General features: G+C 40.3%; 40 protein-coding genes and 1 tRNA gene (2 of these 41 only partly in view). 23 read left to right on the forward strand and 18 right to left on the reverse strand.

Annotation, left to right across the window (positions count from 1 at the left end):
• Both OK025_RS18705 and OK025_RS18710 read right to left on the reverse strand, forming a co-directional pair.
• Nucleotides 1-2,172, reverse strand: partial view of a hypothetical protein gene (locus tag OK025_RS18705; protein WP_317666070.1) — the 5' portion only. 207 nt of this gene lie to the left of the window's left edge; 2,172 of the gene's 2,379 nt are visible here — the first part of the coding sequence; the start codon lies at nucleotides 2,170-2,172; its stop codon lies off the left edge, out of view.
• A 47-nt stretch (nucleotides 2,173-2,219) separates the two neighbouring features.
• On the reverse strand, nucleotides 2,220-3,080 hold the full coding sequence (locus OK025_RS18710) for an SH3 domain-containing protein (protein ID WP_317666072.1): 861 nt from the start codon (nucleotides 3,078-3,080) through the stop codon (nucleotides 2,220-2,222).
• A 321-nt stretch (nucleotides 3,081-3,401) separates the two neighbouring features.
• On the opposite strand from OK025_RS18710, the gene OK025_RS18715 reads away from it, so the two are divergent.
• Complete coding sequence (locus OK025_RS18715; RefSeq protein WP_317666074.1) at nucleotides 3,402-4,154, forward strand: MFS transporter; 753 nt, start codon at nucleotides 3,402-3,404, stop codon at nucleotides 4,152-4,154.
• A 151-nt stretch (nucleotides 4,155-4,305) separates the two neighbouring features.
• Here the strand turns inward: OK025_RS18715 and OK025_RS18720 are convergent, their stop codons facing one another.
• Genes OK025_RS18720 through OK025_RS18730 form a run of 3 tightly spaced genes read right to left on the reverse strand, consistent with a single transcriptional unit; the run spans nucleotide 4,306 to nucleotide 11,060 of the window.
• Nucleotides 4,306-6,387: a RagB/SusD family nutrient uptake outer membrane protein gene (locus OK025_RS18720; RefSeq protein WP_317666076.1), complete on the reverse strand. Its 2,082-nt coding sequence runs from the start codon at nucleotides 6,385-6,387 to the stop codon at nucleotides 4,306-4,308.
• A gap of 13 nt (nucleotides 6,388-6,400) precedes the next feature.
• Complete coding sequence (locus OK025_RS18725; protein ID WP_317666078.1) at nucleotides 6,401-9,613, reverse strand: TonB-dependent receptor; 3,213 nt, start codon at nucleotides 9,611-9,613, stop codon at nucleotides 6,401-6,403.
• Nucleotides 9,614-9,635: 22 nt separating this feature from the next.
• Complete coding sequence (locus tag OK025_RS18730) at nucleotides 9,636-11,060, reverse strand: DUF5125 domain-containing protein (protein WP_317666080.1); 1,425 nt, start codon at nucleotides 11,058-11,060, stop codon at nucleotides 9,636-9,638.
• A 617-nt stretch (nucleotides 11,061-11,677) separates the two neighbouring features.
• Here OK025_RS18730 and OK025_RS18735 point away from each other — a divergent pair.
• The 8 genes from OK025_RS18735 (at nucleotide 11,678) to OK025_RS18770 (ending at nucleotide 22,083) form a co-directional block, all read left to right on the forward strand.
• A complete protein-coding gene (locus OK025_RS18735; RefSeq protein ID WP_317666082.1) occupies nucleotides 11,678-13,132 on the forward strand; it encodes a glycoside hydrolase family 30 protein in 1,455 nt (484 codons plus the stop codon).
• Nucleotides 13,133-13,154: 22 nt separating this feature from the next.
• Nucleotides 13,155-14,366 carry an alginate lyase family protein gene (locus OK025_RS18740; RefSeq protein WP_317666083.1) on the forward strand — a complete coding sequence of 404 codons (1,212 nt, stop codon included), beginning with the start codon at nucleotides 13,155-13,157 and terminating at the stop codon, nucleotides 14,364-14,366.
• A 257-nt stretch (nucleotides 14,367-14,623) separates the two neighbouring features.
• Nucleotides 14,624-16,276, forward strand: a complete 1,653-nt coding sequence (locus tag OK025_RS18745; RefSeq protein ID WP_317666084.1) for a DUF6377 domain-containing protein — start codon at nucleotides 14,624-14,626, stop codon at nucleotides 16,274-16,276.
• A gap of 65 nt (nucleotides 16,277-16,341) precedes the next feature.
• Nucleotides 16,342-16,806, forward strand: coding sequence for a hypothetical protein (locus OK025_RS18750; RefSeq protein ID WP_317666085.1), 465 nt, complete (start codon nucleotides 16,342-16,344; stop codon nucleotides 16,804-16,806).
• Nucleotides 16,796-17,722, forward strand: coding sequence for a ThuA domain-containing protein (locus OK025_RS18755; RefSeq protein ID WP_317666086.1), 927 nt, complete (start codon nucleotides 16,796-16,798; stop codon nucleotides 17,720-17,722). The genes OK025_RS18750 and OK025_RS18755 overlap by 11 nt, the downstream gene beginning before the upstream one ends.
• A gap of 4 nt (nucleotides 17,723-17,726) precedes the next feature.
• Nucleotides 17,727-20,192, forward strand: coding sequence for a glycoside hydrolase family 9 protein (locus tag OK025_RS18760; RefSeq protein WP_317666087.1), 2,466 nt, complete (start codon nucleotides 17,727-17,729; stop codon nucleotides 20,190-20,192).
• 29 nt (nucleotides 20,193-20,221) lie between these two features.
• On the forward strand, nucleotides 20,222-21,019 hold the full coding sequence (locus OK025_RS18765; protein WP_317666089.1) for a ThuA domain-containing protein: 798 nt from the start codon (nucleotides 20,222-20,224) through the stop codon (nucleotides 21,017-21,019).
• 626 nt (nucleotides 21,020-21,645) lie between these two features.
• Nucleotides 21,646-22,083, forward strand: coding sequence for a transposase (locus OK025_RS18770; protein WP_317666091.1), 438 nt, complete (start codon nucleotides 21,646-21,648; stop codon nucleotides 22,081-22,083).
• A gap of 168 nt (nucleotides 22,084-22,251) precedes the next feature.
• Here OK025_RS18770 and OK025_RS18775 read toward each other — a convergent pair.
• Together OK025_RS18775 and OK025_RS18780 are read right to left on the reverse strand one after the other, a co-directional pair.
• Nucleotides 22,252-22,341 (reverse strand) — tRNA-Ser (locus OK025_RS18775).
• A 127-nt stretch (nucleotides 22,342-22,468) separates the two neighbouring features.
• On the reverse strand, nucleotides 22,469-24,586 hold the full coding sequence (locus OK025_RS18780; RefSeq protein WP_317666093.1) for an HDIG domain-containing metalloprotein: 2,118 nt from the start codon (nucleotides 24,584-24,586) through the stop codon (nucleotides 22,469-22,471).
• Nucleotides 24,587-24,735: 149 nt separating this feature from the next.
• Between OK025_RS18780 and rpe the strand changes: the two genes are divergently transcribed.
• From rpe to OK025_RS18800, 4 genes are all read left to right on the forward strand, one after another.
• A complete protein-coding gene (gene rpe, locus OK025_RS18785) occupies nucleotides 24,736-25,416 on the forward strand; it encodes a ribulose-phosphate 3-epimerase (protein ID WP_317666095.1) in 681 nt (226 codons plus the stop codon).
• A gap of 359 nt (nucleotides 25,417-25,775) precedes the next feature.
• A complete protein-coding gene (locus tag OK025_RS18790) occupies nucleotides 25,776-28,538 on the forward strand; it encodes a bifunctional aconitate hydratase 2/2-methylisocitrate dehydratase (RefSeq protein WP_317666097.1) in 2,763 nt (920 codons plus the stop codon).
• A 50-nt stretch (nucleotides 28,539-28,588) separates the two neighbouring features.
• Complete coding sequence (locus tag OK025_RS18795; protein WP_317666099.1) at nucleotides 28,589-30,853, forward strand: aconitate hydratase; 2,265 nt, start codon at nucleotides 28,589-28,591, stop codon at nucleotides 30,851-30,853.
• 262 nt (nucleotides 30,854-31,115) lie between these two features.
• Entirely contained in the window at nucleotides 31,116-31,988 is an 873-nt protein-coding gene (locus OK025_RS18800) for a hypothetical protein (RefSeq protein ID WP_046672928.1), read from the forward strand.
• 81 nt (nucleotides 31,989-32,069) lie between these two features.
• Here OK025_RS18800 and OK025_RS18805 read toward each other — a convergent pair whose 3' ends face one another.
• Nucleotides 32,070-32,906: an MBL fold metallo-hydrolase gene (locus tag OK025_RS18805; RefSeq protein WP_317666104.1), complete on the reverse strand. Its 837-nt coding sequence runs from the start codon at nucleotides 32,904-32,906 to the stop codon at nucleotides 32,070-32,072.
• Between the two features lie 471 nt (nucleotides 32,907-33,377).
• Between OK025_RS18805 and pckA the strand changes: the two genes are divergently transcribed.
• Complete coding sequence (pckA, locus tag OK025_RS18810) at nucleotides 33,378-34,997, forward strand: phosphoenolpyruvate carboxykinase (ATP) (protein WP_317666106.1); 1,620 nt, start codon at nucleotides 33,378-33,380, stop codon at nucleotides 34,995-34,997.
• 82 nt (nucleotides 34,998-35,079) lie between these two features.
• Here the strand turns inward: pckA and ppk2 are convergent, their stop codons facing one another.
• Nucleotides 35,080-35,889, reverse strand: coding sequence for a polyphosphate kinase 2 (ppk2, locus tag OK025_RS18815; RefSeq protein ID WP_317666108.1), 810 nt, complete (start codon nucleotides 35,887-35,889; stop codon nucleotides 35,080-35,082).
• A 549-nt stretch (nucleotides 35,890-36,438) separates the two neighbouring features.
• Here ppk2 and OK025_RS18820 point away from each other — a divergent pair.
• Nucleotides 36,439-36,570 carry a hypothetical protein gene (locus tag OK025_RS18820; RefSeq protein WP_317666110.1) on the forward strand — a complete coding sequence of 44 codons (132 nt, stop codon included), beginning with the start codon at nucleotides 36,439-36,441 and terminating at the stop codon, nucleotides 36,568-36,570.
• A gap of 203 nt (nucleotides 36,571-36,773) precedes the next feature.
• Here the strand turns inward: OK025_RS18820 and smc are convergent, their stop codons facing one another.
• Together smc and OK025_RS18830 are read right to left on the reverse strand one after the other, a co-directional pair.
• Nucleotides 36,774-40,316, reverse strand: a complete 3,543-nt coding sequence (smc, locus tag OK025_RS18825) for a chromosome segregation protein SMC (RefSeq protein WP_317666111.1) — start codon at nucleotides 40,314-40,316, stop codon at nucleotides 36,774-36,776.
• 69 nt (nucleotides 40,317-40,385) lie between these two features.
• Nucleotides 40,386-41,090, reverse strand: coding sequence for a DsbA family oxidoreductase (locus OK025_RS18830; RefSeq protein ID WP_317666113.1), 705 nt, complete (start codon nucleotides 41,088-41,090; stop codon nucleotides 40,386-40,388).
• 110 nt (nucleotides 41,091-41,200) lie between these two features.
• On the opposite strand from OK025_RS18830, the gene OK025_RS18835 reads away from it, so the two are divergent.
• Nucleotides 41,201-42,016 carry a patatin-like phospholipase family protein gene (locus OK025_RS18835; protein WP_317666115.1) on the forward strand — a complete coding sequence of 272 codons (816 nt, stop codon included), beginning with the start codon at nucleotides 41,201-41,203 and terminating at the stop codon, nucleotides 42,014-42,016.
• A gap of 110 nt (nucleotides 42,017-42,126) precedes the next feature.
• Here the strand turns inward: OK025_RS18835 and OK025_RS18840 are convergent, their stop codons facing one another.
• Nucleotides 42,127-43,041 (reverse strand): glycerophosphodiester phosphodiesterase family protein, encoded by a 915-nt coding sequence (locus OK025_RS18840; protein WP_201668209.1) that lies wholly within the window; start codon nucleotides 43,039-43,041, stop codon nucleotides 42,127-42,129.
• Between the two features lie 378 nt (nucleotides 43,042-43,419).
• Between OK025_RS18840 and topA the strand changes: the two genes are divergently transcribed.
• Genes topA through cmk form a run of 3 tightly spaced genes read left to right on the forward strand, consistent with a single transcriptional unit; the run spans nucleotide 43,420 to nucleotide 46,930 of the window.
• Nucleotides 43,420-45,819: a type I DNA topoisomerase gene (gene topA / locus OK025_RS18845; RefSeq protein WP_317666118.1), complete on the forward strand. Its 2,400-nt coding sequence runs from the start codon at nucleotides 43,420-43,422 to the stop codon at nucleotides 45,817-45,819.
• Between the two features lie 2 nt (nucleotides 45,820-45,821).
• Nucleotides 45,822-46,235, forward strand: a complete 414-nt coding sequence (locus OK025_RS18850) for a hypothetical protein (protein WP_046672862.1) — start codon at nucleotides 45,822-45,824, stop codon at nucleotides 46,233-46,235.
• The gene (cmk, locus tag OK025_RS18855; protein ID WP_317666121.1) at nucleotides 46,235-46,930 is read left to right on the forward strand and encodes a (d)CMP kinase; all 696 of its coding nucleotides are present in this window, start codon (nucleotides 46,235-46,237) and stop codon (nucleotides 46,928-46,930) included. Before OK025_RS18850 ends, cmk begins: the two co-directional genes overlap by 1 nt.
• Before the next feature lie 44 nt (nucleotides 46,931-46,974).
• Here the strand turns inward: cmk and OK025_RS18860 are convergent, their stop codons facing one another.
• The 4 genes from OK025_RS18860 to OK025_RS18875 all read right to left on the reverse strand — a co-directional run bounded on the left by OK025_RS18860 (nucleotide 46,975) and on the right by OK025_RS18875 (nucleotide 50,165).
• Nucleotides 46,975-47,268, reverse strand: coding sequence for a hypothetical protein (locus OK025_RS18860; RefSeq protein WP_075992843.1), 294 nt, complete (start codon nucleotides 47,266-47,268; stop codon nucleotides 46,975-46,977).
• Between the two features lie 161 nt (nucleotides 47,269-47,429).
• Complete coding sequence (locus OK025_RS18865) at nucleotides 47,430-48,629, reverse strand: pyridoxal phosphate-dependent aminotransferase (protein WP_317666124.1); 1,200 nt, start codon at nucleotides 48,627-48,629, stop codon at nucleotides 47,430-47,432.
• Nucleotides 48,630-48,726: 97 nt separating this feature from the next.
• Nucleotides 48,727-49,101, reverse strand: a complete 375-nt coding sequence (locus OK025_RS18870) for a DUF1573 domain-containing protein (RefSeq protein ID WP_075992841.1) — start codon at nucleotides 49,099-49,101, stop codon at nucleotides 48,727-48,729.
• A gap of 98 nt (nucleotides 49,102-49,199) precedes the next feature.
• Nucleotides 49,200-50,165: a KpsF/GutQ family sugar-phosphate isomerase gene (locus OK025_RS18875; protein WP_317666126.1), complete on the reverse strand. Its 966-nt coding sequence runs from the start codon at nucleotides 50,163-50,165 to the stop codon at nucleotides 49,200-49,202.
• A 101-nt stretch (nucleotides 50,166-50,266) separates the two neighbouring features.
• Between OK025_RS18875 and recQ the strand changes: the two genes are divergently transcribed.
• The 3 genes from recQ (at nucleotide 50,267) to OK025_RS18890 (ending at nucleotide 54,466) form a co-directional block, all read left to right on the forward strand.
• Entirely contained in the window at nucleotides 50,267-52,456 is a 2,190-nt protein-coding gene (gene recQ / locus OK025_RS18880; RefSeq protein ID WP_317666128.1) for a DNA helicase RecQ, read from the forward strand.
• Nucleotides 52,457-52,471: 15 nt separating this feature from the next.
• Nucleotides 52,472-53,287, forward strand: a complete 816-nt coding sequence (gene kdsA / locus OK025_RS18885; protein WP_317666130.1) for a 3-deoxy-8-phosphooctulonate synthase — start codon at nucleotides 52,472-52,474, stop codon at nucleotides 53,285-53,287.
• Between the two features lie 84 nt (nucleotides 53,288-53,371).
• Nucleotides 53,372-54,466 carry an SGNH/GDSL hydrolase family protein gene (locus OK025_RS18890; protein WP_317666132.1) on the forward strand — a complete coding sequence of 365 codons (1,095 nt, stop codon included), beginning with the start codon at nucleotides 53,372-53,374 and terminating at the stop codon, nucleotides 54,464-54,466.
• A 155-nt stretch (nucleotides 54,467-54,621) separates the two neighbouring features.
• Here the strand turns inward: OK025_RS18890 and OK025_RS18895 are convergent, their stop codons facing one another.
• The gene (locus OK025_RS18895; RefSeq protein ID WP_317666133.1) at nucleotides 54,622-55,920 is read right to left on the reverse strand and encodes a DEAD/DEAH box helicase; all 1,299 of its coding nucleotides are present in this window, start codon (nucleotides 55,918-55,920) and stop codon (nucleotides 54,622-54,624) included.
• A gap of 53 nt (nucleotides 55,921-55,973) precedes the next feature.
• Entirely contained in the window at nucleotides 55,974-56,303 is a 330-nt protein-coding gene (locus tag OK025_RS18900; protein ID WP_075992835.1) for a DMT family transporter, read from the reverse strand.
• Between the two features lie 152 nt (nucleotides 56,304-56,455).
• On the opposite strand from OK025_RS18900, the gene OK025_RS18905 reads away from it, so the two are divergent.
• Nucleotides 56,456-57,671, forward strand: partial view of a sensor histidine kinase gene (locus tag OK025_RS18905; protein WP_317666136.1) — the 5' portion only. The gene runs 1,031 nt beyond the window's last position; the window shows 1,216 of its 2,247 coding nt (coding positions 1-1,216); it begins with the start codon at nucleotides 56,456-56,458; the stop codon falls past the right edge of the window.

Below are 57,671 nucleotides of genomic sequence, written 5' to 3' on the forward strand. Positions count from 1 at the left end.
ACCGTTGAAAACATGGACGTATTTATTTACTTCATTTATAGCTCCGTTTTCGGCGAAAAGTTCAATTCCAAATTTTAACCAAAGGACATAATCATTAGGCTCCATGACTGACTGTACCCAACTGTCATACGTTTGGAATGTTTCAATACCCGCGCTAGATTCCGTAAGATAGTAATGGCTTTTAACAATGAGATAGAGCGTCTTTGCTTTATCGAAATTATCGATGATAAATTCCCGTTTATTTTTAAGGTATTTCCGCGCAGCGAGGTTCATGGACTTGTAATTGCTCTTTTCATTATATAGCTGCATCAACACATATTGAGGCTGTGCTTCATGTGGGTACCGTTGTGCCATATTTTCGTAATAGGAGACACGTTGCTCAAAATTATCCGGCTCGATTATCTGATAGATAATATGTTCTATCCCATTTTTTGACGCTTCAAAGTCACGATAATGATAATCATCTAAATTGGGATGATCAATATAGAATTTGTAAATAAACTCGAGGAGCTGTTGGGCCCGGGATTGAATATTCGCTGATCGACCTAGTTGGTATTCAACATTGATTTGATGCATAAGCATGCGGTAACAAGGAGGAAATGCAACAGACTCCATATCTTCAGCTTCTTCATCTTCTTCGGAGGTAAATTCCTGCTGCTCCAGGGTGGCTTCCAGCGAGATCTGATAGGTGTCAAAGTACTGTTGAAGTACCTCCTCCAGACGTACGTAATCTTCCAATGCTGACAAGGTATCGGCTCGGGTGAAATGAAGTTCTTCAAAGTCGGAATAGCTTAATCCTTCGGTGGCGATAGCATAGGAGGTTTCCAGTTCGCCGGCTTCTTTATACGCTAAGGCTAGATTATTACAATTCATGGCCCGGTTGTGGGAGCCGCCAAAGTAGTCACTTTCGTACTTATTTTGTTCAAAATACTCCTTGAAAGCGTCGTAGGCTTGACGATAAAGTTCGAGGACGAGCAATTGTAGTGCAGATTGATCAACTGTGGTTAAGTTGTCCTGGGAGTGAATAAAATCAGATAGCGCGACAGCTTCATTATAACATTCACGGGGAAGGTCATGGAAAGTAGGAACCTGATCGTAAACTGTTCCATTGGCATTAAAGGTGCATTCAACTAGGCGTCGCCAAGATGTTGCATTCCATTTTCGCTCACCTACCATTGTTAGGTGCGGAATAGCCGCGGCATACTGCCCCTCATCATAGAGATAGGCTGCCGCAAAATGGTAACCGACATAAGAATCAGGATAGGCATCGACCAATTTGAGTGCATGGAGATAATAATAGTCAAGCGGGATTCCGATTTCCTCTGAGTAATTGCGCTCAATGATAAGCTGATAGTAAAAGACCTCAGGGTGTTCATACCCCTCCGCAATCAATTCGTCAAATCGAGTATGCCATTTGACCAACTCCTGATGGATATGTACGGCTGAGTTTTCCCCTTTGATAAGCTTAAGTAAAATTTGCAGTGCTAGGTCGATTGCATTATTTTCGTAAGCAATTTCAGCGAGATCTACATAATTCATTTCATTGCTGCTGATGAAATGCTTAAAATCTGCTTCCATTAAAGCTAAAATATTAGACGCATTGATCTGTTTGGTACGGTCAAGCAGGTATATTTTCTTTATCCAAAAGATGGAAAAATTATGATCCAAGGTTTCCCGTTCATCCCTGAATGTTTCTTTAACGAAATCAATGCTCGCCTCCAAAACTGGAAGCATCGCTGTATCATCCTGGAGCCCTTCATAGATATTAGTTAAATAGTTGTGCCCATATCCGGACATATTTGGGGAAGCGATTAATTTTTTTGCGTATTCGATGAATACATCTTTATTGCCTTCAGTAATATGGAATTTTGGTCGACCAATTTGTGCTAATGTCGCTTGATTGTCCAAAACATAATTCAGTATATGATATAGGGTCGTTTCATTATCAGGTTCGATGGCCAATGCTTTTTTAAAATAGGGGATCATTTTTTCCTGAATAACATCGAAAATAGCTTCGTGGCCATCATAGAATGCCTGATCATGATAGGCGATCGCGAGGTGTGTCCAAAGCGTCACATCTTGATCGTTTTGTCGCAGTTGGTTTTCTCCTTCAATGATAAATAAGTCTAGTTGTCCGCTGTAGAACAAATCATATATATTCTTTTCTTCCATTTATTAATTTTTATATGTATCCAGTATGTTAGAATCTTTGAAAAATACTATTTAGCCGTTGGAAGCTTTTCAAAGCTATTACCGTTCCATAGAAATTCTTCACTTTTTTTTGTGATTTTGAAATTGGGATTTTCTGCATTGTCGTCAATAGCTTCTCCCTCTTCAATGTATTTATAGATAATCTGATTATTTTTTCCGTGTTCGGAAGGGAAAAGAATCTTTTCATCGTAATAGAACACACCAGCATCACTCACCGAATACCGGCTAGGAAGATCGACAAGTCGTTGTCCTGTCCATGCCACATAGTTGTACTCAGAAGGTATACCACAGGCTTCACCCAGGAATTCGATGCGGATGATTTGTCTGACATTTTGAAGGCCCATCGCTGGTAGCAATTTACTTTGTGAGAACGATTGTTCCGAATAGGTGAAGGGGAAGGTATGTTCTGCCATGAAATTTCCGTTTGCATCGAGAAGCTTAACAACTGTTGAGAGATGACCCTCTTCCTGTTCATTGTTGCCGGTTGTAAAACGTTCAATACCGTAAATATATTGCGAGCCGTCCGAAGCGGTTTGTTTTCCGAGCGCTAATAGTCCGAGCCAAATAAAACCATTTTTTTTACTGTTACCGTCGGAATAACTTATCTCATACCAAGGAGCATAAAAATTTTTCAGTGTATTTCCTTTGAATGGCGCACTGGTGATCGTAACAACATTTCCTGCCGATAAAGAATCTAAGATTGCTGCCTTAAGACTAGGTTGAGCACGCACATAAGCTTTTGTGGCAAAAACAGTTGCCGATTGACCCTTTTGTATGTTCCATAAGTTGAAATTATCGTCAAATTTTAAATTTTCCTGTGCCTTTGAGCAAAATGGTCCGATGACCAAGATGATTAAATAGCATCCCATTAGTTTTCTCATTTTTCACTCTCCTTTCCTGCAAAAATAGAAGAATTGGTTCATAGGCTTTATCACTGCTTTCAGGTATTTTTTTGTATAGTGTTCCAGACTAAGAAAGGAGGCATAGCATTTTTTCTTTTCCAATAACGTCTTTCAGCTAAACATCTTATATGCATTGGAATTTAGATTCGAGCAGAGAATGAGTTTCAATAATCTATTGGGTATTGATTTTATATGGACTGATTTCCTAAAAGTACAAGACAATGCGATAATCACACCATTTGCTTCATTGTTTAATATTGAAATTTGTAAAGTCAATAAAACAATAGTATGAATCAGATATCAAAATTTGGAATTTTCGCTTTGCTACTGAGCAGCAGTTTAACAATTATGGTTGGAACTGTTATAGCGCGGTCATTAAAAGAAATTTCAGTCCATTTAGGATTTGAAGAAAATCCAGGTTTGTTGATTACGTTGCCTTCGCTCGGCGTAGTAATTTTTGCACCCTTCGTTGGGAAATTGATTGACCGAAAGGGAGCATATCTGATGCTTAGATGGGGTTTGATACCTTATGCTTTACTTGGGCTGCTGGGGCCCCTTCTTACCAACCCTTATTTGGTTGTGATAGATCGTATTCTTTTAGGTATTGCTACGGCGTCAATACAGGCAGCTGGAACGGGCTTAATTGCATTACTATTCATTGGTGACGACCGCATGAAAATGATAGCCTGGCAAGGTATGGCTATTGAACTGGGCGGGGTCGTGATCTTATCGGCGTTAAAAGGCAATGGTGGATTTTCGCACCATACGCGTTACGTTACTGTTGGCGGAATGATGAGCGATTCAATTACGTTGTCATCTTCCATTTTACGCAGTACAGATATTCAGCTTTCAGGCTCGGGTTTAGGTACCTGGAGACCGGAAGAAATAAAGTTATTGATTGCCGAAATACTTCCCGAAATGTTTCAGCTTGCTGCTGACGGAAAATTAAAAATCGAAACGGTAAATATTCCACTTAAAAACATTGAAAACGCTTGGGAAATGAATATCGATGGAGGCAAACGCTTCGTTGTTTTAATCTGAAAAATGCAGTCGCTAACTATTGATTTAGGCCTTTGGGTGTTTAATTTTTTATGTTTTCTTTACCACCAAAGTTGACTGATAAGCTCCTTTGATGGTAAAGAAAACAGTTTATTGAAATATATGGTAATATATCTCGGTTTTCTATAATTGTTTACTGCGCCGCTCCAATAACCACAGGCCATAAGGGGTTCTGAACGAGTAAACGGCCCTTGCTTTTATTGATTTCATCTTGGGGAACAGGATACCAATAATACTCTTTTACCCACCGCCGGTTTTCTATGGATGTCCGTTTGTAGAAAGAATCGGGGTCACCTAAAGGTTTTACTGTTGTAGTATTCTGACCGTAAGTTTGTTGCACATTGTCAAAACCGTTCATATTCATTCCGGTCATACGTGTCATATCACCATCAACTCCGCCTTTGTCTGGTTGATTTGCGCTTACAGGGTCACAGATCATCCATCGGCGCATGTCAAACCAGCGTTGTCCTTCGCCTAATAACTCAACATGTCTTTCCTGAACAATCGCTTTAAACTGTCCGGCTTTATTACCGATAACACCTGTTTTAATACCACTTGCTTCCATTTCTGCATAGCCCGGTATCCCGGCGCGTTGCCTCACTTTGTCTATATATTCGATAATTTTTGGATCGTTGGGATTAATTTCGTTGAGGACTTCGGCGTAATACAAGTAGAAGTCGGCTAAACGGAACAAAATAGAAGGTCGTGCCCAGGAAGTGTAAACGGTGAATGGAGTACCTGGTGCACCGGCGACGTTGATGGAACTAATTCCTTGTGCGATACGTCTGTTTTTAAATTTATATAGTAAATACCCTGCTCTTGGCCAATTCTCGCCACCGGCAATTCCCGAAGGTTTGCCGCGACCGTACCATTGATAGTATATACCATTTGGATTATTATGTTCATTTGCATGAATATGCCAACTTTTTCCATTGTAGCCTACTGTAGCATAAAACCGCGGCTCCCGGTTGGCATACATATTGAAAATGTTTTGATCCGCATGATTATTGACATGGGTAGGATTATTGACTGTCGTGAATCCATCTTCTTTGTAATTCGATCCGGCATCATAAATCGTCTTTCCATTGCTCATAAAAAATGCGTCTACAGATTCCTGCGAGATGCCTACGTTAGCAAAATTAGTGGGGCTTGCGTAGAGATCTACAGGATTAGAGCGGCGCTCCTGATTATTGGGATTGCTATAATCGTTGTATCCAGTTGCCCAAATAATTTCATCATTGTACTTTTGAAATAGTTGATAAATAGATTCATTGGGATTGATCTCCTGCACGCCGGGATTAGCAGGATCGGCCGGATAATACTCGATATGTAATTTGTGCCCGAGACCATGCGCATAGTCCAAAAATTCTTCTAGACGTTGTTTTGCGGTTTGTATCTTTTGTGGATTATAGTCTGGGAATAAACGGCTCCCATCGGGATTGACAATGGCTAAGCTTTCGGTAAATCCACCGTTAAAAAGCTTGGAAGAAGCATATACCCAGAGCTTAGCGCGCAATGCACGTGCTGCGACAAGTGTCGGACGTACCATACTGCCCGTATCATATTGATTTGTACTGACATTACTTTTGATAGTGGCAGGTAGATTTCCTGTATTGATCAGCTCAGCCAGTAGGCCGTCGATGTAGTTGATTACATCATCCATCGGGGCACGGGCATAGTCGAGATTCTGATCTTCCGGATCCGCCAGATCGGTTATTAATGGTACAGGACCATATAGTTCCAGCAGGGTAAAATAGGAATAAGCAACAAAAAAGCGGGCTTCGTCCTTCATGCGATCTACTTCAGCCTGAGGCAATGCATTATTGCCCGAACCCGAGATCGCATGTGCACGTTGGATAAAAATTAATGCCTGACGGATTTGCATATATTGAGTTGCCCAACGGTGATAACCAGCATTACCGGCGGTATAACCCGATACCATCAGATTGCGGGCAAAGTTAGCGACAATCTCCCCGGAAATTGCGGACCAAGGATTGCTCATTCTGTCGGCAGAGGATGAGTTTTTGGAATATTCAATGATACAGTTAAAGATATTTCCGTGCCAACGTCTAGTGTATGCGGCATTTTCAAATACTCCTTCAATCGTCAGATTGTCGGCGAGTTCAGAGGAGACATCCAGGTATTTCTTGCAGGACGTAGATAATGTAGTCGTCGCTATCGCGAGACAGATAAGAGCCTTATTAAATATTTTCATCGTATTAAACAGATTAGAAAGTAACGTTTAAACCAAAGGTCCATGTTGAGCTGATCGGATAACGCGAACCCGAACGTTCAGTGACCTCAGGATCCCAAAATTTAACTTTATCCCAGGTGTTCAAATTTTCACCCTGTACATATAAGCGGACAGTATTTAAATGCATCTTTTTGACAAATTCTGATTTTAGTGTATAGCCCAGTTCGATATTTTTGAGACGGAGGTAAGACGCGTCGCGGTACCACCAGGTGCTGTTGCGTGTATTATTACCATTGTTGGCTGTGCTCAATCTGGGAAACAGCACGTTTTGGTTATAAGGGTCGGCAAATGTCCATCGGTCCATCGCTTCCTCGCGCAACGCAGCGTCGTTGACCGAACGTGCGAACGGAAAAAAGTTTTCTGTTTTTCCCAACAGATTTGTCGAAAAGCGACCCGCCCCCTGGAAAAATATACCGATATTCAATCCATGCCATTCTGCATTAAGTCCAAAACCATACACTATTCCAGGTGTAATGTTGGAAGAGAATAGATTGTTGTACGTTTGATCGTAGTTGTTAATCAAACCGTCTCCGTTCAGGTCCTTATATCGGATGTCTCCGGGAGCAACCGCAAAACCTGGGTTTGCGAGGCCCGATTTAAGCTGGTACGTTTGTGCTCCATTTGCTGGGTTGACCGTAATATCGAAATCATCCGGAGTATATAGGCCATCGGCAATATATATGAAGGGTTTGCCGATGCTTTGGCCTGTGTAGGCTTGATAGGTATAAGACGGTGGAATTTCATCAAACTCAACGACTTTGTTTTTGGTATAAGTATAGTTTAGTCGGGCGCTCAAGGTGACTTCATTAACCTTTTGTGTCCCGGTTATATTCATATCGAGTCCGCGATTGTTTGTGCGTCCAAAATTCTGCATCGGAGCAACCTGCAAACCTGCAGATGTTGGCAATGTACGACGGCGCATCAGAATATCAAAACGTTCATTGTAGAAGAAATCTATGGTCGCATCGATCTTGTTTTTGAATAAGCCAATATCAATTCCTGTATTAAATTTGTTTTCCTCCTCCCACTGAAGTGTTGGGGTAGCATAGTCGCTCTCCACAATACCAGCACCGGGACTTCCCGAACCTTGCCCATCGCCGACACCAGCACCGCCGGTCCAGGAAAAGTTATAACCCGCGGCTCCTTCATTCAATTTTTCTCGATAAGGGAAGCGCGAAAGATCATTTGCTAGTACATCATTTCCCGTTTTACCATATGATACCCGAAATTTCAATTTACTGACGATTTGCTCCAAAGGCTCCCAAAATTTTTCGTGGCTTACCCACCAAGCCGCACCTATGGAAGGAAATAGACCCCAACGATTGCCCATGGCGAAGTTCTCACTTCCAGTCATTCCCATACTCGCTTCAAGTAGGTAACGTCCATCATAGCCATAGGTACCACGGGCAACAATAGACTGTTTACGGTACGGAAGCATTTCAAGACCATTGCCTCGATTTTGGTATTGTTTTTCCTTTTGGTTATAGAGGATTAATCCCGATACATCATGCTTCGCAAATTTATGTTTGTAATCCAGGGCTGTTTCCAGATAGATATTGCGTTCACCCGAACTTCCTGCTGCCGCGGGATTGGAAAGTGCTGCACCACCACGAATCTGGCTAAAGACGAGATTCCCGTTTGCATCCCTTGAATTGGCATAATAGGATCTTGCCTCTTTAGTGCGGTTGGTACGACCCTGTGAGAGGTTGTCGAAACCAACTGCTCCACGCCAGGATAATCCTTGAGTAATCACATCCAGTGCTTGTGTCAGGTTGATTTTGGACTGTAGGGTCACTTCTTGATTTCGGCTATACCCCATGTTGTTCAGTAAGTTGTAGGGGTTGGCTCGCTCCCCGGTTCCAACTGATCCAGCAGAGTAGACCGGATGTTCGGCAAAAGTACCATCTGAATAGACCATTGGAAACAAATAACGTGGCGCCAAGGTAATAATGCTCCACAGATTATCAGCAGTCTGTATAGGAGCATTTTGTTTAACAAAGAAACCTGCTAGATCGACTGACATTTTTGTTGTCGAAGTCAAGTCCATGTCTATATTGGAGCGTAGGTTGAAACGTTCGTATTTTAGATTCGCATTGTAATTTTCGACCGTATGTGAATTGTAAAGACCGTCTTCCGTATAGTAGGCTCCTGAGGTGAAAAAGCGGACACGATCACCACCGCCACGGAAATTTATGGTATATCTTGAAACATTCGTATTTGGTTTTAAAAGATCCAGCCAATTGGTATTTGGATATAAATCTGGGTCGGCTCCTGTTACGTATTTTTCCAGCGTTTTATCGTCGTAAGTTGGTAACCAGCCCGAGGTTGGATTTCCTTTTTCGTTCCAGGTTGCTTCATTATACAAGCTTAGGGTTCGATACGAATCCAGTGAACTGGGCAAACGTAGTGGCTTACGGATGGCATGCTGTAAATCGGTGGAGATAACTGTCTTTTGTGGCATACCCCGTTTTGTGGTAATCAGTACCACGCCGTTGGCACCCTCGGCCCCATATACTGCTGTAGCTGAAGCATCTTTAAGCACGGAGAACGTCTCGATATCTTCTACGGGTATATTGCTCATATCGGATTTGCTGCGCGGTACACCATCAATAATTATCAGCGGGCTAGTACCACCAGCAAAAGAGCTTACCCCACGGATCCAAAAATTGGAGTCATCGTATCCCGGTTCTCCCGAAGGCTGTATTGCAACAATGCCCGGAACCTGCCCGGCAATGGAGTTAGACAGCGAACGTCCGGTAACCGCGAGATCTTTAGCGGTGATGGTGCTGATCGAGGCCACCAGACTTTCTTTTTTTTGTTTGCCAAAGCCTACGACGACAACCTCATCCAAATTGGATGCACTCTCTGTCAAACGGATGTTGACCGTGTTTTCTTCAGGTTTTAGGATATGTTCCTCTGTAATGTATCCTACATAAGTAAATACAAGCGTATTTCCGGGAGAAGCAAGTATGCTATACTGTCCAGAGGCATTGGTATTTGTTTTTGCTGTTTGGTTTTTGACAGAAACAGTGACACCCGAGACCGGATTTCCTTTGCTATCCGTAATAAGACCTGATACTTTTGCCTGTTGTGCAAATAAGCCAAAAGGGGCACAAAGTAGGGAGAGGGATAGCAGATTTCGGTGCATAAAGCGGGTGCTAGTTGCAAATATTGTTTTTTCGCTCATCTTCATAATTTTGTGATCTTCATTATTCTAGGGTAATGGTTACTGCGGCAGGAGACACCTTGGTATCTAAAGTGAATACATAGGTACGGTTTACGCCCAATGAGCGGTTGCTACCCGTCGAAATGATTGGCGCTCCTTTGCTCAGATTACCACTGGAAGTTTTTAACTCAAAACGTGCCGATCCTCCTGCAGAAGTTGGCTGTCCAGGATTACCATATAAGGTTTGTACTAAATTGAGCGCAAAGTAATTGTCAAAGGACCGGCTGTTTTGATAGAATGCTATACCAGCAGTACTTCCCGAAACATTGCTCAGAAATAGATTTTGACCAGCGATTAGTTTAATTTGATAGATACCATTTCCAAGCGGTGCCATGGCGACATTCTTTTCGGGATTCCATAATGCTCCATTAGTCGTCACCGAAGGAATACCAAACCGTTCAACAGGTGAAGATCCTGCCTGATCTCCAATGCCACCGTTTATCCATACAGCCCCGGTTTTACTTATAGGATCAAAATCGGCCAGCATATTCCCCTGCATAGGTTCAATCTTAAAATATTTTAATGCCTGATGGGCCGTTATACGATACTTTCCATCAGTTGCCCTAAATTTGTAGGAGCCATCTCCATTGTTGGATAAAAAGCTTGGGTCAATCCACCAATTCGCAATATCAAGTATACCATCTAAGCTTATGGATTGATTTTGTTTGAATTCGGCCTCTATGACCGCTATACTGTTTACGAAATTTGGAAAATCAATCCCCGCGAATGCTGGTTTTAGAAAAGGGGAGCCTTCAAAACTGCGCGTATCAAATGAGACGGTAAAGACGGTGCCCGGCGCTCGAACAATTTGAAATGGAATAGAATCTTTATCGGTGGCATAAGCACTGATCTCAGTTCCGCCAAATAAAAGGGTGTTTCCATTTTTCCCGTAAGCAGGGGCTTCAATTAAGGCGTTCAGTTTTGTATTTGGGAAAGCTGCACTGACTGCGTATTTATAGGATTCTCCGGGTACAGGCTCCATTCTGTAATTTCCATATGCAGTTTTGAGTGTCAAATAAGGGAATTTAGGTCGGGTGACTTGAATTGGAATCATAACTGTGCTGTAGTTAAAATTCTTATTTTTCACCATAAGTTGTATTTCTGCTGGACCATCCGCGATTCCTTTGGTAAAAGGTATTTTTAATCTGTTGCGGTAGCTTCCGGCTTCTTTCGCTGGAATGATGCTTTCTGCGATCTGTTCGCCATTCCGGAAAAAAGTCGCCTTGATGGTATTGATCGGATACTCCCCCTTAATTGTAATATCCAATGGAATGCTGTCACCCAAATAAGCTACTTCGGCCGTTTGGTACGAAGTAATTTCCGGGGTGTCAATTTGGATGTCTTCTTTGCAGGTATAGAGAGCCGAGGATACCCCCAGTATCAGAAAAAGTTCGGTTTTTCTTCTCATGACATGTGTTAATTGATTGGTTATTTTATTCAGTTTATCTTAGGCTATATACAAGCTGTAGTAACAGCCTTCTCCAGGATGTTATGGTTCCTTAATTCTCATATGGACGTTTTAGGTTTGCGTTTAAAAATTGGCTATTTGTATTTCGGGTGACAGTGCTGTTGACCTGAAAATATTTTGCAACGGTTATGATACAAAACTAATGGTCTCGAAAATGAAATGGAGATGAACTAAAACAAAAGTGAGATTTTCTTGTTGTTGTTTTCTGTTTAATGTTTTGTTTTTTAGGTTGTTGTGTTTTGTTTGATTTGAAAAAGAAGTAGTGATTAGTGAGGTTTGACCTTTAAATAAAATAGTTTGGACTAAATTCCAATACGTGGATTTTTTGTTGGTCGTAGCTAAAAATAAATACTGTGATCTACTTTTTTTTGACTTGATATAATTTTTAAACTGCTTGTAGTAAGTTGGTTATGGTTAATTTTTAAGACTGGTTTTCTCATTTTTTCTTAGGTCTATATGTTGAAGGTTTCTGAAATGATAAATTTGCCTGCAACGGATTGACTTAAACTTCTGTGTCAATCAATAATATCAATTTTAAACCTCGATAATACTAAAAAATGAAACAACGCAATTGCCGTTTACTGTCATTACTGATTTCGTGCCTATTTTATTCTTTTGTACAGGCCTCACCCGGACGTGCCAAGGACCAAGTTGACTTGTATGTGACCACGCAGGATAAAAAACAAGATTTGAAGAGCATACGGATCGATGCAAGGGTACAAAAAGATGTCGCTACCACCATTGTGCTAGATCCAAAGATCCGTTTTCAGCAAATGGATGGTTTTGGAGCCGCAATAACGGGATCTACCTGTTACAATTTGATGCAGATGCAGAAAAAAGATCGTCAGCGTTTTTTAAACGAAACTTTTAACCCACAAAAAGGTTTTGGTCATAGTTATATACGGATTTCCATTGGCTGTTCAGACTTTTCGCTCAGTGAATATACCTGTTGTGATGAGGAAGGTTTGGAGCATTTTGCTTTACAGGATGAAGAATTGCATTATGTTTTACCGGTGTTAAAAGAAATTTTAAAGATCAATCCCGATATCAAAATTCTTGGATCTCCATGGACGAGCCCACGTTGGATGAAGGTTAACAACCTCGTTGATCTGCTTCCATTTAACTCCTGGACTAGTGGTCAGTTAAATCCCCGTTATTATACAGATTATGCTAAGTATTTTGTTAAGTGGATTCGTGCATTTGAGGAAAACGGGGTGAAGATATATGCAATAACGCCACAAAATGAACCGCTTAATCGAAAAAATTCAGCATCTCTCTTTATGGGTTGGATGGAACAGCGGGATTTTGTGAAAAGCTTGGGCGCGGAGATAGCATCCGCTGGTCTCCATACAAAAATATATGCGTTTGATCATAACTATAATTACGATAACATGAAAGATCAACAGGGGTATCCTCTACATATTTATGCTGATAGCCTTGCTTCGAAATATCTTGCCGGTGCGGCATATCATAATTACGGGGGTAAACGAGATGAGCTGTTGCGTATACACGCTGCCCGTCCTGATAAAGGGCTTCTATTTACCGAAACCTCCATCGGCACCTGGAATAAGGGACAGGATTTTGCTTTGCGTCTGATCGAAGATATGGAAGAGGTAGGTTTGGGGACGGTAAATAATTGGTGTAGCGGAGTTATGGTTTGGAATCTGATGCTGGATTCGGATAGGGGACCATGGAGAGAAGGAGGGTGTAAAACCTGTTATGGCGCGGTAGATATTGACCGTAAAAACTATAAATCAATTTCCAGAAACTCTCATTACTATGTTATTAGCCACCTCTCCGCTGTTGTGAAACCTGGAGCGACACGTATTGGGACGAAGGCTGTAGCGGCCGATGGACTTATACACGCGGGATTTCAGAACAGTGATGGTACGATGGCTCTGGTGCTGTTAAATAAAACAGCAATGAAAAAAATCATTACCATCTCGGATCAAAGAACACAATTCACCTATACGGTACCACCTAAATCAGTCGTTTCCTATCATTGGGACTAACACGCTCATAAAACTAGTAGATATGATAATACGAATATACACGACAGCACTTTTTCTTTTCCTCATGAACTTTGGGCTGTCTGCACAATGGCTGTGGAATAAAAAACGAATGAACTTCGTAAAAGATCGTCTGGAGACCACGGCTTATAACCCGGCTTATAAAAAATTGCTACAACAAGCGGAGGAGGCCATGTTGAGACCAGCCTATTCCGTCATACACAAAAAAGCGATTGCGCCGAGTGGAGATAAACACGATTATGTAAGCCTAAGCAGGTACTGGTGGCCTAATCCAGCTACAACAAATGGGTTGCCCTATGTGAATAAAGATGGTCAGTCCAATCCGGAGTTAGGTAAATATGACCGCGAGGTGCTGGGCAATATGTGTGCAGACCTGAATACGCTTTGTCTGGCTTTTTTTTATAGCGCTGATGAAAAATATGCCAAAAAAGCGGTGCTGCTACTACGGACCTGGTTTTTAGATAGCGATACGCGCATGAACCCTAATTTGGACTACGCCCAATTTATCCCGGGTAGAGATGACTCTAAAGGCCGACCGGAGGGATTAATTGACAGTTATTCGTTTGTGGAAATGCTAAGTAGTATACAGCTGCTGAAAACATCCTCAAGCTACAGTACTCAGGATGATAAGAGCCTAAAACAATGGTTTGGCGAATTTGCACATTGGATGCAGGAAAGCAAACAGGGCGTAGCAGAAAGAAACGCGAAAAACAACCATGCTACAGCTTATGACGCTCAGCTAATGACCTATCTGTTGTTCTCGGGAGATGAGCAAGCAGGGCGAAAAATAATTGCAGATTTCCCTAAAAAGAGAATTTTTGCCCAGATTGAACCCGATGGAAAACAGCCAAATGAGCTGTGGCGCACCTTGTCTTATCATTATTCGCAATACAATCTGACTCATATGCTGGATGTATGTGAAACCGCACAGACATTGGGTATTGATTTGCTGCGCAAACGTTCCAGTGATGGACGGTCAATTCTAAAAGGGGTGGAATACCTAACCACATTTTTGGGGAAAAGTGTAGCAAGCTGGCCTTACAAGCAGATTAGTGGCTGGGAGGCCAAGCAACAGGATATATGCCGTGATCTGATTCGGGTTTTAGCGCTCGATCCCAGCCAGAAATACAACCGGGTTTTATACCGACGTTATGCCAAGGAAGATAAGACTGATCGCTTGCGACTTCTGTATGGAGCAGACGATTTGATAAATTAAAATACGCAGCTTTTGATCATGCGGACACCTGTATTTTAAAACCTAAAAATACAGGCGTATATAGAGAGAGTTAGCGAGAATGAGCCGATTATTTTCGGTTCTGAATAGAAGAAGATAACAAACACAATCGATAGAATTTGGTAAAATTGCTATATTTAATCATTCAATCCAACCTATAAACACCTTAAATATGTTTTTCATCGAAATGCTAAACATACGGCATGGCCATGGCTGGATGATTTTAGTAACCAATTTATATGAAAATAAACCTGTTGACTATCGTATTGTGTATCGTAACCAGTTCTGTTGTCCATGCGCAAAGTGGGATAGATTCGCTATTGCAAGTGCTGGATCGTAAAATTCAGGATAAAGATCTGTTTTTTAAGCAAAAAGAAGACCGGATACTTGGTTTGAAAGCACAGCGTAATGCATTGATGAAAAGCTCAGACAAAGGTTATCACTTTAACTTTGCCCTGTTTAATGAATATAGAAACTATGTGTCGGATTCGGCTATTCACTATTTGAATATGAACAGAACTATCGCTTTAGAACTGAAAGACGAAAATAAGTGGAATGAATCTACGATAGCCCTGGCAAATCTTTTTGTTGGGTTGGGGATGCATATGGAGGCCGCTGATCTATTAGGGAGTATACAATCAGCTACGCTGGAAAATGATCTAAGATTGCCTTATGCAATTGCCTATCGGGAGCTTTATCTTGGTATGGGAAAATATACGCAGCATACACAGGCCAGAAGCAGCTATTGGACCCAAGCAAACCATTTTAACGATATGGTACGCAATTTGGCACCAGCAATGTCGGAAGAGCATTTACGGATCGTAGAAAAGAAGTTTCGCCTGCAAAAGCAATATGTGGATGCCCTAAAAGTGAACGATGAACGCCTCAGACTCACGTCGCCCAACCAACTTGGTTATGCATTAGTTACATTCCATCGTTCATTGATTTACCGGGAGCAGGGAGACGTAGAAAATGAAAAAAAATATCTAGCGCTTTCCGCGCTTTCGGATATACAGCTTGCGATCAGAGATAATGCCTCTATCTCGGTATTGGCCAATATTTTAATGCAGGAGGATGATATCAATAGGGCTTACCATTACATCTGTTTTTCATTGGACAATATTAAAGCTTACAATACCCGGATTCGCAGCTCGGAGATTCTCACCATTCAAGCCATTATTGATCGGGAATATCAGCGAAAAAACGAACAGAAAAGTCAGCAGCTAAAAGGACTGCTGCTGCTTGTTTCCATTTTGTCTGTAATGCTGGTGATTTCTGTTCTGTATGTGTACAAACAGTTGAAGAAAGGACGAGCCTATGCGAATAAGCTGGCTGATGCAAATCAGGAACTGGCGAGCTTTAACAGTAAACTGCATGATATGAATCAGGAACTGGCCAGTCGTAACCTGGAGGTAGCGGAAGCAAACCACCTCAAAGAAGAGTATATTGCCTATTTTTTGGGCGAGTGTTCAATCTATATAACCAAGTTAGATAACTATCGGAAGATGGTAAACAAGAAAATGCAAGAAAGACAATACGAAGAGCTCGCCCGGATGACACGTGACAACTCGTTGAAAGATGAAGAATTGAAGGAATTATTTGCAAATTTTGATAGGATGTTCATTAACCTATTCCCTGATTTTGTTGATCAGGTAAATTCGTTATTGTCCAAAGAAGAACAAATTGTTTTGAAGAAAGGTGAAGTGCTGAATACAGAGTTGCGCATTTTTGCTTTGATTCGTTTGGGTATTGTAGATAGTCTGGAGATTGCCAACTTTTTTGGATATTCTATTAATACGATCTATAATTATCGGACAAAGATGAAGAATCGATCGCGTGTATCAAGGGAAGATTTTGAAGGACGCGTGAAGGAGATCGGAGCATTTACATAAGAATTAGAACGATTTTTTAAATAAATAACAAGGCGAAAAATGGGCATTAATTATAAAGATGGAATATGAACATTAACTATATTTTTTACGTATTCCTGTTTTCGTGTATAACAAATACAGGATATGCACAGTTTAGGGCTACAGAGGCAACGAATTGGGATCGCTATCCGGCGGAGGTTCAAAAACCGGGTTTTGGTCTCCATAAAAGCCAACGTGTGCAGATGGACGATTCAAGTGAACTTGAAGAAGTGTTACTTTTCGCTTCAGACAATGGTCACTATCCTTATTTTGATCTTTTCAAATGTTATTACGTGATCATTGGCTATTATTCAAAGGAGGTAAAATACATTTCCGAAGTTACCCTTTCTGATCAGCGTGAACTGCTCCTAGAGGACCGGAACAACGACGGAAAATTTGAATTATACAGGCGCTATATGAAAGATGGTAAATTTTCCGTGGATAAAAATGGGAATAATTTAAAAACAGAATGGCGATTTGATCGCGTAGAATATAAAAATAATGAAAAATAATATGAAAGTGTTGCTACTGATTCTGACCCTTCTTTCAGGCTGGACAACACTGATGGGGCAGCAAAAACATAAAGTACTTATTGTCACGGGGCAAGATGGGTCGCACTGGTGGAAGGGTAGTACCGATGCCATAGAAAAAATACTTGAAAACAGTGGGCTTTTTGATGTGGATGTCGCCATAAGTCCACCATACGGTCAGGATATTTCTACTTTTCGCCCGCACTTTCGTGATTATAGCTTGATTATTTCCAATTACGGTGGGACGACCTGGAGTCAAGAAACCCGACAGGATCTGGAGCAGTATATGGCCAATGGAGGAGCTCTTGTCGTCATTCATTCAGCCATTGTACCCATGGCAGACTGGCCCGAATACAACAAGATGACAGCACTGGGTGCTTGGGATGGTAGAGATGAGACGGTGGGTCCCTATGTTTATTTTAAAAACAATAGAATCGTCTACGATTACAGCCCCGGCCCCGCAGGACATCATGGATTACAGCATCCTTTTGATGTGACCCATAAGGCAACAGATCATCCTATCCTAAAGGGGCTGCCTACTGTCTGGAGTCATTTCAAAGACGAACTTTATACATACCTGCGCGGCCCTGCTGAACATATGGAAGTATTGGCAACGACCATAGACGATACACGTCCACAAGGGCTAGGTCGTGAAGAACCACTGATGTGGACTGTAAACTATGGAAAAGGAAGAGTATTTGTGACGGTAATGGGACATGTGGGCAATGACCCTGAACTGCGCTATGCCATGGAATGCACGGGCTTTCAGGTTACTTTGTTGCGAGGATGTGAATGGGCCGTAACAGGCAAGGTGACGCAGGCTATTCCAAAAGATTTTCCCTCCAAAGGCGTACAGACGTTTAGAAAAGAATTCAAAGCCCCTTTCAATGCAAAATAAAGGTATGAATAAGCTACAATTACTCTTCTTTGTGATGGTCTCTTGCGCTATGGTAACCAGAACTGTGGCTCAGACACCCAAACTCACTTCAGACCTGAAGTTGAATGAAGCGATTTGGCAGAGCGGAATTCTGCACCGTCCACTACCATTGGATACAACATTGTCTTTAGAAAATCTGGGCATGAAAAAGAAAGTCCTGCGAGCATATCAACCCAAAGGAATCACCGAGTTTGCCCGTTGGCGTCAACAGGGGGTTGGCAAAATTTTCTTCGCGAAGAAAGAGGGACAGTTTGGTGTGGGGACTATTAAATTGCAAGTTCCGACGGTCCGTAAAGAATGGGCTCATGGAGCGCCTGCGGATGGAGACTATGCGAATTATGGTGGCGCTTCTGCCATATTTGACTTGGCAGGAGAAAATTGGGAAAAATACAATCGTATCGTTTTTCGTATCTATCCGGATTGTGAAGGCGGCCGCAATGTTCATCTAAACCTACATTATTACAATGATGGCAAAGAGAAAATTCCAGACGAATATTTTCGGGAGGGAACCCACGAAATAAATCTGGTCAACAGGACATGGAATACCTGTTTTTTGGAGATCGGTGACTTACCGAGAGATCGTATAACAGGTATCGCTTTTGGGGTACCCGGCTTTGGAAAAGATCGGGTCAGTGGGGATTCGTTAAATTTTTATATCGATGGGATTGAATTACAGGAAGTCGAAAAACCTGAACGGATGCTGGGCTGGGAACCCGTCGAGGGACGCATTATCTATTCATCCACCGGGTATGATCTTCAGGGACAAAAGACCGCGATTTTGAAGCATAAAAAAACAGGGGATGATTTGTTTAAGTTACTTCGCGCCGAAGATAGGGCTGTAGTTTATACCGGTAAGAAGAAAAGTGTAACTACTAGTATTGGCGAATTTGATGTGTTAGATTTCAGTGACTTTACAAAGTTCGGGCAATATATCATTGCGACAGAAGGGCAGGAAACCCAACCTTTTGTGATAGGTGAAAATATATGGCAAAATTCCATATGGCGTGTGCTCAACTTTATTTTTTGTGAACGCTGTGGCCACCCTGTTTCAGAGAAGCATGGTTCCTGTCATGCCGATATCGGTGCGACCTTTGATGGACTTCGTTTGGCCTATAACGGAGGCTGGCATGATGCCGGCGACCTTTCCCAACAGAGCTTACAGACCGGAGATGTGGTATTCTCGCTGCTGGAAATGGCCAATAAGGTTAAAAAAAGCAATACCGCCCTATATCAGCGACTTATGGAGGAAGCAGCTTGGGGAGTAGATTTTATCTTAAAAACCCGCCTTGGCAAAGGGTACAGGGCCAGTAGTGCTGGAATTGTGATCTGGACGGATGGCCTGATCGGTAATAAAGATGATATGAAGGCACGTGTCCATGATAGCCCTTTTGATAATTTTTTATTTTCAGCCTATGAAGCATATGCGGCCATGAGCATGGTTCAAGATCCTGCACTAAGTGAAAAATTGAAAAAGACAGCGATGGAGGATTTTGATTTTGCGCTGTCCAAATGGAAGGAAACGGGGTATGATCATTTTCCCGTTTTTTGGGAACATAGCTATGGCACTTCCGAAAGTCAATTTATGGCGACGGCTTCTTGGGCTGCCAGTCAGCTGTATAAGCTCACAGGGAATACAACATACGCACAGCATGCTGTTAATTTTATGGATGCGGTATTATTGGCACAGCGTAAGGAACCATTAGGTGATAAGGACGGATTAAAAGGTTTTTTCTATCGAGATCGAACGCAGAAGGTCGTTGTGCATGCCAACCATCAATCGCGCGAGCAAATTTATGCTCAGGCCCTTGTTGCCCTCGCCGAAGGACAAGCACAGCATGTCAAATACAGGTTATGGCAACAGGCATTGCTTGATTATGGTAGTTACCTCACAAAAACTATGAAGTATACAGCACCTTACGGCATGGCTCCTGCAGGCGTCTATCATATTGAAGAAGCCCAGGACTCAGTAAGTTTTCAACGGCAGCATCTTTTTGCGGGAGCAAAAGCCAAGGACGATTATGTAGCCCAACTCAAACAAGGTGTCCAATTGGATAAATCTTATTATTTAAAGCGTTTTCCTGTCTGGTTTTCTTTCCGGGGAAATGCGGCGATTCATTTGAGCCAGGGCAAGGCAGCAGCGATATTGGGTAAATACCTGAAAAATGAGACGCTTCTACAGATCGCACGTGAACAACTATATTGGACCGTCGGTAAGAATCCTTTTGGACAGTCTCTTATTTATGGTGAGGGCGCAAATTTTGCACAGCAATATTGTCCGCTTCCGGGTGAAATGGTGGGGGAGATGCCTGTAGGTATACAAACCCGGTACAATGAAGATGTTCCTTATTGGCCACAGGCTAACAATGCGACGTATAAGGAGGTATGGATGACAACAGCAGGGAAGTGGCTATCACTAACTTCGGAATTTTAAACTTTTTAATTTACTTAAACCGCATACTTATGACACAAGTGTCGAATCCGAGAAACTTGACGATCTCATGCTTAAATATCGTGTTCCTTTTCTTTATGATGATCGGGACAATAAGTGCGCTATCTGCTCAAGGCCGTAATACCTTTGCTGTACTCGTACTGACAGAAAGGGGCGGGCAACATGCTTCATTTACAGATACTGGATTAGAATGGTTAAAGAATTCAGGGGAGAAAGACGGCTTTCATTTAACAGAAATTCATGATACAGAAAAAATAACAAAGGAATACCTGACACAGTTTAAGGTAATCATACAGTTGGATTATCCACCGTATAGATGGACAGAAGAGGCTGAAAAGGCGTTTATAGATTACATAGAAAATGGAAGAGGAGGCTGGGTCGGTTTTCACCATGCGGCATTGCTGGGGGAATTTGATGGCTACAAGATGTGGAACTGGTTTTCCAACTTTATGGGTGGAATACGATTTAAAAATTACATCGCTAAAACAGCATCTGCAACAGCTTATATCGAAGATCGAAAGCATCCTGTTATGAAAGGTGTAAATCCTCATTTTTTGATTCCCAATGATGAGTTTTATGTTTTTGATAAAAATCCAAGACCTCATGTCAAGGTTCTGGCGCATGTCGATGAGGATAGCTACCAGCCCATTTCAACGATTAAAATGGGCGACCATCCCATTATTTGGAGTAATACAAATGTGAAAGCTAGAAACGTATATTTTCTGATTGGCCATAGCGGATCCTTATTTGCATCTAAAGATTTTACGACGATGTTCAGGAATGCAATTCTATGGGCCGGTAGTAAATAAAGAATGTTAAATAACAACGGTAAGCCAAATGACTGCGGCATTTGCCTTTTGTTCGTATGTTGTTCGTACCTTGTTCGTAAAGCGTTCGGAGCTGTACAGTCTGCTTACGAATGTTGACCAATAATGCAACAGACTTTTTCTGGTGAGAGACTGATCAATTTCTGTGTCGGGGCTGTATAATATCTGTTGGTGATTCGAAGCAGGTACGAAGCAGGTACGAATAAAAAGGTCTTTTATGTAGCAATCTTCCGGCAAAGGTAACTATTGTCGTCCCTGAGCTGCTCGCGCGTTCTTGAACTGTTTTGCCCGAACGTAAATTACTGTCCCTATTGATACCCGAAGGGCTTTTAGAATACTTTCAGATTTTAGAAGTCAGCTCCACATTTATTTAGATGAGCTTAATATTGCTCCAAAGGACTATGAGAACAGCAAGTTGGAGTCAAAGGGCTTTATGCCTTCCACAGAGATTTCAGACTTTCCCATTAGAGGTCAGAAAGTTACTCTACATATCCGCCGCCGCCGCTGGACAGTGTTGGATACGGGAGATATTATCACAAGAGATTGGAACCTTTTGCGTGAGGGTACTCGAATGACGACTGAATTCGGGCTTTTTTTAAAGAAGATATTTGGATAACTATCCTGTAAGTGCCCAATTGGTAGGGTTATTCTTCCAGATGGACGGCAAGCAACTTCAGGATCAATACAAGAACCATCTCAGTGACTTCCATGACTGGAGCCAAAAGCCACATGCAGAGCGATGGAATCTTTTCCCGGGGAACATCTCTGAACGCTTGAGCATCGATGAGACCAGTTTTAGCAACGGTGAATTATATACCATTGTTAGCAGTAAATCGGCAAAAGGAGGTAAAGGGACGATCCTGGCAACTATCAAGGGCACCAAGGCCGAAGATATCATCACTGTTCTTGAACGGATTCCCCTACGTTCAAGGAATAAGGTAAAGGAGGTAACCATGGATATGGCGCCAAACATGGCCAAGGCAATGCTTCAGCAGAATCTTTCAATGCAAAGCTCAAAGCGTTCAGGAGTGTCTTTCGCGGCGTAAGGGACACCACATTCTTCCAATATAGAGTAATGAAATTGTATGCTTAAAAACTTCTCCTCCCCCAAACTTTCGGTATGATCCCAAGAATTCTGCTTGATCCGTTTTTGGTGCTGCCCGAGCTCCAAAAACAAAAAAAGCTTTCTGATTTCTCAAAAAGCTCTTTTGTCTTGGCGGAAGAGGCGGGATTCGAACCCGCGGTACCGTTTCCAGTACGACAGTTTAGCAAACTGTTCCTTTCGGCCACTCAGGCACCCTTCCTCGTTTTGACATTGCAAACATAAGGCAATTATTTGATTCTGCAAAGTCTAAATACTAAAAAAAGTGCAAAAAAAATGTAACGTTGCAATAAGCGTTTGAAATTCAATTTGTTGTTTGGCAATTAAAATTACATTGTTTTTTTGCTTAATTCGTAATCCACCCGCACGTGATAGATACTTTTGAGCATTGCCTTAAAAATAACTGCAGATTCAGTGATATCTTTTAGCGTAATGTTACTATTATTAAACTGCCCCCGCATCAATTTATGTTCGATAATTTTATCGACAAGATTATTGATAGACTCTTCAGATGGTTCTTTTAATGCACGAGATGCGGCTTCGACCGAATCCGCCATCATAAGTACAGCTGTTTCCTTGGAAAAAGGAATAGGTCCGGGGTAAGTAAATAAAGACTCGTCAACCAGTTTGTCAGGGTTGTTCTTGACAAAAACGTTATAAAAATAGTCAACACGCGTTGTTCCGTGGTGTGTGCGGATAAAATCAAGGATCACGTCAGGCAATTGATGTTTTTTGGCGATATCGACGCCTTTGATGACATGTGATATAATAATCTGCGCACTTTGTTCCGGTGAAAGCTCATCATGTGGATTTTTTTCTGTCTTCTGATTCTCGATGAAAAACTGGGGGTTTGTCAATTTTCCGATATCGTGATATAGTGCTCCAGCGCGTACCAACAGCGGATTCCCGCCAATTTTGTAAATAGCTGCTTCCGCTAGATTAGCCACCTGTAAGGAATGCTGAAATGTTCCGGGGGCCTTAAAAGAAAGTTCCCGCAATAACTTGGAGTTACTATTGGTAAGTTCCATGAGTGTTAGATCAGATACAATACCAAATAACTTTTCAAATGCATAGATCATCGGATAAGCCAACAAGGTAATCATGACACTTACGAAAAAAGGAAGAAGGTCAGACCAGTAAATGGTGTCTATTGACCCATTTCTCGTGACAACCAAGCCAATGTAAGCAATCCAATAGGTGCCAAGAATAATAGCCGAGGAAATGAACAGCTGCTCTCGTTTGACCAATGTTTTAATACTATAGATCGCAACTATCCCCGCCATAAATTGTAAAAAGACAAACTCAAAACTATTCGGTACAAAAAGACCTGCCAGCAGCACCATCAACAGATGGATATTGAGTGCAACACGCGTATCAAAAAGAATACGAATAATAATAGGGACGGCGCAAAACGGGATGTAATAGAGATTGGGGATTTTGATTTTGATGGCCCAAGATAGGACAGCGAGCATACCAATGATCACAATCATGATAATGACCAGCAACCTGTTGTTAAAATAGATGTCCTTACGGAAAAGAAAAAGGAATACCATCAAAATAGACAGGGCAAGCGAGATAATCAGAAATTGGCCAAGGGTCACATAGTTTTGATTTCCACTGATCTTGCCTTCATCTTCATATACCTTACGAAGCGACTCGAGTTTCTGGTACGTTTCATTGGAAATTATTTTCTCCTTTTCAGCGATCAGTTCTCCTTTTTGGACCACACCGCGTGTAGCCGATATGTTTGCAATGGCATTTTGTTCTAAAGCTTCCGTTTGTTGATCGTTGTAGATGTAGTTAATGGTAATGTAATTTTTTAAAGTTTCCTCCAGCCAGCTCTTTTGCTTTATCTTGGTCAATTTGGGCATAATTTCATCCATATAACCATAAGAGCTTTCGATGGTGTAACAGTCGGCTGTGTTTTTTTGGCTGGCAACTTTGTCCTGGATCAGTGTAAAGTTGTAATGCTTGGAAGCCGCGGATTTGTCATTGCTGCGGTTCTGAAACCGATTGTTCAATGACAGAATGCCTTTGCCATAGAGATGGCTTAAGATGGCATTACCGGCATTTCTATAATCAACTATATTTTCATGCGTTGTATCCAATTTGCTGCTTTGCCACTTTTCGGCAAGATCCGTGTTGAACTGATCAATTTGCTCTTTGCTTGTTGTCGTATTGGCATTATAAATCGGTTGAATCGTGTTTAAGATACTTTTCTTGTCCGCATTCAATTCCTCCTGCGTTTTTAATATGGCAAAATTATAGGGTGATATCAGATTCTCATGATTCCATACTTTTCCCTTTTGGAATTCATAGCGAAAACGAGGTTGTTTGGGAAGGAATATACAGATCAGAATAATGGTGATAAGTATTAATCCAATTTTTCGGACGAGATTCTCCGTTGTATTTAATTCTCTTCTATATTTTATTTTTAGTCTTCCCACGGTGAGCTGTATTTTATTATCATGTTAATATACAAATGTAATTATAATTATTTTCTGCAGCTTTAGCCAATTGTCGTTTATAGGTATTAAAACGGGTAAACGCTGTGATGAACAAAAAATACTTGTTATCTTTGCAAAAAAAATACAACATGTCAACAAAAACACATCTAATTGCACCATCCGTTCTTGCTGCAGACTTTGCAAAATTATACGATGATATCATCATGGTAAACAACAGTGAGGCAGATTGGTTTCATATTGATATTATGGACGGTGTTTTCGTTCCAAATATCTCTTTTGGATTTCCAGTTATGCAGGCTATTGCAAAACATGCTGCTAAACCTTTGGATGTACATTTGATGATTGTTGATCCAGACCGTTATCTGCAGGTATGTAAAGACTCGGGTGCAGCGATCATTACCGTGCATTATGAGGCCTGTACACATTTGCATCGTACACTGGCTGCTATTAAAGAATTGGGCTGTAAAGCAGGGGTTGCATTGAATCCACATACGCCAGTAGCACTTTTAAAAGATGTTCTTGCGGATCTGGACTTGGTCTGTATCATGTCGGTCAATCCAGGGTTCGGCGGTCAGAAATTTATTCCAAATACCTATGCCAAGGTACAGGAACTAAGGGCCATGGCACAGGGAATGAATGATGGTCTGCTGATTGAAATCGATGGGGGAGTAACGACCGCGAATGCAGCACAGTTATTGAAAGCCGGAGCAGATGTGCTGGTGGCAGGGTCATTTGTATTCAACGCGACAGATCCTCTGGAAACCGTGAAAGCATTAAAAGACATTGATATAACTGTAGAAAGTATATAAAACGAAAAGGTGATTTAATAATATAAATCACCTTTTTTTTGAAAGAAATAAATACAATATAGCGGATTTCAAAAAAAGATGGCAGGATTGCATAAATGCTGTTTAGAACAATTCCAAATTGATTTAAATAAATGGAATGCATGCGTTTAAAGTTGGATTTTCACTATTTTTGTAATTAGTCATACAAGTTGATTTACGACAAATAGATCAGCTTCGAAACATGAAGTGGAAGGGCTAATTTGTGATTTGTCAGGGAGGACCCGATAGATGGCGTATTTGCTTAATTATATTACAGACATGGCGGTTTAGAAAGACATAGGTGTTTTTATGCTACCCATAAAATAGAAAGATAGATATCTATGAGTATTTACAACGATTACGTACAAGAGGTTGTAGAACGAGAAGGCCAAGGGTTACATCCTAAGCCTATTGATGGAGCAGAATTACTAAGTGAGGTAATTGCTCAGATTAAAGATTTAAACAATGAAAATAGAGCTGAATCTTTAAGATTGTTTATTTACAACACGTTGCCGGGTACTACGCCTGCAGCGGGTGTTAAAGCACAATTCCTAAAGGAAATTGTTTTGGGTGAATCAGTTGTTGCTGAAATTGCACCTGATTTCGCTTTTGAATTGTTGTCACATATGAAGGGTGGCCCTTCAATCAAGGTTTTATTGGACCTGGCTTTGGGTACAGACTTAGCTATTGCAAAACAGGCGGCCGAGGTGCTTAAAACACAAGTTTTCTTATATGACGCGGATACTGCTCGTTTGAAAGAAGCTTTTGAGCAAGGCAATGAGGTTGCAAAAGATATTTTAGAAAGCTACGCAAAAGCAGAGTTTTTTACAAAACTGCCTGAGGTTGCTGAGGAAATTCAGGTGGTTACGTTTATCGCTGGTGAAGGTGATATCTCGACAGATTTATTGTCGCCAGGTAACCAGGCGCACTCACGTTCAGATCGTGAATTACATGGAAAATGTATGATCACACCTGAAGCACAGCAACAGATCGTCGCCTTACAGGCGCAACACCCTGGTAAAAGTGTCATGTTAATTGCTGAGAAAGGAACAATGGGTGTGGGGTCATCTCGTATGTCGGGTGTCAACAACGTTGCATTATGGACGGGTAAACAAGCGAGTCCTTATGTTCCTTTTGTGAACATCGCACCAATTGTAGGCGGTACAAATGGTATCTCACCTATTTTCTTGACCACAGTGGATGTGACCGGAGGTATCGGTATAGACCTTAAAAACTGGGTGAAGAAAGTGGATGAAAATGGCAACGTAATCCGTAACGAGAAAAATGAGCCAATCCTTGAAGAAGCTTATTCTGTCGCAACAGGTACTGTCTTAACGATCAATACTAAGACTAAAAAATTATATAATGGCGAGCAGGAGCTGATCGATATTTCCAAAGCTTTGACTCCACAAAAAATGGAATTTATTAAAGCAGGTGGTTCTTATGCTATTGTCTTTGGTAAAAAAATCCAAACTTTTGCAGCGGAAACGTTAGGCATTCAAGCGCCGACAGTATTTGCCCCATCAAAAGAAATCACGATTGAAGGACAAGGGTTGACTGCTGTAGAGAAAATTTTTAATAAAAATGCGGTTGGTGTAACTCCAGGTAAAGTATTACATGCCGGTTCTGACGTTCGCGTTAAAGTAAATATTGTTGGTTCTCAGGATACAACAGGTTTGATGACAGCGCAGGAACTTGAAGCAATGGCTGCGACTGTAATTGCACCTACTGTAGACGGCGCTTATCAATCGGGTTGTCATACGGCATCGGTTTGGGATAAAAAAGCACAAGCGAATATTCCAAAATTGATGAAATTTATGAATGACTTTGGATTGATCACAGCACGTGACCCTCAAGGTGTATATCATTCAATGACAGACGTTATTCATAAGGTATTAAATGATATTACAATAGATGAATGGGCGATCATTATCGGAGGTGATTCACATACCCGTATGTCTAAAGGTGTTGCTTTTGGAGCTGACTCTGGTACGGTGGCGCTAGCTTTAGCGACAGGTGAAGCTTCTATGCCAATCCCAGAATCGGTAAAAGTTACATTTAAAGGCAGTATGAAAGAACATATGGATTTCCGTGATGTGGTTCATGCTACACAAGCACAGATGCTGCAGCAATTTGCTGGCGAGAACGTTTTCCAAGGCAGAATTATTGAAGTTCATATCGGAACGCTTTTAGCCGATCAGGCATTTACTTTTACTGACTGGACTGCAGAAATGAAGGCGAAAGCTTCTATTTGTATTTCACAGGATAATACATTGATCGAATCATTGGAGATCGCTAAAAACCGTATCCAGATTATGATCGATAAAGGCATGGAAAACAAAAACAACGTTTTGCAAGGCTTAATTGACAAGGCGAATAAACGTATTGAGGAAATTAAATCTGGTGCTAAGCCTGCGTTAACTCCAGATACCAATGCCAAATATTATGCAGAAGTTGTTATTGATCTGGATATCATTGAAGAACCAATGATTGCCGACCCGGATGTGAATAATGCGGATGTTTCCAAACGTTATACACACGATACAATTCGCGACCTTTCGTACTACGGTGGAAACAAAAAGGTAGACTTAGGTTTCGTCGGTTCTTGTATGGTTCACAAAGACGATTTGAAAATCGTATCGAAGATGTTGAAAAACATTGAACAGCAGAAAGGTGTCGTTACGTTTGAAGCTCCTTTGGTCGTTGCAGCTCCAACGTACAATATTATCGATGAACTGAAAGCGGAAGGCGATTGGGAATTCTTACAAAAATACTCTGGATTTGAATTTAGCGATGCTTTACCAAAAAGTACTGCACGTACTGAATACGAGAATATTATGTACTTGGAACGCCCTGGTTGTAACCTTTGTATGGGTAACCAGGAAAAAGCAGCTAAAGGTGACACGGTAATGGCTACTTCAACGCGCTTATTCCAAGGACGTGTTGTTGAAGATAGGGATGGTAAAAAAGGGGAGTCTTTATTAGCATCAACTCCAGTTGTTGTTCTTTCAGCGATCTTGGGCCGTATTCCGAATATCGAAGAATATAAAGCTGCTGTGGAAGGCATTAACTTAACAAAGTTTGCGCCTATTCCAACAAAATAATGAGTGATTAGGGTTTAGTAACTTAATTAAACAATATAAATTAGAGAGATATGGCTTTTGATATAGATATGATTAAAAAGGTCTATAGCCAATATGACGAGCGCATTACTGCGGCTCGTCAAGTGGTTAACAAACCTTTGACTTTATCTGAGAAAATTTTGTATGCCCACCTTTGGGATGGCAATGCTACTGAAGATTACAAACGTGGCGTTTCTTACGTCGACTTTGCTCCAGATCGCGTTGCTATGCAAGATGCAACTGCACAGATGGCATTATTGCAATTTATGCAAGCTGGGCGTCCAAAGGTGGCAGTTCCTTCTACTGTACACTGTGATCACTTGATTCAGGCGAAAGAAGGAGCAGACAAAGATTTAGCACGAGCTAAAAACGAAAGCTCTGAAGTATTTAACTTTTTGAGTTCTGTGTCCAATAAGTATGGTATCGGTTTCTGGAAACCTGGAGCAGGTATTATTCACCAGGTTGTTTTGGAAAACTATGCTTTTCCAGGCGGTATGATGATTGGTACAGACTCGCATACGGTGAACGCCGGCGGTTTAGGTATGGTTGCGATCGGTGTGGGTGGTGCTGATGCTTGTGATGTCATGGCAGGTTTGCCTTGGGAGCTTAAATTTCCTAAGCTGATCGGTGTAAAATTGACAGGTAAGCTCAGCGGATGGGCTGCAGCAAAAGACGTGATCTTGAAAGTTGCAGGTATCTTGACTGTAAAAGGCGGAACAGGTGCTATCGTTGAATATTTTGGCGAAGGTGCGGAATCTTTATCTTGTACAGGAAAAGGAACAATCTGTAACATGGGCGCTGAAATTGGCGCGACAACCTCAACTTTCGGGTACGACGAATCCATGGAGCGTTATTTACGTGCTACCGGTCGTGCCGAAGTGGCGGATGCGGCAAATGTGATTAGAGAGCACTTGACAGCGGATGCCGAAGTTTATGCTAATCCTGAGCAGTATTTCGATCAGTTAATAGAAATCAATCTATCTGAGCTGGAGCCTTCTCTAAATGGTCCTTTTACACCAGATTTGTATACACCAGTTTCACGCATGCGCGAAGAAGCTGAAAAGAATGGCTGGCCATTGCAAGTGGAATGGGGATTGATCGGTTCGTGTACAAACTCTTCTTATGAAGATTTATCCCGTGCTGCCTCCATTGCAAAACAAGCAGTTGATAAAGGATTGATTACAAAAGCTGAATTTGGTATTAACCCAGGGTCAGAGCAAGTACGTTTTACGGCTGATCGTGATGGTTTGCTGAAAACTTTTGAAGACCTCAATGCGACAATTTTTACCAATGCATGTGGTCCTTGTATCGGTATGTGGGATCGTGTAGGAGCCGATAAACAAGAGAAAAATACAATCGTTCATTCTTTCAATCGTAACTTCGCAAAACGTGCAGATGGCAATCCAAATACTTATGCATTTGTTGCATCGCCAGAATTGGTAGCTGCAATCGCGATTTCTGGTGATTTGGGCTTCAATCCGGTAACTGATACCTTGATAAACAATAAAGGCGAACAAGTGAAGCTAGATCCACCTGTAGGGGATGAGTTGCCAACGAAAGGCTTTGCGGTAGATGATCCTGGATATCAGGCGCCTGCGGCTGATGGTAGTTCGGTGGTGGTTGATGTAGCTCCTACTTCTGATCGTCTTCAATTGTTGGAGCCTTTTGCGCCATGGGAAGGTACGGATTTGAAAGGATTGAAATTATTGATTAAGGCAAAAGGTAAATGTACTACTGACCATATTTCAATGGCCGGTCCTTGGTTGAAATACCGTGGTCACTTAGATAATATTTCAAACAACATGTTGATCGGTGCTTTGAATTTCTTCAACGAAAAGACTGATAGCGTTAAAAATCAACTCACAGGCGAATATGGTCCTGTTCCTGCAACACAGCGGGACTATAAAGCACACGGTATTGGTTCAATTGTAGTCGGTGATGAAAACTACGGTGAAGGTTCTTCCCGCGAGCATGCTGCGATGGAACCTCGTCATTTGGGTGTTCGTGCTGTTTTAGTTAAGTCTTTTGCACGTATTCACGAAACGAACTTGAAAAAACAAGGTATGTTGGGATTAACTTTTGCAGACAAAGACGATTATAACAAGATTCAGGAAAATGATACCATTGATATTATCGGCTTGACAACATTTGCACCAGGTAAACCTTTAACACTTGTATTGCATCATGCAGACGGAACGCAAGAAGAGATTTTGGCGAACCATACCTACAATGCGCAACAAATTGAATGGTTTAAAGCTGGTGGGGCTTTGAATATCATTCGTAAAAATCAAGGGTAATAATTCCTTGGAATAAAATAAATGAAAAGCTGCTTTCCTGGAAATGGGAAGCAGCTTTTTTTTGAAACTGTCTGATGTTATTCGACAGAAAGAACTTTTTAGTTCGCTTTAATTACTCTCGGTGCTTGATAAGTCATGAAGGTTTGTTTTCTGAATCGAATGATATTTCTGTGATCTTCGTCATATTTTACCATTTTCCATAGTTTTTATTTGCTTATAAAATAGAATGCGGGTACTTTTGCCCAACGTTTTTAGCACCGATATGAGAAAAATATTTTTAACGATTGGAGCACTTGCATTAAGTGTTTCTGCCTTATTTGCCCAAGAAAATCCTGAGATAGGAAAAAGCATTTTCAAACCGAAAAATTTGAGAACAGAAAGTAACAAGGGCAAATTCTTCTTCTTTTGGGGGTACAACTTCTCTTCTTACGCGAAATCAGATATTCATTTTACGGGTCCTAATTATGACTTTATACTCCATGATGTAAAAGCGGGTGATAGGCCAACTAAATTTGGTTCGACGTATTTTGATCCAAGCCGGTTAACTATTCCACAATTTAATCTGCACTTTGGTTATTATATCAAAGATAATTACTCAATTTCGTTAGGATGGGACCATATGAAATATGTGGTCGATATTCCGCAGCAGGTGAAAATTTCAGGTTTTATCGGTGAAGAGATTTCTAATCCCGGTATCCCGACGGGAAACCGCGCCGGTCAATATAACGGTGAATTGATTACTGTAGACTCTGCCATGCTGACATTTGAGCATACAGATGGTTATAACTTTGCCTCAGTAGGTCTGGAGCGTTATGATGACATCATCAATAATCGCAAAGGTCAACAGGTGCTGACAATGGAATCTGGTGTGGATGTAGGTCTATTGATTCCTCGTTCCGACGTGCATCTTTTTGGCGAAGGAGCCAACCACTTTTGGAACATTGCGGGTTATGGTGCTTCGGCAAAAGTTGGTTTGCACTACCGTTTTTATAAAGGACTCTATCTTCAGGGGAACTTCAAAACGGGCTGGACTGATTTAACAAACATTCGTACAACTGGAAGAAGAGGGGTAGATAAAGCATCCCAACAAATATGGTTTTTTGAAAATTACTGGGCTTTGGGCTTTAGATTCTAAACATATTCATGAAATAAAAAAGGCTACTTTCAAAGTAGCTTTTTTTTGTTTATCCTATTTGATCTCCTTTGATTAGACCTCCTAAATCTCGCCCAATTTGAAAATGTCCTTTACGCGGATACCTTTTTCAGTACGTTGAAGTGTACAGCATTCATGTATGGGATCGTGTTCGAAAAATAAGATGTATTCATTATCGACGATCTCATTCCAATAGCTGTTACGTTCCTCCATGGTCACGAGGGGTCTGACATCATAACCCATAACATAAGGAATGGGAATATGTCCCACCGAAGGTAATAGATCCGCCATATAGAGGATTGTTTTGCCTTTATACTGTATCTGTGGCAACATCATAGCCTCTGTATGGCCGTGTGCATAACGGATAGCGATATTGTTTCCAAAAGGATTCTGATGATCTTCGACAAATTTTAATTGTCCACTTTCCTGTATCGGTAAAATGTTCTCTTTTAAGAAAGATGCTTTTTCGCGCGGGTTAGGATCGGTCGCCCAAGACCAATGGTCACTATTGCTCCAAAAATGAGCATTTTTAAAAGCCGGAACCAGCTGTTCACCTTCGCGGACTATAGCGCCGCCGCAATGGTCAAAGTGCAGGTGTGTAAGGATGACATCGGTGATATCGTTCCTGTCAAATCCAATATCTTTTAATGATTTATCCAGCGTTGCATCGCCGTGAAGATAATAATAGCTGAAGAATTTTTCATTTTGTTTATCTCCCAGTCCTGTATCGACCAGCATTAATCGATTACTGTCCTCGATGAGGAGCAGGCGGTTTCCCCAGGTACACATATTGTTTGAGTCGGCTGGGTTTGTTTTGTTCCAGATACTCTTTGGAACAACGCCAAACATTGCACCGCCATCGAGTTTAAAAAATCCCGTTTCTATAGCATGTAATTTCATTTGCAGATTATGTGTCTTTTAATGGTTATAAAGCATATCCAGTTTATTTTAAGCACAAGCAATTATTTGTCAGATAGCATCAAAGCCCCCTGTGCTCTTCCGTGTTCGTGCTACAATTGTAGCTATTTCATCTCTTTATCTTTACTCATGTTAGTCCGTCGGCCTGGAGATTGCTGCCACTTTCAACGATCAATGGCTGATGGACGTGACACTGTCTTTTTTTTACCTTATTAATATTTGTAAAGGTTGGAACAATTTACGAAAAATATGTGATATTTTTTGATAGTGATAAATTGATGTGCTAAAAAAATGTGCTAAAAAGTTTATTTTTTTTTACTTACGTAAGTTGTTGTTAATGAGTTGTTTGTTTTTGTGTTTTTTGTACAATAAGCTTGATTTTTAGATAATTAAGTTTTGTTTTTAGCGAAAAATGCCTTTAAATTTGGGCACATTTTAAAACAAACAAAAAATATGAAAAAGGGTAACATTGGAAACGCGCCTGATTTGAAATATTTAAAAATTGATAGTACAAAAAATGTATTTTATCAATTGCCTGTTTCTGAATTGGTCGAACATGCCTTAGCAAATCACGAAGGTCGACTTTCTGATACGGGAGCACTCGCTGCTGATACGGGAAAATTTACTGGGAGATCGCCAAAAGATCGGTTTCTGGTCGAAGATTCTTTAACAAAAGATAGCGTTTGGTGGGGAGAAATCAATCAACGGATGTCTCCGGCTAATTTTGAAGCACTATTTTCGAAAGTAGCTGCTCACTTAAGTGATAAAATCATCTATGTAAGAGATTGTGCTGCAGGGGCTGATCCAGCTTATCAAATAGATTTGCGTGTTGTTACGGAGACAGCTTATCAAAGTATATTTGCCAATAACCTGTTTCTGCGGCCGGAACCAAATATGGATGCTCAGCCTGCTTGGTCGATTTTAGCTGCCCCGACGCTGCTTATCGAAGAGCCGCATCAATATGGCATTATCAACGAAAATTTTGTCGCGATTGATTTTACAAAAAAGATAGTACTGATTGCAGGGACCGGTTATACAGGGGAGATTAAAAAGAGCATTTTCTCAATATTGAACTTTATTTTGCCATTCCAGCATAATGTGCTTTCTATGCACTGCTCGGCGAATACTTCGAAAGAAGGGGAGACCGCTTTGTTTTTTGGACTTTCGGGTACAGGGAAGACTACCTTGTCAGCTGATAGAAATAGAAAGTTGATCGGTGATGACGAGCATGGATGGAGCGAAAAGGGAATATTCAATTTCGAAGGTGGCTGTTATGCCAAATGTGTAGGTTTGTCGGAGGACAAAGAGCCTGAGATTTTTCACGCAATTCGTTTTGGGTCTTTGCTTGAAAATGTTGTTTTGGATGAATTTGATCGACCTGATTATAACGATATTAGCAAAACGGAAAATACCCGCGTATCCTATCCAATAGATTTCATGGAAAATGCCGAAATGAGCGGTATTGGTCGGGAACCTGAAAATATTTTTTTCCTGACGGCAGATGCTTTTGGTGTACTTCCTCCCATTTCATTGTTGACCACAGATCAGGCGGTATATCATTTCGTTAGTGGTTATACAGCGAAGGTTGCGGGTACAGAGGTAGGGGTGAAAGAGCCTACTGCTGCATTTTCAACCTGTTTTGGACAGGCATTTTTGCCGCTGCATCCTTCAAAATATGCGGCCTTGCTACGTTCAAAACTAGAGCAAAATCGCAACATCAAAGTTTGGTTAGTGAACACGGGCTGGATTGCAGGTCCTTACGGAATAGGCCGACGTATTAAGCTAAATTATACGCGATCGCTAATTCGAGCAGCAATGGATGGCTCACTGCTGGAGTCTCACTTCAACAAGCACAATATTTTTGGACTGGAGTATCCGACGAGCTGTGGCGAGCATGTTCCCGCACAAATTTTAGATGCGCGAGGCTTATGGAACAATGACGAGGCTTATGACATGCAGGCAAAACGCCTGGCGAAACTGTTTATTTCGAATTTTGAAAAATTCAATAATGAAATGCCAGCCTCGGTGCATGCAGCAGGACCTAAAATAGAAACTACAGTTCTGGTGTCCTAATTCGTTCTGACATTATAACAAACAGGAGGAAATACTTTTCCTCCTGTTTGTTATAATTGTACCTTTTCTAATCAACAGACCTTTAATCGTGTTTTGTGACGAAAGAATCTATTTTTTCCTGTTCACTTCCAACAAGAGCATTGATAATTAGTTTGAAGGACGCCAGGCGAGCCTTTTTCTTGTTATCTTTCGTGATTTCTAGCCAAGGCGATTTTTTGGTGCTTGTCTTTTTAAATAAATTCTCAATATAGCCCGTATATACATCCCATTTCTCCTGGGCCTGCTGGTCTAGCACACCAATTTTCCATTGTTTTAGGATATCTTCTTTTCGCTCTTTTAACCTTTCGGCTTGCTCTTCTTTGCTGACGTTCAGGAATAATTTGATAAGGATGATGCCATCGTCGATTAGCTGCTTCTCAAATTCAGGGACCTGGTTCATAAACAGCTCATGTTGCTCCTTGGAGCAAAATCCAAATACAGGTTCAACAACAGCTCTGTTATACCAGCTACGGTCAAAAATCACAATTTCGCCGGCATTAGGGAGCTGTTTGATATATCGTTGAAAATACCATTGGCCGGCTTCCTCTTCGGTTGGTTTGGGCAATGCAACGACACGTACCTTTTTGGGATTTAGATATTGGGTCATACGGCCTATTGTACCACCTTTACCCGCAGCGTCCCTACCTTCAAAAATAATAAGGACCCGTTTTCCTTTTTCAATGATTTCATATTGAAGCTTTAAGAGCTTGACTTGAAGCTCGTAAAGTTCTTTCTCATAATCGTAAACATCATTGAATTTTTTTATTTCCAGAATGCCATGTTGTTCCAGATAGTTTAAAACATCTTTGTTTTCGTGGATCTTCTGAAGTTCATTTAAATCGTATTCTGCCATATGATATTTATTTATATGTTCGTTTTCCTAAAGTTACTTATTGAATTGTTAAAAAATGTCAAATTTCACATAAATCCACAAGAGCTGTGTAATAATAACCTTATGGCTTACGTTTAATATTCAAAACAGCGAAAGAGGCTGTTTGTATAAATTAGACTTTTCATAAATTTAGGTTAATAATTGGTTAGGTTAGCTCGGAGTTCCCCACTTCGAGCTTTTTTGTGAACAGGACCGGAGGATCCCTGACAAGAACACGAAAAATTATGATTTTGCCGCGCTCAAATAGAGTTTAATATTAATCTCATCTAAATGTTAAAAAATGTTAAATGACTATTCTTGTTATAATGAATTCAAAAATGTGGCGTTTTCATTACAAATACTTTTCATAAAATAGGTTAATATATGGCTAACGAAAGCTCAGAGTTCCCCACTCTGGGCTTTTTATTTTTCAGCTTCCTTTTTTGACTTGCAGACTCTTTTTTTGACTTGAGCCAATGATTAGCTTTTTGATCCGAGGCATATTTGCACTCGAAATATAGTTGTAAGGGTGTGCTGGCTGTTAAAAAAGTTGCACCACAGATGCGTGGTACAGCACTTGGAGCTTATGTTGCGTTTGTGGATTTGTCGCTGGGACTGGCAGGACCATTGGCGGGAACGATCGCGGGCTCATTTGGTTATTAGTCGGTCTATTTTGGGGGAATCAGCTGTCTGCTGTCTATCCTTATATTGATCTGCAACAGGAAATAAGCTTACGGAAATTCACAGCATGTTGAAGCAAAGAATTTCATTAAAGGCGAGAGGAAATTAAATTGATCTGTATAAATAAGACGGACCGAGTGTAGATCCCCTGAGTCCGTCTTATTTATCGTGTATTTTGTTGCTCACTAAGCAACTTCTCTTAGATCTACTGCAACTACACGGGATACACCTTGTTCAACCATGGTTACTCCATAGATGATGTCTGTACTTGCTATCGTTTTTTTATTGTGTGAGACCACGATAAATTGTGAATTCTTGGAAAAATCCCGGATAATATTATTGAATTTATCAATATTAGTATCATCCAACGGAGCGTCCACCTCATCGAATATACAAAAAGGTGCCGGTTTAGAAAGATAGAGTGAGAATAACAAGGCTGTTGAAGTCAAGGTCTTTTCACCCCCCGAAAGCTGATTGATAGACAGCGGTCTTTTCCCTTTCGGCCTTGCAATAATGTCAATGTCTGAATCCAGCGGATTGCTTGGGTCTGTGAGCACCAGGTCGCAGCTGTCTTCTTCGTTAAATAGCGAACGGAATACCTTGACGAAGTTATTCCTTACGGCATCGAATGTAAACATGAACTGAACTTGAGCGGTATCGTCAATTTCTTTTATTGTTGCCATCAACGAGCCTTTTGCTTCGATTAAATCAGCTTTCTCTTTGTTAATGAAATCATAGCGTTCATTCATCTCGTCAAAAGCCTCTTTTGCCATTAGATTGATCGTTCCAAATTCATCAAGCTGTTTCTTGAGTTTGCTGCATTTGGTTGTCAATGTTGCCTGATCCTCTGTGATCTCAGGCACATCTTCACGGTCAATCAGGTCTTTCAGTTCAACGTTGAATTCAACAGAAAGACGTTCTTTCAAGGCATTGAGGTCGATCTGAAGACCCGTTTTTTTATCTTTGATCTCTGAAACAAGAAAGTCACTCTGTTCTTTTGAACGACGCTGCTGTGTTAGAGCATCTTCGAGGTTATTTATTTTCTGCTTATCTGCATAGTAGCCGTCTTCCAATTCTTTGAGACCATCTTCCAAGGCAATCTTCTGCTCATACATGGCAATAAGATCCTGATCTTCTTCATCTTCAAACGGAATGGTTGTTCTTAAAGCTTCCTGCACTTCAACTAATTCTGCACTGTTTCGCTCCACACGGATTTCGTGGTCATCTTTCTGCGTCTCTCTAAATTCGAGATCTTTTGTGATATTGGAAACTTTGTTTAACTGTTGATGGTAAGCGATATTCTCTTGATTGTATGCGGTCGATTTTTCGTTAAGTACCTCAGATATTTCATGGAACTGATCTTGTAAAGTCGATAATTCGGCGATACTTTGTTCTTTTTCCAGACGAAGCTCCTGAAGCTGTGGCTCCGCAATTTTTAAATCCGATTCTATACCTTCAATTTTCTCCTGAATATCTTTTTTACGGGCCTGGGAGTTATTGATGAAGGCTTGATATTGCTCTTGCTTTGTTTTGACGGTAATTAATTCATTATTCAGTCTATTAAGCTGAAAGCGCAGCTCATCGATTAACTCTTTCTGTGAATTTCCCCGCAGAGTATCCAAACGAGCTGTCTCGGCCGTTATTTTATCTTCAAGTTTTGCTATTTCCTGATTTAAGGTTTTGATCTCTTGGGATAGCACTTCCAGGTTTTTCGCTCTTCCGATACGTTTGCCCTCAAATAATCCCACAGAACCACCCGATAGACCCAAATGATGTTTCGAATAACGTCCATTTTTTTGTAGAATCACCTGTCCTAGAGCAGGTAGCTTTTCATCCAGCTCCTTTTCATTTTCATGTTTAAGGATGAAGACCTGCTGGAGCAGCATCGTACATAAAGCCTTGTACTTTTCGTCTACGTTAATCACATCTAACGCAGACATCAAATTGTCATTTGGTGCAGGGGCAGCGCTTGGGGAATCTACTATGGCATCTAAAACAAAGAAATTAGCTCTTCCTTTTGCTGCATCGCTTAATAGTTGGATAGCCTGAACAGCATCTTGTTGTGTTTCGACAACATAATGGTTCATAATGGGCTCTAGGTAGTTCTCAATAGCCACACGGTAATCTTCCTGACAGAAAAGGACATCTGATAGGAGTGGGGGCTGCTTTTTCCAGCCTGCATTTTTCTTGAGGAAGCGAATGGAATCGGGGAAACCTTCTAAATTATCAACAAGGGATTTTGTGAGGTTGTATTCGTTTTGTTTAGCATCTAACAGGCGGAGATCTTTGGCAAGCTGGGCCTTAAATTCCTCGAGGTTTGCCTGGCACTGATTAATCTGTTCTTGGAGCTCTTCTTCCTGCTGGTTTGCTGAATCGTACTGTAGCTGCTGTGCTTCTACACGGCCCTCCAATTCCATAACAGAGGAATTGAATTGCTGCAATTCGGCTTCTTTTGCTTCTGTATCTACACTATTGCGAACAGATTCTTGCAGCAGAGCTTCTTTCTGAATGGTGAATACCGCAAGATCTTTTTCTAATTTGTATATTTTTGCCTGTAATTCAGCATTGCTCTTATTAAAAATATCGAGCTTTCCCTTTGCAGACTGTTGCTGTCCTCTCAATTCGTCGACTTCGGATTTATTTGATTCAAGATTTGTTTTTAACGAATCGAGTTTATTTTGCTCATCAAACAATTCCTCATTCAATCGTTTGATGGTATAGAGGACGTGATTAAGCTGTTGTTTGTCGCTGTTGATATCGAGGCTCAGTCGATTTTCTTTATCTTGAAGATTTTTGACTTTTTCGTTTTTGATCTTCTTTTCCGATTCATAACCTCGGATTTTATTGACAAATTCCTGTGTTGTTTTTTGCTGTACCGAAAGGTTTTTTTCCTGTTCCAAATTTGTCTGGCGGAGTATTTGGAGTTCATTTTCCGCTCTCAGGATATTTTGCTGTGCATTGACGGAATCCTTTTGAACCTTGGATTCTTGTGTTTGGAGTCTTTCTAATTCGGTCGAAAAATCAGCAATTTTATAATAAGCCAAATCTATACTGCTTTGGCGGTATTCCGCTTTAAGGGAGGTATATTTCTCCGCTTTTTTAGCTTGATTTTCTAATGATTTGAGATTCTTTGTGATTTCGTAAAGCAAGTCATCCACACGGGAAAGATCGGCTTCAGTATCTCTCAGCTTTGCTAAAGTTTGTTTTTTACGAACTTTATACTTAGAGATTCCGGAAGCTTCTTCAAAGAGGTTGCGGCGTGAATTATCTTTGTTGTTGATAATTTCATCAATCATTTTCAATTCGATGATCGAATAACTGTCGGCACCAACCCCAGTATCCAAAAACAGATCCGTGATATCTTTTAAACGACATTTGACATCATTTAATCGATATTCACTATCGCCGTTGCGAAACAGCTTACGGGTGACGGTCACTGTAGAGAATTCCGTTGGTAAAATATTATTGTTGTTGTTGAAGGTCAGCGAAACCTCTGCAAGGTTTGCCGGCTTTCTATTTTTCGTTCCATTGAAGATAATATTTTCCATTTTATCGGAGCGAAGCATCTTTGTGCTTTGTTCCCCCAGTACCCAGCGTATAGCGTCGACCACATTGGACTTCCCGCATCCATTGGGACCGACAATAGCTGTGACACCATCATTGAAGTTGATCGTGATCTTGTCTCCGAAACTTTTAAATCCTTTAATTTCTAGTTTGGTTAACTGCATTTATACCAAATTTGTTTGTCGTTATAAGCTTGCGAAAATAGTAAAATTAAACAATAATTTTTTCTTTCTTTATTCACATTTTCCTGTTTCAGGATCACATGAAGGGCCTTCTTCGCCTCTGCGTTCAAGAGGTGCAGGCTCACTGGCCAGGCATTCATTTATTGTATTGTGAAAGACTTCCATGGGCTGTGCTCCGGGGATAGCGTATTTTCTGTCAAATACAAAGAAAGGAACACCTCGAAGTCCTAAGCTGACTCCTTCTTGGATATCCTGTGCAACATCATAAGCAAATTCATCCGATTCCAATAAGTTTTTTACCTCCTGAGCGGGAAGCTGCTCTTGCGTTGCGATAGCGATGAGAACTTCATTGTTATTTACATCGAGACCATCGGTGAAATGAGCCTTAAATAAGGCTTTTTTGATCTGAGTGCCTTTTTGCTGTGCCTGGGCAAAATGGATCAGACGATGGGCTTTTTTTGTATTTACAACGATTGCTTTTTCAAAATTCAGGTCAATACCCAGCTCTTTTCCCTGCGCACTAAGCTGTGAAGTCATCGCAACCACATCGTCCATGCTCATGCCTTTTGTTTGAACGAGGTAATCGTAGGTTGGCATTTCCGGAGCATCTTCGGGATAGTCGGGGTTAAGCTGATACGATTTCCAGATGATTTCAGCGGCTGGCTTACTTGCGGTTTGCTGAAGCGCCAATTCAAGCTTTGTCAAGCCAATATAACAAAATGGACAAATAATGTCCGACCAAATTTCTATTTTCATATTTCTTTTTTTACTGCGTATATTGTAATCAAAAATACATATAATAACGATGAATATCTGTTTACATTGTTGCTTGGATGTAAACAAGTGTTTCATGTACTTGTATAATTATGCTGGAGAAAGCTTTTTTGAATCGTAAAGTTACCCTTGTCCTGGGCGGAGGTGGTGCAAGAGGTCTTGTGCATATTGGTATTATTCGAAGGCTTGAAGAGCTGGGCTTTGAAATCGATGAGGTGGTAGGTTGTTCAATAGGAGCACTTGTCGGTGGTATTTATGCGCAGGGGAAGATGGATGTTCTCGAAGATTGGATGCAGCGCCTGACCAAGAAATCGGTCTTTAATATGATGGATTTTAGCTGGAAGGGACTAGGAATGATGAAGGGGGTCAAGGTGTTTAACGCCTTGAAATCTGTGATCCCCGATGCTAATATAGAGACTTTTCCAATTTTGTTTAAAGCCGTTGCGACAGATCTAAACTACGAAAAGGAGGTTGTGCTGGATTTTGGGAGTATGTATGATGCCATTCGGGCTTCGATTGCAATTCCAGCTGTATTTACGGCGGTAGAAGAGGAGAACCATGTGTACGTTGATGGTGGTGTCCTGAATCCATTGCCCATAAATCATGTAACCAAGAAAGAGAATTTAATCATTGCTGTCAATCTGGAATCTAAACCGGATAAACAATATTCTGTTATCAAAAAACTGGATCCGAAGACTTCGAATTCCTTGGATATTCTACAAGCCTCGTACTATGTGATGCGTAGGAAAATGAGCCGTATGATTGTTGATTTATACCATCCCGATGTGGTGGTGGATATTCCCTATAATATCTGTAATCTTTGGGATTATCACCGCTCTGAATTTTTGGTTCAAAAGGGACGGGAATATATTGACCAAGCATTAAAAAACAAAACTAAAGCAAAGTAGTTGAGGCGATTAACGAACTGCTTTGCTTTGGTGTGGCTTCGTTTCTCCTGGCATTGAGATGAACTAGAACTCAATTTTTTTCATTCTAAGCGAAACAAGCAAGGTGTTTGTTAAAACAAATTGGGGTAATCGCTAATAATTCCATCAACCTTTACAGCTTTCAGCTGTTCGATCTCGTCCTTTGTATTGACTGTCCATGGAATAACCTTGATATCCGCTTTATGGCACTGTGCAATAAAATCGCGTGTAGCTATTTTATAGTGTGGACTTATAATAAAAGGTGTAAAGCCCAAAGCCGCAATTGTTTGCTCAACGCTTTTGGTATAGTTTGCATCAATAAGATAAGAAACTTTGATTTGAGGATATGCTTTGTGCAGATATTTAATAGCTCTGCTGTCAAACGATTGGATGACGGTTCGCGAAGCAATTTTTTTATCGGTGATCACCTGCACCATAAGGTCCACAAATTCTTCTACCCTTGGATGGAAAATGCCATCTTTATCTTCCTTACTCTTCACTTCGATATTATAAAACATCGGCGCTTTCCTTTTTACACTAGCGTAGGCTTCAGTACTATCAATAAGGTCTGATAGTTTTGCTATACGTGTAACCTGTTTTTTCTGTTCAGGAAACTCTTTATAAAATTTCGATCCGATATCGTATTTAATCAGATCTTTATAAAGCATGTCATAAATTCTAAGCGGTTTATCTTTGTCAGAAATTTCGGAGCCATTGGGTTTCAATACAAATTTTGGGTTAAGATAATCGTCGTGAAAGACAACAACCTTACGGTCTTTGGTAATGTGGCAATCCATTTCCAGTGTGGTCACCTTTGCCAGATCTATTGCATTTTTCATGGCAGCGATAGACTCTTCAGGATATAGGCCGCGGCCGCCGCGATGTGCTTCCAGACTAAGTTTAGGGAAATTGCCTGAATTTGATTTTGCTGAATCTTTCATAACTGAACAAGATACAAATGGTAATAACGTGCCCCAAAAGGCAATTCTGAGAAGACTTCTTTTCATTATTAAAATATTTAAACAAAATAGGGGAGTTGTTATATATTGCCCTTTTGAATAAGCGAATATACATATATATTTTACTTATACGTATTTCAACTGTTTCGAATATTTGATTTTGCAACTTTATGAAGGTTGATTCGAAACCGAATAAAGTTAAATGAATTTGTTTTTGTCTGAAATAGACGGAAACAAAGTGGTTGGAGTGGCAAATTCGCTTGATCTGACAGCGTTTCTGTGTCGAGCTCAACTCCATTGCGCGGTCCTTTGTCCTTGGATAAATTTCTTAATTGTTGACATGAAATCTATTTTTTTTGTCTTTTTTGCAAGAAATTATTGTCATTCCTTTCAGAATTCCCTTTATTTGCACAAATCTCAAATTAGATGGCGAAAAATTTATTGATAGTTGAGTCTCCAGCGAAAGCGAAAACGATAGAAGGGTATTTAGGAAAGGATTTTTTGGTCAAGTCAAGTTATGGACATATTCGCGACTTGGTGAAAACCGATGATGCAATTGATACCGAAAAGAATTTTGAACAAAAGTATGAAGTTCCCTCCGACAAAAAGGCGGTTGTAAGTGAACTGAAGAAATTGGCTAAAGCTGCAGAAACCGTTTGGTTAGCGTCCGATGAGGACCGCGAAGGAGAGGCTATCTCATGGCACTTATTTGAGACTTTGGGATTAAAAGATGAAAGTACAAAAAGGATTGTGTTTCATGAGATTACGAAGCCAGCTATTCTGAAGGCTATTGACAATCCGCGTAAAATAGATTATAACTTAGTAAATGCACAACAAGCGCGAAGAGTTCTAGATCGATTAGTCGGTTTTGAATTATCTCCGGTTCTATGGAAAAAGGTGAAGCCTTCCTTATCTGCTGGTCGGGTGCAGTCTGTTGCGGTTCGTCTGATTGTAGATCGTGAGCGTGAAATCAATAAATTTGAACCCGAAGCGGCTTTTAAGATCGTTGCATTTTTTCATACGGGAAAAGTTAAAGATAGTTTTAAAGCCGAACTTCCGCAGCGTTTTGCAACAGAAGCAGAGGCGACCAAATTTTTGGAAGATTGTAAAGCAGCGCTGTTTTCAGTAAAAAATCTAGAAACAAAACCTGCAAAGCGTTCACCAGCGGCGCCATTTACCACATCAACATTACAGCAGGAAGCAAGTAGAAAGCTTGGATTTTCGGTTGCCCGCACCATGCAGGTGGCGCAAAGGCTGTATGAATCAGGACGAATTACCTATATGCGTACCGATTCTGTTAATTTGAGTGATACGGCGATTGAGGCTGCTGAAAAGGAAATCAAATCGGCTTACGGCAACCAATACCATAAAGTCAGAAAATATAAAACAAAAACATCAGGTGCACAAGAGGCGCACGAAGCTATTCGCCCTACTTATTTCTCTGAGCACACCATTGATGGTGATGCATCCGAAAAAAGATTATATGAGCTTATTTGGAAAAGAGCAATTGCTTCCCAAATGAGTGAGGCGGAGTTTGAACGTACATTGGCAAAGATCGACATCTCAACCCGTACCGAAGATTTGAATGCTTCAGGAGAGGTTATGAAATTTGATGGGTTCTTGAAAGTTTACATGGAATCCTTGGATGACGATCAAGACAACGCGATGGATGAAGATAGTGACAATGCTATTCTTCCACCATTAGCCGTTGGTATGCCATTGACTTTGAAAAACATGTCGGCAACGGAGCGTTTTACACGACCTCCAGCACGTTATACGGAAGCTGCTTTGGTGAAAAAATTGGAGGAATTGGGAATTGGCCGTCCTTCAACCTACGCACCTACGATTTCAACGATTCAAAACCGCGGTTATGTTGTCAAGGAAGAGCGTGAAGGTAAATCGCGCGATTACCGTGTACTGACATTAAAGGATGCTGAATTAACAGCGGTAACAAAAACAGAAATAACCGGTGCCGAAAAAGGAAAAATGTTTCCAACGGATATCGGTGTTGTGGTGAATGACTTTTTGGTTGAACACTTCAACGGTATTGTGGATTTTCATTTTACGGCCAACGTAGAAAAAGAATTTGACGATATTGCGCATGGACTGACCGAATGGACAAAAATGTTGCATGATTTCTATGGACCTTTTCATTCTGAAGTAGAAGATACTTTAGTAAATGCAGATCGTGCGAATAATGAGCGTGAGCTCGGTGTCGATCCAGTTTCCGGTAAGCCCGTTTCGGTTCGCATTGGTAAGTTCGGCCCGTTGGTACAGATTGGTTCTCCTGAGGATGAAGAAAAACCTCGTTTTGCTTCCCTGAGGAAGGGACAAATGATCGAAACCATTACTTTTGAGGATGCCATGGAATTGTTCAAATTACCGAAAAAAGTCGGTTTATTTGAAGATAAAGAAATGACTGTCGCGGTGGGACGATTTGGACCTTATATACGTCACAATTCATCGTTTTACTCCTTACCAAAAGGTGTTGATCCTTTGTACGTAACAGAAGAAGAGGCGGTACAGATTATCAAAGACAAACGTCAGAAAGATATCGAGAAAGTGATTCGGGTTTTTGATGAAAATCCAGATGCTCAAATCGAACAGGGACGCTGGGGGCCATTTATTCGTTTTGGTAAGCAAAATCTGAAAATCCCTAAAGGAACTGAGATCGAAAAAATCACGTATGCGGATGTGCTGAAATGGGCTGAGGCGGATGCTCCGAAAGGAAAAGCGACCAAAGCAAAAACAACAGAAAAGAAAACTGTAGCAAAAAAAGCTACAGCAAAGAAGGCTCCAGCTAAAAAAACTACAAAGTCTAAATAAGGATGAAAGCAGATTTGCCTGAAAATATTGTCAAAGACATTATGATCGCCGTTGTTTTGGAAGGTGAGACGGTGGAGACAAAAAATTGGACTGTCTATGTTATCAATGACAAGAACATTGCCATTCAGAATGTGCTGATCAGCTCAAAAGGTTATGGCGAAAAGGATGGTCGACAAGTAACAACAACGACTTTGCGTCATTTTATTGGAAATATAGAAGCTAAATCTTTCGATCGTGTTGAAGCGATTGACGAACAGGTATTCGGGTTGACAAATGAATATTGGTTGAGTTTTTATATTGATAATATTATTTACGATAAAAAATATATCTTTTTACCCGAAAGCATTGTGGATGGTAACCTGACTAAGGTTCCTTTGGTCAATCGTCCCGGTGTAATCATAGGAGGAAACGAATAATGAGTGGACGTCACAATTTTATTATTGCCATAGATGGTTTTTCCTCCTGCGGTAAAAGTACCCTGGCAAAGGCTTTGGCAAAAAAACTGAAGTTTGCCTTTATTGACAGTGGCGCTATGTATAGGGCCGTCACACTCTATTTTATCCGGCATGAGATAGCGCTGGATGATCAAGAAGCGATCGAAAATGCACTGAAAGATATCCACATTGATTTTATCCCAAATGCAATAAAAACGGAAATTCATCTAAACGATGAGGATATCTCGGAAGAGATCCGTCAGATGTATATTTCTGATAGAGTCAGCGATGTGAGTGCGATCAAAGCTGTTCGGGCAGCTATGGTTGCCCAGCAGCAAAAATTGGGTAGCAGACGAAATATTATTATGGATGGCCGTGACATCGGTACTACCGTTTTTCCAGATGCTGATCTGAAAATTTTTATGACGGCAGACCCTAAAGTACGTGCCGCGAGGCGTTATCTGGAGTTGACGGAAAAAGGAGAGGACGTGACTTTAGAAGAAGTCGTGGAGAATCTTTCTACTCGTGACCGTATCGATAGTACGCGCGCGGAAAGTCCATTACGGCAAGCCGAAGACGCTATTGTTTTGGACAATTCAAATCTGACACCGGAACAACAGCTTCATTTTGTTGAAGAAGAATATTTAAAAGCTAAGGCTGCAAAAGCCCATTCATAAAACAAAAAAGGAGGCCGATTATTTAGTCGGCCTCCTTTTTTTGGCTATTTTACGCTATTGATCTGCTGTTGTTCCAATAGTTTTCCAACATTGTTTTTCTCTCCGAATTCTGCTGTCTGCTCTTGAAAAGACTCCAGAAGAGCTTTGATAGCATCTGAATTATCTGCTGTACGCTGATAGATATCGGGAATTGTTTTTTCAATATTCTTATCGCCGAGTTCAATGTTATCAACTTCGATTTTGCCTATTTTTTCCAAAACAGCTTGTTGACTATTTCTGACATCTTCTAATTCTCTTGCTATTTTTTCCATCAATTGGAATTTCTTCAATTTATCCATATGAAATCGTTTTGGTTACTATAATAAGAACAAGATGCCTCGAAAGTTTGTTTTGTTTTTTTTAAAAAGCAAATAGACGAGGAGTTTATGGGAAGGAACTACAAAAAAGAAAAAGGCGGAACATGCCTGTCCCGCCTTTCATAAGTCCTGTTATTTTGTTATTAATTTTTACGTCCCGGATACACTTGAAGAGCTTTCTCTAGGCAAACCAATGCTTTATTAAGATCTTCTTGATTAAGCACATAGGCAAGGCGTACTTCATTTACACCAGCACCCTCCGTACTGTAAAAACCCGTAGCGGGAGCCATCATTACTGTTTCGTTATTGTAAGAGAACTCTTCCAACATCCATTGGCAGAATTTATCAGCATTGTCAATCGGTAGTTTGGCAACGACGTAAAATGCACCACCTGGGTTAGGCGAGTAAACTCCTTCAATGGCGTTAAGTCCTTTCACGAGGGTGTCTCTTCTTGCTGTGTATTCCTTGGATACTGCTTCAAAGTAACTGTCTGGTGTATCAACAGCAGCTTCACCCGCAATTTGACCTTCCAGCGAAGGGCTTAAGCGAGCTTGCGCAAATTTCAGTGCAGTCTGATATAGTTCTTTATTTTTGGTAATGATACAACCAATACGCGCACCACAAGCAGAGTAGCGTTTTGATACTGTATCAAAAATAACCACATTATTTTCGAGACCTTCTAAATGCATTGGTGAGATAAATTCTCTGCTATCGTAACAAAATTCACGGTAGGCCTCATCTGAAAAAAGGTAAAGATCATATTTTAGACAAAGTTCACGAAGAGCTTCGAGTTCTTCTCTGGAGTAAAGGTAACCCGTCGGGTTATTTGGATTACAGATGCAGATCGCTTTGGTTTTAGGGGTAATTACTTTTTCAAATTCAGCGATAGAAGGTAATGCAAATCCACTTTCAATATAGGACATGATTGGTTTGATTACAACATCAGAGGAACACGCAAAACCATTGTAATTTGCATAAAATGGCTCTGGAATGATAATCTCTTCTCCTTCATTTAAACAGGCTTGCATAGCAATCATAATCGCTTCCGAACCGCCATTCGTTACTAATATATCTGTTGGCTCAATATTATAATTTAGCTTATTATAATATTCTGCTAACTTATTTCGATAAGAGGCTGTACCTTCAGAAGGTGTGTAGGCCCACACTTTGAACTCTATATTTTTCAAAGCATTAAGCATCACTTCAGGTGTTTGGATATCAGGTTGTCCGATATTGAGGTGGTATATCTTTTTACCTTCTTTTTTTGCTTGATCAGCATATGGCGTCAACTTTCTAATAGGCGACGCAGGCATATTCAGCCCTTTTTCTGATATTACTGGCATTATAGTTTTTTTAAAATTAGTAGTGCAAAGCTAACCAAAATAAAACGAAAAAAGCCACATCATCATGTGGCTTTTTTCGTTTTATTTACGAGGATTGTTATTCTACAATACCCTTAATATATAGCGTTTTTACAGGAGTCTTGGTGTTCGACTGTACGGTGAAACTCTTTGTGAATGGAGCTTTTGCCGCCGCATTGTAAGTCACTTTGATCGTTCCGCTTTCGCCTGGTTTAATTGGCGTTTTCGTAAATTCTGCTACAGAACATCCGCAGGTAGGCACAACATTTGAAATGATAATTGGCTCACTGCCTGTGTTTGAAAACTTGAAATTATACGAAACGGGCGTACCGGCCGGAATTTTGCCAAAATCATGGGTTTCTTTTTCGAATTTAAATTCCCCTTGTCCTGTCTGCATCGAAGAAAAACCAATAAAGGAAATGATCACTGCTAAGATTGTTATATACTTTTTCATGCTTCTAAAATATTACTTTACGATTAAAATAGTACAACTGATATGCCAAATTTAATATTTATTGCCAATTTATTGTACATCTAACAACTTTATTACAGTTATATTATACCTTCTTTCAATAGGTCCTGTATGTGGATAACACCCGCATAATTCCCTTTGTCGGAAACCAGTAGTTGTGTGATGTTATTTTCACGCATAATATGGAGAGCATTGGCTGCCAATTCATTTTTGTCAATGATTTTTGGTGATTTTCCCATGATATCGGCGGCAGTAATTGCTGCTAAATTGGTGTGTTTCTCCAGCATACGACGGATATCACCGTCAGTGATGATGCCGAGTATTTGGTCAGCATCCAACACCGCTACAGCTCCAAGTCTAAACTTTGTTATGGTGATGATGATATCACTTACAGTGGCTTGCGGTTGGACACTGGGTTTGCCGTTCTGATCGGATAGATCGCCGACTCTTAAATACAGTTTTTTTCCTAATGCTCCTCCTGGATGGTATTTTGCAAAATCTTTATCCGTGAAATCGCGGCACTCTTGTAATACGACTGCAAGCGCATCACCCATGGCTAACTGAGCTGTTGTACTTGACGTCGGAGCAAGGTTGTTAGGACACGCTTCTTTTTCAACGGTCGTGTTTAAGATATAGTCTGCATTTTTAGCGAGGTAAGATTCCGTATTTCCGACCAGAGCAACCAATACATTTTTTGTCTGTTTTAAAAACGGGACAAGTACTTTAATTTCAGGTGTATTACCACTTTTAGAGATCGCAATAATTAAATCATTTTGTTGGATAATACCAAGGTCTCCGTGGATAGCATCAGCCGCATGCATAAAGATCGATGGTGTGCCTGTCGAATTTAGCGTGGCTACAATCTTTTGAGCGATAATAGCACTTTTGCCAATTCCAGTTACAATGACGCGGCCCTTTAAGCTTAGAATACGATCGACAACGGTAACAAAATCATCATCAATATATTGAGCTAAAGCAGCTACTGCCTTGGCTTCTTCTTGAATAGCTTGAATCGCTATATTTTTTATTTCGTAGTTGTTTTTCACAAAAAATACTCTTACTTTTATGTATTAGAATAGATTGCAAAAATAGATTATTTTTCAAGATTATTTCTTCATTTATCTATCTTATTTTTGCCCAAGGCGCAATGGAAATAGAAAAATCACTTTTCGACAATTTACAAGATTTTTTTGGTTTTGATACTTTTAAAGGGGATCAAGAGGCAATTATAACTAGTATTCTTCAACGAAGAGATACTTTTGTAATAATGCCAACCGGAGGAGGGAAATCAATTTGCTATCAGCTTCCTGCTCTTATGAGTAAGGGAACTGCAATTGTTATTTCTCCGCTGATTGCTTTAATGAAAAACCAGGTAGATCAGCTTCGTGCATTCGGTGGCGAAGATAGTATCGCTCATTTTTTAAATTCATCATTGAATAAGAGCGAAATTACAAAGGTTAAGGATGATGTACTCGCTGGGAAGACCAAATTACTGTATGTAGCTCCAGAATCACTTGCTAAGCAAGATAATTTGGAATTCTTACATCAGATTACCGTCTCTTTCGTAGCGGTTGACGAAGCGCATTGTATTTCGGAATGGGGGCACGATTTCAGACCAGAATATCGTAAAATACGGCAGGTAATCAACGAAATAGGTGCTAATATTCCTATCATAGCTCTTACGGCGACTGCTACTCCTAAAGTTCAGTCGGATATCCGTAAAAATTTACAGATGAATGATGCCGTTTTATTTAAGTCATCATTTAATCGGAGCAATTTATATTACGAGGTAAGACCTAAAAAAGATGTTGTTAAAGAGATTGTTCGTTTTATCAAAACCAAATCGGGAAAGACTGGTATTGTCTATTGTTTGAGCCGTAAAAAGGTAGAGGAAATCAGTGAGGTTTTGAACCTAAATGGTATCAAAGCTTTACCTTATCATGCTGGTCTAGATGCGAAAACGAGAGCTGATACACAGGATAAGTTTTTGATGGAGGATGTCGAAGTGATTGTGGCTACCATTGCTTTTGGTATGGGAATAGACAAACCGGACGTTCGTTATGTCATTCACCATGATATTCCTAAATCCATGGAAGGATATTACCAGGAAACTGGACGTGCAGGACGTGATGGGGGCGATGGTTATTGTTTGGCTTTTTATTCGGAAAAAGATGTTGAAAAGCTGACCAAGTTTATGAAAGATAAACCTGTGGCCGAACGCGAGATCGGGACACAGATCTTAAAAGAGGTTATTGATTATTCGGAGTCTGCAGTATGTCGTCGTAAACAAATTCTTCATTATTTTGGTGAAAATTTTGACGAGCAGGGCTGTAATAATATGTGCGACAACTGCCGCTCGGAGAAAGAATATTTTGAGGCCGAAGACTCCTTGAAAAATGTACTGGGCTTCATTCAGGAGCAGGGCGAGAAATTTGATGATCATCACGTGATCAACGTCATGATGGGTCAAAATAATCAACCTGTATCTTCCTATAAACATGATGAACATCGTCTTTTCGGAACGGGTAAAGAGAAAGGTGTTATCTATTGGAAATCTTTGCTTAGACAGGCTGTGCTTGATAACTTTATTGAAAAAGATATTGATCATTATGGCCTTTTAAAATTGACAGATATTGGCCGTCATTATCTGGATAACCCTTATCAACTAAAATTTGTTTTGAATCGTCCAATTGAAGGGGGAGATAGCACAAATTCGGAAGATACAGGGCACGGCACAGGAGCTTTAGATACCGTCTTGTTGGGTATGCTTAAAGACCTACGCAAGAAAATTGCAAAAGGGAAGTCATTGCCTCCGTTTGTCATCTTTCAAGATCCTTCGCTGGAAGAAATGTGTACACATTATCCAATTGCCATCGATGAGTTGAAACAGATCCAGGGAGTAGGGAATGGTAAAGCGATTAAATTTGGCGGACCATTTATTGCCTTGATCAAAGATTACGTTGAGGAAAATGAAATCGATAGACCTGTAGATCTTGTCATTAAAAGTACAGCTAATAAATCGGCATTAAAGGTGTCTATTATTCAAAATATCGATCGTAAAATTGCATTGGATGATATTGCTTCAGCTAAGGGGATAACTTACGAGGAAATATTGAAGGAAATAGAAACGATTGTAAATGCGGGCACAAAAATCAATATCAATTATTTTATTGATGAGATTATTGATGAGGATCGCCAGGATGAGGTATACGACTATTTTAAGACAGCGGAGACTGATTCAATTAATGATGCGCTTAAAGAACTTGGAGGGGATGATTACAGTTATGAAGATCTCCAATTGATGCGAATCAAATTTTTATCAGAGCTTGGCAATTAATATTTTTATAATTTTATGATTAACAGGTACATTCCCGAAATAAAGAATGGGACATCGCAGAATTTCTTTTTAATGGCAGGGCCATGTGCAATAGAGGGAGAAGAAATCGCTTTGCGTATTGCTGAAAAGATTGTTACAATTACAGATAAACTTAATATTCCTTACATTTTCAAGGGATCCTACCGTAAGGCCAATCGGTCCCGCCTAGATTCATTTATGGGAATAGGTGATGAAAAGGCGCTGAAGATTTTAGAAAAAGTTGGGAAAACTTTTGGTGTACCTACGGTGACAGATATCCATGAGAGCCACGAAGCAGAAATGGCAGCTGCATACGTTGACGTTCTTCAAATTCCAGCATTTTTGTGCAGACAGACTGATTTATTGGTTGCGGCGGCAAAAACGAATAAGGTGGTCAATGTAAAAAAAGGCCAGTTTTTGAGCGCTGGATCTATGAAATTTGCAGTAGATAAAATCGTGGAATCTGGAAATGAAAAGGTTTTTTTAACTGATCGTGGCAATACATTCGGCTATCAGGATCTCATTGTAGATTATCGAGGGATTCCCGAAATGCGTGCTTTTAACGTACCCACAGTGATGGACTGTACACATTCCTTGCAACAACCGAATCAGACTTCTGGCGTAACAGGAGGAAAACCAGCTTTAATTGAAACAATCGCGAAAGCAGCTATCGCCGTGGGAGCTGACGGTCTGTTTATAGAAACACATCCTGATCCTGCAAATGCGAAATCTGATGGCGCCAATATGTTACATTTGGATTTACTTGAAGGCTTGATGGAAAAACTGGTACGAGTTAGACAAGCTATTTTATAGTATAATAAATAAATCACATTAAAAAGGAGCCAATAGGCTCCTTTTTTATAATCAATTATATCAAACTTAAAGCTAAATTATTATATGTTATCAAAAGTTGCGTTGACAGCGTTTTTTTTGTTGTTTTTTTCTGCCATTAAAGCGCAGGAGAATTATAGTTGGTTTTCTCCACTAGAAGATAAACATGTGGAAGGTAGGTTGGAGAATCAGAAGCTTTCAGCCTTCAACAGACTTCCGGATGAATTGGAAAGTCAGGTACGTAAACCTGTATGGGAGCTAGGTAAGAATAGCGCTGGATTCTATATTGACTTTCAAACTTCTTCGCCTGAGATTACAGTTCAATACCAAGTTGTCGGAGGCTTAAATATGCCCCATATGCCAACAACAGGTGTTAGTGGGCTGGATCTTTATGCTTATGATACGGCAAAGAAAGAATGGAAGTGGGCTTATGGCAGTTACGATTTTTCGGATACTATTTCTTATACGTGGAAGAATATTGGGCGCAATGAAAAATTTAATTACCGCTTATATCTTCCGCTCTACAATACTGTTAAGTGGTTAAAGATTGGTGTGCCTAATACGGCTAAATTAACATATACTCATACCACAACGGCAAAACCTATTGTTGTTTATGGAACTTCGATTGGACAGGGGGCCTGTACAAGCCGTCCTGGTTTGGCTTGGACCAGTCAGGTAGGAAGGGCATTTAATAACGAAGTGATCAATTTATGTTTCTCTGGAAATGGTCGGCTTGAACAGCCTATTTTAAATATGATGAACCAAGAAGATGCCGCTTGTTATATTCTCGATTGTATTCCCAATCTGGCTATTTCGAAATCGTTAACAGAAACACAATTGGATTCTTTGTTGGTCCATGCGGTGACATTTTTAAGAAAAGAACATCCCGCAACGCCTATCATTTTGACCCAGCATAGTTCGGGAAGTATAGCAGAGGTTTTCAATGAAGACAAAAATGCAGAGTATCAGCAAAGCAGCCGTGTACTGAAAGCTGCGTTTGAAAAATTACAATCGAAAGGGGGTCGTCAGCTTTTCTTATTGTCGAGCCAAGAGCTTAATCTGGATCTGAATTCGACTGTAGATTATGCTCATCCAAATGATCAAGGTATGGAAAGAATCGCAAATGCGTATATTAAATTGTTGAAGAAAATTCTAAAGTAGGCTATTCTTAATGGGGACGCTCTGGATATGAGCGTTCGGAATTCACTGAATCAATAATAGGGCATCGTATATGAAACAGATTTATTGGATTAGCATACATCCGTCAGCACAATAATAAAATAGAAAAGGGAAGTTTTAAACTTCCCTTTTCTATTTTATTTCTTTTTCATTTTCATCGTCATTTTTGCCTTTTCGCCGCCTCCATAATTAAAGGTCTTGGCATTGCTTTCTTTCTTTTGGTGAAAAGCACCGCCACGGGACAGATCTTCTTTATCTTCCTCTTTGCTCGACTTTTTCTTTTTGTCGGTGATGGGATTATAGATTGCAAGATCCTCAGGCAATTCCAAAACATCCATTCTTTTACCGACGGCCTGTTCTATTTTTTTAACCATTGGTAATTCCAGATCTGTTGTGAAAGTCAATACGACCGATTCTTCATTATCGTCATTTTTAACAAGATGATTTAAGAATTCCTCCTTTTCATTCGGTAACTCAAATTGAAAAATGAATGGAATAGCGGAAAGGTCCACATCGTTTGTATTTTCCCGTGCAATAATCAAGACACGAGATTGATTATTTTCCTTGAAATCTTCCATGGTTTCATAGCCAAAATCATCGTAGAACAATGGATTGAGGATGGCAATTTCTTCTTTATTGCTACTGAACAAACTGCTGGCCAACTTTTGGGCAGTAAGTTTCGAGTTTACAAAGACGACTACTTTTTGAAATACATCTTTATCCTGCAACAGAAGATTTAATAAATTGATCTTTGTTGTGAAATTAGGAACATGATATAATAATAGATCTAGGGTGTCGACCGTGTCATTTTCAAGTTCATCTATTTCGACTGAGGCACAATTTTCATTCATGAAATTGTCGATCATGTCATAAAGTTTTTGGTGTTCAACAGTACTGAAAACCAAATGTTGTACCTTTCCACAGCTTTCGGCTAATTCCCTTACTGTATTTTGCATTCCTTGTTTGATAATCTCTTCAGCATCATCAATAATTAATGTCTGAATACGGTTGAGATTCAAGGCCAATTTAAGATAGACCGCTCTTGCACGATTTGGAGTAGCTACAACAATATCTTTTCCATCAACCAGTTCTTCGATTTCTTCTTCCATGCTACCTGAAGCCCGCAATCCAATGATGCGTAGACCTTTATTTTTGCTTAATTGGTAGAATCTCTCAACAATTTCGTCGATACGTTCTTCATTAGGCGCCAAGATCAAAAACTTCGGAGCTTCATCTGTTGTGAATTTCAACTTCATCAAGGTAGATAAGACATAAGTTGTGGTTTTGCCAGCACCTTCCGGAGCGATGGCAATCACATCCTGTCCACCAAGAATTCTGGAAATGCATCTACTTTGAATTTCCTTTGGAGCCAGATAACCGAGTTCAGTCATCGTAGCAGTCAATCTTTTGCTAAGTTTTAGTTTCTCTAACGACACGTATCCTTTTATTTATGTAAGTTACAAAAATACAAATTTAGATCTTAGATCAGCTAATGTGCGCCCATTTTTGAAAATAGATTGATAATAATGACTCCAACAACAATCAATACCATGCCGATAATGGCTGCTGTATCGGGAATCTGTTTGAATAAGAACATACCAATCAGTGTAATGGCAACGATACCAACGCCAGACCAAATTGCATAGGATATTCCGACGGGGAGGTATTTAAGTGTGATACTTAAAAAATAGAAGGCAATAATATAACCTACAATACAGATAAGGGTAGGTTTTATAAGGGTAAAACCTGCAGACTTCTTTAGAAAAGTGGTTGCAAATATCTCAGCGGCTATGGCAAGAAATAGATAAATGTATTTCATTGTTACAAAGGTACAATTTTTTGTTTGGTAAGGTTCGGTTAATTAGGTCAATAACAGCGAGAAGTTAAGTTGTTTTAGAGATAATGAATTGCGTATAAGGGTAAATTTATCTAAGTTTGGCCAATTCACATAGCTAGAACAATTATTTTTTTATGGGGCATATTCAAAATTTTTGGAGATCGGTACTGATATTTTTTACTTTTTTATGTGTCTGTTTTACTGTTTTTGGCCAAGAGCAACTGCAGGAGTTAAAGAAATCGTATTACAGTCTTCCTTTAGGAAGCAAGGAGCGGTTTGTATTGACTGGAAAATATGCGCAGGCCTTATATTTTAATAATGAGAAAGCGTTGGCCAGTCAACTGCTTAATGATAATATTCAGTTGGCAAGAAATTATCCAGACAAGCAATATTATGCTTATTTGAATTGTATTGCAGCCATGAACAGCTTTAACGATCATGCATATGAAAAATCACGGTATTATTTAGAACATGCTAAATCCGTACTCCCCATAGTTACCGATAATGGAATAAAGGGTTATGTTCATTATTGTGATGGATGGGTTATGACGCGGCAGAATAAGGAGGATGAAGCCGTTTCCCAATTCCATAAAGCGATTCCATTTTTGGAGAAGGCGCCACAGACTGAGGCAAATATCGCCCGAAAATTGGCGGTTTATAAAGAGCTTACAGCTATCTATGCAAATCAGCGTAACTATGATTTCCAGGAGAAGTATACTTCTCTTTTGTTAGAAACGGCTAAAGAAGGGAAGAATGTCAATAGCCTATTTGACGCCTACATGCAGGCTGGTTATCTATTTGAAGAGGAGTATAGATCGAATAATGCAGATCGTGATCTATTGAGGAAAGCTGAACAACACTATCTTGAGGCTTATAATTTGATCAATAAGAATGAGAAGCATCTGGTTAATCCGACTGATCTAGCGTATGTTTCAGTTAATCTAGCGAATCTGTACCATGAGTTTTATCCTGATAATGGCGGTAAGAAAGCGATATTCTACGCCAGACAGGCTTTAGATATCGCAGCTGAAACGGGGCAATATGCCATTACAATACCTGCTTATGGTATCCTCGCTGATGAGTCTTTCAAAGTGGGGCATCGCGAGGAAGGAAAAAAATATCTGCAGCAGGCACTGTACAATCTTCAAAGAGAGGCCCATTACGATTATCAAGTGGGACTAAGCCTATTTAGTAGACTGGCTGAAGTAAGTGTTGAAGAAGGTAAATATGAAGAGGCTTTCAATTATCAAAAAAGCTACATAGATGTATTTGAAAAAGCTTTTAATTCGGATAAACTCGATAAAACGAAGCAGCTGGAGCTGAAGTATGAGCGTGAACTGCAAAACCAAA

The organism is Sphingobacterium sp. UGAL515B_05, assembly GCF_033097525.1.
GTDB lineage: Bacteria > Bacteroidota > Bacteroidia > Sphingobacteriales > Sphingobacteriaceae > Sphingobacterium.

Excerpts from the sequence above, each read along its gene's own strand:
- OK025_RS18710 (WP_317666072.1), bottom strand. The coding sequence starts at position 3,080 with ATGGGATGCTATTTAATCATCTTGGTCATCGGACCATTTTGCTCAAAG.
- OK025_RS18715 (WP_317666074.1), top strand. The coding sequence starts at position 3,402 with ATGAATCAGATATCAAAATTTGGAATTTTCGCTTTGCTACTGAGCAGC.
- OK025_RS18720 (WP_317666076.1), bottom strand. The coding sequence starts at position 6,387 with ATGAAAATATTTAATAAGGCTCTTATCTGTCTCGCGATAGCGACGACT.
- OK025_RS18725 (WP_317666078.1), bottom strand. The coding sequence starts at position 9,613 with ATGAGCGAAAAAACAATATTTGCAACTAGCACCCGCTTTATGCACCGA.
- OK025_RS18730 (WP_317666080.1), bottom strand. The coding sequence starts at position 11,060 with ATGAGAAGAAAAACCGAACTTTTTCTGATACTGGGGGTATCCTCGGCT.
- OK025_RS18735 (WP_317666082.1), top strand. The coding sequence starts at position 11,678 with ATGAAACAACGCAATTGCCGTTTACTGTCATTACTGATTTCGTGCCTA.
- OK025_RS18740 (WP_317666083.1), top strand. The coding sequence starts at position 13,155 with ATGATAATACGAATATACACGACAGCACTTTTTCTTTTCCTCATGAAC.
- OK025_RS18745 (WP_317666084.1), top strand. The coding sequence starts at position 14,624 with ATGAAAATAAACCTGTTGACTATCGTATTGTGTATCGTAACCAGTTCT.
- OK025_RS18750 (WP_317666085.1), top strand. The coding sequence starts at position 16,342 with ATGAACATTAACTATATTTTTTACGTATTCCTGTTTTCGTGTATAACA.
- OK025_RS18755 (WP_317666086.1), top strand. The coding sequence starts at position 16,796 with ATGAAAAATAATATGAAAGTGTTGCTACTGATTCTGACCCTTCTTTCA.
- OK025_RS18760 (WP_317666087.1), top strand. The coding sequence starts at position 17,727 with ATGAATAAGCTACAATTACTCTTCTTTGTGATGGTCTCTTGCGCTATG.
- OK025_RS18765 (WP_317666089.1), top strand. The coding sequence starts at position 20,222 with ATGACACAAGTGTCGAATCCGAGAAACTTGACGATCTCATGCTTAAAT.
- rpe (WP_317666095.1), top strand. The coding sequence starts at position 24,736 with ATGTCAACAAAAACACATCTAATTGCACCATCCGTTCTTGCTGCAGAC.
- OK025_RS18790 (WP_317666097.1), top strand. The coding sequence starts at position 25,776 with ATGAGTATTTACAACGATTACGTACAAGAGGTTGTAGAACGAGAAGGC.
- OK025_RS18795 (WP_317666099.1), top strand. The coding sequence starts at position 28,589 with ATGGCTTTTGATATAGATATGATTAAAAAGGTCTATAGCCAATATGAC.
- OK025_RS18800 (WP_046672928.1), top strand. The coding sequence starts at position 31,116 with ATGAGAAAAATATTTTTAACGATTGGAGCACTTGCATTAAGTGTTTCT.
- OK025_RS18805 (WP_317666104.1), bottom strand. The coding sequence starts at position 32,906 with ATGAAATTACATGCTATAGAAACGGGATTTTTTAAACTCGATGGCGGT.
- pckA (WP_317666106.1), top strand. The coding sequence starts at position 33,378 with ATGAAAAAGGGTAACATTGGAAACGCGCCTGATTTGAAATATTTAAAA.
- ppk2 (WP_317666108.1), bottom strand. The coding sequence starts at position 35,889 with ATGGCAGAATACGATTTAAATGAACTTCAGAAGATCCACGAAAACAAA.
- smc (WP_317666111.1), bottom strand. The coding sequence starts at position 40,316 with ATGCAGTTAACCAAACTAGAAATTAAAGGATTTAAAAGTTTCGGAGAC.
- OK025_RS18830 (WP_317666113.1), bottom strand. The coding sequence starts at position 41,090 with ATGAAAATAGAAATTTGGTCGGACATTATTTGTCCATTTTGTTATATT.
- OK025_RS18835 (WP_317666115.1), top strand. The coding sequence starts at position 41,201 with ATGCTGGAGAAAGCTTTTTTGAATCGTAAAGTTACCCTTGTCCTGGGC.
- OK025_RS18840 (WP_201668209.1), bottom strand. The coding sequence starts at position 43,041 with ATGAAAAGAAGTCTTCTCAGAATTGCCTTTTGGGGCACGTTATTACCA.
- topA (WP_317666118.1), top strand. The coding sequence starts at position 43,420 with ATGGCGAAAAATTTATTGATAGTTGAGTCTCCAGCGAAAGCGAAAACG.
- OK025_RS18850 (WP_046672862.1), top strand. The coding sequence starts at position 45,822 with ATGAAAGCAGATTTGCCTGAAAATATTGTCAAAGACATTATGATCGCC.
- cmk (WP_317666121.1), top strand. The coding sequence starts at position 46,235 with ATGAGTGGACGTCACAATTTTATTATTGCCATAGATGGTTTTTCCTCC.
- OK025_RS18860 (WP_075992843.1), bottom strand. The coding sequence starts at position 47,268 with ATGGATAAATTGAAGAAATTCCAATTGATGGAAAAAATAGCAAGAGAA.
- OK025_RS18865 (WP_317666124.1), bottom strand. The coding sequence starts at position 48,629 with ATGCCAGTAATATCAGAAAAAGGGCTGAATATGCCTGCGTCGCCTATT.
- OK025_RS18870 (WP_075992841.1), bottom strand. The coding sequence starts at position 49,101 with ATGAAAAAGTATATAACAATCTTAGCAGTGATCATTTCCTTTATTGGT.
- recQ (WP_317666128.1), top strand. The coding sequence starts at position 50,267 with ATGGAAATAGAAAAATCACTTTTCGACAATTTACAAGATTTTTTTGGT.
- kdsA (WP_317666130.1), top strand. The coding sequence starts at position 52,472 with ATGATTAACAGGTACATTCCCGAAATAAAGAATGGGACATCGCAGAAT.
- OK025_RS18890 (WP_317666132.1), top strand. The coding sequence starts at position 53,372 with ATGTTATCAAAAGTTGCGTTGACAGCGTTTTTTTTGTTGTTTTTTTCT.
- OK025_RS18900 (WP_075992835.1), bottom strand. The coding sequence starts at position 56,303 with ATGAAATACATTTATCTATTTCTTGCCATAGCCGCTGAGATATTTGCA.